Source organism: Paenarthrobacter sp. OM7 (assembly GCF_029873575.1).
In the GTDB taxonomy this organism is placed as follows: Bacteria; Actinomycetota; Actinomycetes; order Actinomycetales; family Micrococcaceae; genus Arthrobacter.
In genome coordinates, this window is record NZ_CP123579.1 from 4,579,611 (window position 1) to 4,636,539 (window position 56,929).

The 56,929-nt window shown below is 61.7% G+C and carries 55 protein-coding genes and 1 pseudogene (2 of these 56 only partly in view); 27 read left to right on the plus strand and 29 right to left on the minus strand.

Annotation, left to right across the window (positions count from 1 at the left end):
• The 9 genes from QEH68_RS21125 to QEH68_RS21165 all read left to right on the plus strand — a co-directional run.
• Nucleotides 1-410, plus strand: partial view of a sugar ABC transporter permease gene (locus tag QEH68_RS21125; RefSeq protein ID WP_280624972.1) — the final stretch only. Its footprint begins 466 nt before the window's first position; the window shows 410 of its 876 coding nt (coding positions 467-876); its start codon lies beyond the left edge, outside the window; it ends in the stop codon at nucleotides 408-410.
• An 89-nt stretch (nucleotides 411-499) separates the two neighbouring features.
• Nucleotides 500-1,300 (plus strand): carbohydrate ABC transporter permease, encoded by an 801-nt coding sequence (locus QEH68_RS21130; RefSeq protein WP_280624974.1) that lies wholly within the window; start codon nucleotides 500-502, stop codon nucleotides 1,298-1,300.
• 55 nt (nucleotides 1,301-1,355) lie between these two features.
• On the plus strand, nucleotides 1,356-2,453 hold the full coding sequence (locus QEH68_RS21135; protein ID WP_280624976.1) for a hypothetical protein: 1,098 nt from the start codon (nucleotides 1,356-1,358) through the stop codon (nucleotides 2,451-2,453).
• Nucleotides 2,454-2,476: 23 nt separating this feature from the next.
• Nucleotides 2,477-3,436, plus strand: coding sequence for an ester cyclase (locus tag QEH68_RS21140; protein WP_280624977.1), 960 nt, complete (start codon nucleotides 2,477-2,479; stop codon nucleotides 3,434-3,436).
• A 2-nt stretch (nucleotides 3,437-3,438) separates the two neighbouring features.
• Nucleotides 3,439-4,473, plus strand: coding sequence for an ester cyclase (locus tag QEH68_RS21145; protein ID WP_280624978.1), 1,035 nt, complete (start codon nucleotides 3,439-3,441; stop codon nucleotides 4,471-4,473).
• 940 nt (nucleotides 4,474-5,413) lie between these two features.
• Entirely contained in the window at nucleotides 5,414-6,439 is a 1,026-nt protein-coding gene (locus tag QEH68_RS21150; RefSeq protein WP_280624979.1) for an ornithine cyclodeaminase, read from the plus strand.
• A gap of 51 nt (nucleotides 6,440-6,490) precedes the next feature.
• On the plus strand, nucleotides 6,491-7,504 hold the full coding sequence (locus QEH68_RS21155; protein WP_280624980.1) for a nuclear transport factor 2 family protein: 1,014 nt from the start codon (nucleotides 6,491-6,493) through the stop codon (nucleotides 7,502-7,504).
• A gap of 206 nt (nucleotides 7,505-7,710) precedes the next feature.
• Nucleotides 7,711-9,021 (plus strand): MFS transporter, encoded by a 1,311-nt coding sequence (locus QEH68_RS21160; RefSeq protein ID WP_280624981.1) that lies wholly within the window; start codon nucleotides 7,711-7,713, stop codon nucleotides 9,019-9,021.
• Nucleotides 9,022-9,084: 63 nt separating this feature from the next.
• Entirely contained in the window at nucleotides 9,085-9,402 is a 318-nt protein-coding gene (locus QEH68_RS21165) for a hypothetical protein (RefSeq protein ID WP_280624982.1), read from the plus strand.
• Nucleotides 9,403-10,170: 768 nt separating this feature from the next.
• Here the strand turns inward: QEH68_RS21165 and QEH68_RS21170 are convergent.
• The 3 genes from QEH68_RS21170 to hisD are packed head-to-tail and all read right to left on the minus strand — an operon-like array spanning nucleotide 10,171 to nucleotide 13,018.
• Nucleotides 10,171-10,929: an aldolase/citrate lyase family protein gene (locus QEH68_RS21170; RefSeq protein ID WP_280624983.1), complete on the minus strand. Its 759-nt coding sequence runs from the start codon at nucleotides 10,927-10,929 to the stop codon at nucleotides 10,171-10,173.
• On the minus strand, nucleotides 10,926-11,684 hold the full coding sequence (locus QEH68_RS21175) for an SDR family oxidoreductase (RefSeq protein ID WP_280624984.1): 759 nt from the start codon (nucleotides 11,682-11,684) through the stop codon (nucleotides 10,926-10,928). Before QEH68_RS21175 ends, QEH68_RS21170 begins: the two co-directional genes overlap by 4 nt.
• Nucleotides 11,681-13,018: a histidinol dehydrogenase gene (hisD, locus tag QEH68_RS21180; protein ID WP_280624985.1), complete on the minus strand. Its 1,338-nt coding sequence runs from the start codon at nucleotides 13,016-13,018 to the stop codon at nucleotides 11,681-11,683. The genes QEH68_RS21175 and hisD overlap by 4 nt, the downstream gene beginning before the upstream one ends.
• Before the next feature lie 122 nt (nucleotides 13,019-13,140).
• Between hisD and QEH68_RS21185 the strand changes: the two genes are divergently transcribed.
• Nucleotides 13,141-14,136 (plus strand): LacI family DNA-binding transcriptional regulator, encoded by a 996-nt coding sequence (locus tag QEH68_RS21185; RefSeq protein WP_280624986.1) that lies wholly within the window; start codon nucleotides 13,141-13,143, stop codon nucleotides 14,134-14,136.
• 247 nt (nucleotides 14,137-14,383) lie between these two features.
• Nucleotides 14,384-15,559: a cupin domain-containing protein gene (locus tag QEH68_RS21190; protein WP_280624987.1), complete on the plus strand. Its 1,176-nt coding sequence runs from the start codon at nucleotides 14,384-14,386 to the stop codon at nucleotides 15,557-15,559.
• Between the two features lie 1,284 nt (nucleotides 15,560-16,843).
• Here QEH68_RS21190 and QEH68_RS21195 read toward each other — a convergent pair.
• The 13 genes from QEH68_RS21195 to QEH68_RS21255 form a co-directional block, all read right to left on the minus strand.
• Nucleotides 16,844-18,325, minus strand: a complete 1,482-nt coding sequence (locus tag QEH68_RS21195) for an aldehyde dehydrogenase family protein (RefSeq protein ID WP_280624988.1) — start codon at nucleotides 18,323-18,325, stop codon at nucleotides 16,844-16,846.
• A gap of 50 nt (nucleotides 18,326-18,375) precedes the next feature.
• Complete coding sequence (locus QEH68_RS21200; protein WP_280624989.1) at nucleotides 18,376-19,155, minus strand: glucose 1-dehydrogenase; 780 nt, start codon at nucleotides 19,153-19,155, stop codon at nucleotides 18,376-18,378.
• A gap of 60 nt (nucleotides 19,156-19,215) precedes the next feature.
• Nucleotides 19,216-20,199: an ABC transporter permease gene (locus tag QEH68_RS21205; protein ID WP_280624990.1), complete on the minus strand. Its 984-nt coding sequence runs from the start codon at nucleotides 20,197-20,199 to the stop codon at nucleotides 19,216-19,218.
• Complete coding sequence (locus tag QEH68_RS21210; protein ID WP_280624991.1) at nucleotides 20,196-21,188, minus strand: ABC transporter permease; 993 nt, start codon at nucleotides 21,186-21,188, stop codon at nucleotides 20,196-20,198. Before QEH68_RS21210 ends, QEH68_RS21205 begins: the two co-directional genes overlap by 4 nt.
• Nucleotides 21,185-22,744: a sugar ABC transporter ATP-binding protein gene (locus QEH68_RS21215; RefSeq protein WP_280624992.1), complete on the minus strand. Its 1,560-nt coding sequence runs from the start codon at nucleotides 22,742-22,744 to the stop codon at nucleotides 21,185-21,187. The genes QEH68_RS21210 and QEH68_RS21215 overlap by 4 nt, the downstream gene beginning before the upstream one ends.
• Before the next feature lie 36 nt (nucleotides 22,745-22,780).
• Nucleotides 22,781-23,842, minus strand: coding sequence for an ABC transporter substrate-binding protein (locus QEH68_RS21220; protein ID WP_280624993.1), 1,062 nt, complete (start codon nucleotides 23,840-23,842; stop codon nucleotides 22,781-22,783).
• A gap of 359 nt (nucleotides 23,843-24,201) precedes the next feature.
• Nucleotides 24,202-25,182: a sugar kinase gene (locus QEH68_RS21225; RefSeq protein ID WP_280624994.1), complete on the minus strand. Its 981-nt coding sequence runs from the start codon at nucleotides 25,180-25,182 to the stop codon at nucleotides 24,202-24,204.
• The gene (locus QEH68_RS21230; RefSeq protein WP_280624995.1) at nucleotides 25,179-25,862 is read right to left on the minus strand and encodes a bifunctional 4-hydroxy-2-oxoglutarate aldolase/2-dehydro-3-deoxy-phosphogluconate aldolase; all 684 of its coding nucleotides are present in this window, start codon (nucleotides 25,860-25,862) and stop codon (nucleotides 25,179-25,181) included. The genes QEH68_RS21225 and QEH68_RS21230 overlap by 4 nt, the downstream gene beginning before the upstream one ends.
• A complete protein-coding gene (locus QEH68_RS21235; protein ID WP_280624678.1) occupies nucleotides 25,859-26,635 on the minus strand; it encodes an SDR family oxidoreductase in 777 nt (258 codons plus the stop codon). The genes QEH68_RS21230 and QEH68_RS21235 overlap by 4 nt, the downstream gene beginning before the upstream one ends.
• Nucleotides 26,632-27,711 carry an alcohol dehydrogenase catalytic domain-containing protein gene (locus QEH68_RS21240; protein WP_280624996.1) on the minus strand — a complete coding sequence of 360 codons (1,080 nt, stop codon included), beginning with the start codon at nucleotides 27,709-27,711 and terminating at the stop codon, nucleotides 26,632-26,634. Before QEH68_RS21240 ends, QEH68_RS21235 begins: the two co-directional genes overlap by 4 nt.
• Nucleotides 27,708-28,697: a C-terminal binding protein gene (locus QEH68_RS21245; RefSeq protein ID WP_280624997.1), complete on the minus strand. Its 990-nt coding sequence runs from the start codon at nucleotides 28,695-28,697 to the stop codon at nucleotides 27,708-27,710. The genes QEH68_RS21240 and QEH68_RS21245 overlap by 4 nt, the downstream gene beginning before the upstream one ends.
• Nucleotides 28,697-30,046, minus strand: a complete 1,350-nt coding sequence (locus QEH68_RS21250) for an MFS transporter (RefSeq protein ID WP_280624998.1) — start codon at nucleotides 30,044-30,046, stop codon at nucleotides 28,697-28,699. Before QEH68_RS21250 ends, QEH68_RS21245 begins: the two co-directional genes overlap by 1 nt.
• The gene (locus QEH68_RS21255) at nucleotides 30,043-31,131 is read right to left on the minus strand and encodes a mandelate racemase/muconate lactonizing enzyme family protein (RefSeq protein ID WP_280624999.1); all 1,089 of its coding nucleotides are present in this window, start codon (nucleotides 31,129-31,131) and stop codon (nucleotides 30,043-30,045) included. The genes QEH68_RS21250 and QEH68_RS21255 overlap by 4 nt, the downstream gene beginning before the upstream one ends.
• 119 nt (nucleotides 31,132-31,250) lie before the next feature.
• On the opposite strand from QEH68_RS21255, the gene QEH68_RS21260 reads away from it, so the two are divergent.
• A complete protein-coding gene (locus tag QEH68_RS21260) occupies nucleotides 31,251-32,342 on the plus strand; it encodes a LacI family DNA-binding transcriptional regulator (protein ID WP_280625000.1) in 1,092 nt (363 codons plus the stop codon).
• 78 nt (nucleotides 32,343-32,420) lie between these two features.
• Here QEH68_RS21260 and QEH68_RS21265 read toward each other — a convergent pair.
• The 3 genes and pseudogenes from QEH68_RS21265 to QEH68_RS21275 all read right to left on the minus strand — a co-directional run.
• Nucleotides 32,421-33,128, minus strand: a pseudogene (locus tag QEH68_RS21265) (polyphosphate kinase 2); the annotation flags it as partial.
• Nucleotides 33,129-33,199: 71 nt separating this feature from the next.
• Nucleotides 33,200-33,742, minus strand: coding sequence for a GNAT family N-acetyltransferase (locus QEH68_RS21270; RefSeq protein ID WP_280625001.1), 543 nt, complete (start codon nucleotides 33,740-33,742; stop codon nucleotides 33,200-33,202).
• 37 nt (nucleotides 33,743-33,779) lie between these two features.
• On the minus strand, nucleotides 33,780-34,670 hold the full coding sequence (locus QEH68_RS21275) for a MurR/RpiR family transcriptional regulator (RefSeq protein ID WP_280625002.1): 891 nt from the start codon (nucleotides 34,668-34,670) through the stop codon (nucleotides 33,780-33,782).
• A gap of 174 nt (nucleotides 34,671-34,844) precedes the next feature.
• Here QEH68_RS21275 and QEH68_RS21280 point away from each other — a divergent pair, with 174 nt between their 5' ends.
• A complete protein-coding gene (locus tag QEH68_RS21280; protein ID WP_280625003.1) occupies nucleotides 34,845-36,140 on the plus strand; it encodes a DUF1343 domain-containing protein in 1,296 nt (431 codons plus the stop codon).
• A gap of 64 nt (nucleotides 36,141-36,204) precedes the next feature.
• Complete coding sequence (locus tag QEH68_RS21285; protein ID WP_280625004.1) at nucleotides 36,205-38,223, plus strand: glycoside hydrolase family 3 protein; 2,019 nt, start codon at nucleotides 36,205-36,207, stop codon at nucleotides 38,221-38,223.
• Nucleotides 38,224-38,248: 25 nt separating this feature from the next.
• Here the strand turns inward: QEH68_RS21285 and QEH68_RS21290 are convergent, their stop codons facing one another.
• Nucleotides 38,249-39,259 (minus strand): YdcF family protein, encoded by a 1,011-nt coding sequence (locus tag QEH68_RS21290; protein ID WP_089596971.1) that lies wholly within the window; start codon nucleotides 39,257-39,259, stop codon nucleotides 38,249-38,251.
• A 45-nt stretch (nucleotides 39,260-39,304) separates the two neighbouring features.
• Complete coding sequence (locus QEH68_RS21295) at nucleotides 39,305-39,982, minus strand: alpha/beta hydrolase (RefSeq protein WP_280625005.1); 678 nt, start codon at nucleotides 39,980-39,982, stop codon at nucleotides 39,305-39,307.
• A 275-nt stretch (nucleotides 39,983-40,257) separates the two neighbouring features.
• Between QEH68_RS21295 and QEH68_RS21300 the strand changes: the two genes are divergently transcribed.
• The 4 genes from QEH68_RS21300 (at nucleotide 40,258) to QEH68_RS21315 (ending at nucleotide 45,191) form a co-directional block, all read left to right on the plus strand.
• Nucleotides 40,258-42,144: an FG-GAP-like repeat-containing protein gene (locus QEH68_RS21300; RefSeq protein ID WP_280625006.1), complete on the plus strand. Its 1,887-nt coding sequence runs from the start codon at nucleotides 40,258-40,260 to the stop codon at nucleotides 42,142-42,144.
• 65 nt (nucleotides 42,145-42,209) lie between these two features.
• Entirely contained in the window at nucleotides 42,210-42,575 is a 366-nt protein-coding gene (locus QEH68_RS21305; protein ID WP_280625007.1) for a metal-sensitive transcriptional regulator, read from the plus strand.
• A gap of 49 nt (nucleotides 42,576-42,624) precedes the next feature.
• Nucleotides 42,625-42,858 (plus strand): heavy-metal-associated domain-containing protein, encoded by a 234-nt coding sequence (locus tag QEH68_RS21310; RefSeq protein ID WP_232481475.1) that lies wholly within the window; start codon nucleotides 42,625-42,627, stop codon nucleotides 42,856-42,858.
• Between the two features lie 8 nt (nucleotides 42,859-42,866).
• On the plus strand, nucleotides 42,867-45,191 hold the full coding sequence (locus QEH68_RS21315) for a heavy metal translocating P-type ATPase (protein ID WP_280625009.1): 2,325 nt from the start codon (nucleotides 42,867-42,869) through the stop codon (nucleotides 45,189-45,191).
• 25 nt (nucleotides 45,192-45,216) lie between these two features.
• Here QEH68_RS21315 and QEH68_RS21320 read toward each other — a convergent pair whose 3' ends face one another.
• Entirely contained in the window at nucleotides 45,217-45,489 is a 273-nt protein-coding gene (locus QEH68_RS21320) for a DUF2277 domain-containing protein (protein WP_089596993.1), read from the minus strand.
• Nucleotides 45,490-45,647: 158 nt separating this feature from the next.
• On the opposite strand from QEH68_RS21320, the gene QEH68_RS21325 reads away from it, so the two are divergent.
• Entirely contained in the window at nucleotides 45,648-45,911 is a 264-nt protein-coding gene (locus QEH68_RS21325) for a WXG100 family type VII secretion target (RefSeq protein WP_011776688.1), read from the plus strand.
• Nucleotides 45,912-45,973: 62 nt separating this feature from the next.
• Here QEH68_RS21325 and QEH68_RS21330 read toward each other — a convergent pair whose 3' ends face one another.
• Entirely contained in the window at nucleotides 45,974-47,020 is a 1,047-nt protein-coding gene (locus QEH68_RS21330; protein ID WP_280625024.1) for an EamA family transporter, read from the minus strand.
• A gap of 71 nt (nucleotides 47,021-47,091) precedes the next feature.
• Between QEH68_RS21330 and QEH68_RS21335 the strand changes: the two genes are divergently transcribed.
• Nucleotides 47,092-47,640 (plus strand): CGNR zinc finger domain-containing protein, encoded by a 549-nt coding sequence (locus tag QEH68_RS21335; RefSeq protein ID WP_207595515.1) that lies wholly within the window; start codon nucleotides 47,092-47,094, stop codon nucleotides 47,638-47,640.
• Between the two features lie 48 nt (nucleotides 47,641-47,688).
• Nucleotides 47,689-48,048 carry a DUF1801 domain-containing protein gene (locus tag QEH68_RS21340; protein WP_280625026.1) on the plus strand — a complete coding sequence of 120 codons (360 nt, stop codon included), beginning with the start codon at nucleotides 47,689-47,691 and terminating at the stop codon, nucleotides 48,046-48,048.
• A 132-nt stretch (nucleotides 48,049-48,180) separates the two neighbouring features.
• Here the strand turns inward: QEH68_RS21340 and QEH68_RS21345 are convergent, their stop codons facing one another.
• The 3 genes from QEH68_RS21345 to QEH68_RS21355 all read right to left on the minus strand — a co-directional run bounded on the left by QEH68_RS21345 (nucleotide 48,181) and on the right by QEH68_RS21355 (nucleotide 50,528).
• Complete coding sequence (locus QEH68_RS21345) at nucleotides 48,181-48,525, minus strand: hypothetical protein (RefSeq protein WP_089596998.1); 345 nt, start codon at nucleotides 48,523-48,525, stop codon at nucleotides 48,181-48,183.
• Between the two features lie 68 nt (nucleotides 48,526-48,593).
• Complete coding sequence (locus QEH68_RS21350) at nucleotides 48,594-49,178, minus strand: DUF308 domain-containing protein (protein WP_280625029.1); 585 nt, start codon at nucleotides 49,176-49,178, stop codon at nucleotides 48,594-48,596.
• 9 nt (nucleotides 49,179-49,187) lie between these two features.
• On the minus strand, nucleotides 49,188-50,528 hold the full coding sequence (locus QEH68_RS21355) for an MATE family efflux transporter (protein ID WP_280625031.1): 1,341 nt from the start codon (nucleotides 50,526-50,528) through the stop codon (nucleotides 49,188-49,190).
• 41 nt (nucleotides 50,529-50,569) lie between these two features.
• Here QEH68_RS21355 and QEH68_RS21360 point away from each other — a divergent pair, with 41 nt between their 5' ends.
• From QEH68_RS21360 to QEH68_RS21370, 3 genes are all read left to right on the plus strand, one after another.
• The gene (locus QEH68_RS21360; RefSeq protein ID WP_089597001.1) at nucleotides 50,570-51,169 is read left to right on the plus strand and encodes an antibiotic biosynthesis monooxygenase; all 600 of its coding nucleotides are present in this window, start codon (nucleotides 50,570-50,572) and stop codon (nucleotides 51,167-51,169) included.
• Entirely contained in the window at nucleotides 51,166-51,576 is a 411-nt protein-coding gene (locus QEH68_RS21365; protein ID WP_089597002.1) for a GNAT family N-acetyltransferase, read from the plus strand. Before QEH68_RS21360 ends, QEH68_RS21365 begins: the two co-directional genes overlap by 4 nt.
• 67 nt (nucleotides 51,577-51,643) lie before the next feature.
• Nucleotides 51,644-52,078 (plus strand): DoxX family protein, encoded by a 435-nt coding sequence (locus tag QEH68_RS21370; RefSeq protein WP_089597003.1) that lies wholly within the window; start codon nucleotides 51,644-51,646, stop codon nucleotides 52,076-52,078.
• 128 nt (nucleotides 52,079-52,206) lie between these two features.
• On the opposite strand, the gene aztD is transcribed toward QEH68_RS21370, so the two are convergent.
• Nucleotides 52,207-53,520, minus strand: a complete 1,314-nt coding sequence (gene aztD, locus QEH68_RS21375) for a zinc metallochaperone AztD (RefSeq protein WP_280625034.1) — start codon at nucleotides 53,518-53,520, stop codon at nucleotides 52,207-52,209.
• A gap of 136 nt (nucleotides 53,521-53,656) precedes the next feature.
• Here aztD and QEH68_RS21380 point away from each other — a divergent pair, with 136 nt between their 5' ends.
• Nucleotides 53,657-54,631 (plus strand): acyl-CoA thioesterase, encoded by a 975-nt coding sequence (locus QEH68_RS21380; RefSeq protein WP_207595521.1) that lies wholly within the window; start codon nucleotides 53,657-53,659, stop codon nucleotides 54,629-54,631.
• A gap of 111 nt (nucleotides 54,632-54,742) precedes the next feature.
• Complete coding sequence (locus QEH68_RS21385; protein WP_280628059.1) at nucleotides 54,743-54,997, plus strand: histidine kinase dimerization/phospho-acceptor domain-containing protein; 255 nt, start codon at nucleotides 54,743-54,745, stop codon at nucleotides 54,995-54,997.
• A 16-nt stretch (nucleotides 54,998-55,013) separates the two neighbouring features.
• Here the strand turns inward: QEH68_RS21385 and QEH68_RS21390 are convergent, their stop codons facing one another.
• Nucleotides 55,014-55,751 carry a VOC family protein gene (locus QEH68_RS21390; protein WP_280625037.1) on the minus strand — a complete coding sequence of 246 codons (738 nt, stop codon included), beginning with the start codon at nucleotides 55,749-55,751 and terminating at the stop codon, nucleotides 55,014-55,016.
• Nucleotides 55,752-55,852: 101 nt separating this feature from the next.
• Here QEH68_RS21390 and QEH68_RS21395 point away from each other — a divergent pair, with 101 nt between their 5' ends.
• Nucleotides 55,853-56,410, plus strand: a complete 558-nt coding sequence (locus QEH68_RS21395; RefSeq protein ID WP_280625039.1) for an AAA family ATPase — start codon at nucleotides 55,853-55,855, stop codon at nucleotides 56,408-56,410.
• A gap of 61 nt (nucleotides 56,411-56,471) precedes the next feature.
• Here QEH68_RS21395 and QEH68_RS21400 read toward each other — a convergent pair whose 3' ends face one another.
• Nucleotides 56,472-56,929 carry the 3' portion of a hypothetical protein gene (locus QEH68_RS21400; protein WP_280625041.1) on the minus strand. 274 nt of this gene lie beyond the right edge of the window, so the window shows 458 of its 732 coding nt (coding positions 275-732); its start codon lies off the right edge, out of view; its stop codon occupies nucleotides 56,472-56,474.

Genomic DNA, 56,929 nt, shown 5'->3' on the forward strand with positions numbered 1-56,929 from the left:
TTGCCGGCATCTGGCTCGGGGTACCCTTCTTCATGCTTGTTCTGTTGGGGGCGCTCAAGGGCGTCCCCAACGAACAAATTGAGGCTGCCACCGCCGACGGCGCAAACTGGTGGCAACGCCAGTGGCACGTCATCATCCCTACGCTCGGACCAATGTTCCGATTCTTGGCCCTCATCGCCATTATGAACTCGTTGGGTATCTTCGACATTCTCATCCCGCTCGCGCCGAGCGCCGAGGCTGTCCAGTCCCAGTCTGTGAGCCTCTACGTCTATGAAAAGGCGTTTGCACGGGACCAGCAGGACCTCGGTCTAGGAAGTGCCGTCAACGTGCTCATGATGCTGGTTTTGTTCATTCTGGTCTCGCCGTTCGTCCGAAATATCTACCGAGAAGTAAAGGGAGGCCAGAACTGATGTTGGATACATTGGCGGTACCAGCCAAACAAGCACCACCTCCGAAACGACGCCGGTCAACGTTCTCCGGACGCGCCAAGCGAGCGACGGTGCTGGTCACCCTTACGCTGGCAGCAGTGGCATTCGTAATGATGTCGCCCTTCATCTGGACGCTCATGGCTGCGACCAAGCCAACCAATGTCGCGTTTACGAATCCCCCGCAGTTCATTTACGAACCTACTGTGGATGCCTTCATCAATCTGTGGGAGACCACCGACTTTTACCAATACACGCTGAACACGGTCATCGTCGGTCTGCTGTCCGTCGTGGGTACACTTCTGCTCGCCGCCCCGGCAGCCTACTCATTATCGCGGTACGGGGGCAAGATCAGCACAGTCATCCTTGCGTTCGCATTGCTGATTCAGGCAGTGCCGGGCTTCGCCATTATGTTGCCCTTCTATGAGATCGCTACCTCGTTAGGCCTTTATGATACGAAGATTGGTCTCACGCTTGCGTTCGTGGCTGTGAATTTGCCGTTCACCATCTGGCTTCTGCGGAACTTCTTCGCATCGATCTCCCCGGATCTTGACGAGGCCGCCATGGTGGATGGTTGCTCCAGGTGGGGTGCGTTCCGAAGGGTCATCCTGCCGGTGATGCAACCGGGGTTGGTTACCGCCTCCATGTTGACCTTCCTGCTTGCGTTCCAGTCCTATCTGCTGCCGGTAGTGCTCACAGATGTCAATTCGCAGACGGTGCCGGTATTCCTGTCTACCCAGCTGGGACAGTCCTTGCCGTTGCTGCAGCAAGCTTCGGCGGGTGTGGTGCTGCTGACACTGCCAGTAATGGCCTTGGCCCTGGTGGCACAAAAGTACCTTGTGGCAGGTTTGACTGCTGGATCGGTCAAGGGATGAGTGGCGCGCTTGTGCGTTGGATTCAACGGCCGTGCGTTGGCTCGACGAGGTGAGCATGACCGTTCACGCTGAAAATAAGGCGCTGATCGAGGCGTTCCTCGGAGAACTCGCCGAAGCTGATGGGGCAACGGGACAAGTTCTCCGCCGGTACTGTGCAAAGGACTCCGTCTGGGAGGTCTTCCATCCGTTCAACACCCTCCATGGCGTTGAGGAAGTCGAGAGAGAACTCTGGGCCTCATTAAAGAGGGCGTTTCCTGACCACGAACACCGGCTGGGCGTGTTGATCGGAGGGGAATATGAGGGCCGGTCCTGGGTGAGCACCCTCGGCTACGTGATGGGCTCATTTGAGCAACCCTGGCTTGGAATTCCGCCCACACAGGGACTGGCTTACCTTCGGACGGGAATGAACTTCCTGGTCGAGGACGGCTTCATCGTCAAGGCATACATCATGTTTGACATCGTCGACCTCATGCGTCAGGCAGGTTACTACCCCTTTCGCTCGATGCCAGGAACAGCCGAACAGTGGCCGTTCCCCCCAGTCTCGGCAGCGGGCAAGGTCAACGAGCACGACGCCGACCTCGGTGCAGAAACTCTACGCATCGTCCGGGAGATGCATCTCGGCTTGGGCTCCGGGGCCAGCTTGCAAGACCATGCCGCCACAGTTGAACACAGCCCGCACTGGCACAAGAACATGAACTGGTACGGGATTGCCGGTATCGGGTCCAGCCGCGGTCAACGCGGCTTTGACGACTACCATGGGGCCCTGTTCATCCAGGCCTTCCCGGACCGCGAAGGCATTGTTCGGGACCATTCGGGGCCGCTGGAGGGCCCAGGACACTACATCCGGATAGGTGATGGTCGTTTCGCCATCACCGGCGGATGGCCCTCCTTGTACGCCACCCACACCGGGCCCGGCTGGCTGGGCATGCCCCCGACCGGACACCGTATCGAAATGAGGGTCGCTGACTGGTACCGCACGGATGAACACAGTCTGATCATTGACAACTGGGTGATGATCGACGTGCTTCACATCCTGAAGCAGATCGGGTACGACGTCCTTGAGGACACCAAGTACTTGGTGGACCCGATGCTGCCACGATGGCCGCGCCCGCCGGCTCCCCACACAGCCGCGGTGGGCAACACTCGAGTATAAGCACCATAGGAAAGGCAATAACCATGATCCACCCTGAGCGCAAGATGAACGGTTACCCCTACACGGATGTGATCGATTTCGTCGAAAGAACAACGTACGAGATCTGGAACGACAAGCAGCCCGACCTGGTTCCGAAGTGGTACCTGCCGGAGACAGTCATTTGGACGGACGTGGGAGACATCATCGGTGATGAGGCAGTGACGAGGGACACCTGGGCCCGTCGAAAGGGCTTCTCCGATTACTACGGCATCATCGACGACACCATCTGGACCGGGGACGACGAGTCCGGCTACCGCACCTCCATGCGGTGGATCGCACGGGGAACCCACGACGGCGACAGCCCGGTCGGGCCGCCCACCGGGCGTCGGGTCGTCAACAGCTCCATCTCGCACTGTGTCATTCGGGGAGACCAGTATGTGGAGGAGTGGGCAGGGGGAAACAGCAAAGCTTTCATCGACCAGCTTGGCTTGCCGCTGAATGAAGCCATTAAGAACGCTGGGTCCTCCCGGGCCCCCCGTGGTGAAAAGGCGAGGGAACTGACCGCGTCGTTCGGCGTGTCAGTGCCGGCCATCCCAGATGTCATCGATGGCCCCGGCAAGGTGGTGGCCGATCTTCTCGATGGACTGTACAACAAGCGCGATCTGTCCCTGACCGATAGCACCTACGCTCCGGGGGCGCCCTACTCCTTTGGCACCACCCGGCTCGGGTTCGGTCCTGCGGGGGCACGTGACGAAGTATCCCGGTGGCTCGAACTCCTTCCGGATCTCGCGCTGGAGATCGAGGAGCTGTATTGGAACCTCGACGGCGAGGACTCTGGACGAGTTGCCGTTCGTTACCAGATCAGCGGCACAGCGCAGAACGACGCCGGGCAGTCCAGACCCGTATCGCTGATGGGGTTCCATCACATCCATGTCAGGGGCCAACGTGTGGTCGCGGAGTGGGTCGAATACAACGAACTCGCCCTCCTGGCGCAGATCGGCTGACCATGGTCGAGGAACTTGACGCTACTGCCTTCCAGCCCCACGATAGCCCCGAAGACTACATTCTCGGTTCAACGGACCGGATATGGCTGGACCGCGGGGTCGGCCTGATCGAGTCAACCTACTACGCTCCCGACGTGCTGATACATGGCGCCCTCGGCACCGAGAAAGGAGTCCGCGGGGTCGTTGAGGGCACCGTGATGTCAATTGCCTCCTATCCCGATGAACTCGCCGGCGGCGAAGATGTGGTGTGGGAACGTCGGGGAACAGACGCCTTTATCTCTTCACACCGGGTGTACATCAGAGCAACGAACGAAGGCTGGACTCAGTATGGTCCCCCCACGAACCGCCCAACTGCCAAGCGTGCCTTGGCGCACTGTCTGGTACGTCAGGGCCGCATCGTGGAGGAATGGGTGGTCAGGGACGAGTACAGCCTCGTGCGGGACCTCGGTTTGAACCCGGAGGAAACCGCGCGGAACCTCGCCGGGTCAATGAGTCCGTCGGCTCTTGAGCTTGGAGAGCTACCCAGCAACGTCGGACGCGAGACCCTGTCGGGGGTCCGCGTCGGGTCCTCCGAAGTGACAGACCTAATGGTCGATTTGACGGACATCGTGTGGAACCAACGCAGGTTTGACGAGCTGGGAAAATTCGTTCACGAGGATGTGGTGCTGCACACCACACGAGGCCGTTGGCGAAACGGGACGCGGGACTATTCCACAGACCTGATCTCACTCCTGGCCGCGTTTCCTGATGCCCAGCTCTCGCTCCTTGACCTGTGCGTTCACGACGATCCTGTCAAAGGACGCCGGGCCGCCACGATGTGGGTCCTCGACGGGACCTACAGCGGATCGCCCATGTATGGGCCCACCACCAACCAGCCCATGCGCATCCTTGGCTCGAGCCAATACCGGCTGGGTTCGGATGGGCGCATCGTGGAGGAATTCCGGGTTTTCGACGAGATGGCGATCATGATCGAAATTGAACGGCACAGGTTGGGAACCTCGACCATCGAGAATGGTTCTCCTGCCGATCATGAATAACAAGTCCAGCAGCACTTCACCTACACATGCGGAGAAGATGATGCAGTTGCCCGTACGGCCGAAAACATCTGCCGAATGCCGAGATTGTCCCTCTGACCTCCCAACCGTGTGGCTTCCCGGCATGCTGTGCACAATGGACCTATGGCGGGAGGCACAACGCCAGCTGCCGGGCAAGCACTTGAACCTCAGGGTCCAGGCACGCGGCCTTCTGCAATCGGCCCGCGCGGTCCTTGCATCTGCCCCCCCGCGGTTCAACCTGGTGGGCCACTCCCTGGGCGGAATCATCTCGATGGCCGCTGCCACCATCCAACCGGACCGAGTGGCGTCCTTGGTTCTCATCTCGACCAACGGCCGTGCTCCAACCGGGCAGCAGATGACGGGCTGGGATGAGCTTGAACATGACGTAGCTGCCGGCCGATTCCCGTCCATGACGCAGGTGCGATTGTGGAACGCTCTGGTCCATCCATCGCGCACCGGAGAGTCAGCTCTGTTGAGCAGGGTTGTAGCCATGGCCGATGCCACCGGACCCGATGCGTTTCTCGACCAACTGGCTACTCAGCGGACGAGATGGGATCTCAGGCCAGCGCTAGGTCAGTACGGCGGACCTGCCCTCGTCATTCACCCTGAAGACGACGCGCTCTGCACGGCCGATATGCATTCCGAAATAGCCACGGCGCTTCCCCGAGGCAAACTAATGACTCTGCCCGGTGCCGGACATTTGGCGCCCCTGGAAGATCCCGGCAGATTTACCCAATTGCTTCGTGACTTTGAGCCACTGCATTTGCCGGCTCCCTGCAGGCGCCAAACAGTAGACAGTCCTTGACGGCCGAGAACGTCCGTAAAAGTCAGCCTGGGCTGACCCCAGCTTCGCACAAGCCGCCAGCGCCTCAACGGGGTTGGCAATACCTTGATTCATCAACTCATTGAAAGGAAGGCGCGCATGACGCGTTTTGTGGATGTCCGCAACATGGTGCAGTGGGTAGCCGACACCGGTGCCGAGAACATCATCGCCGGTCTGATTGGCTACCTCGAGGACGACTTTAGACGCTGGGGACAATTCGACAAGACTGCCAGAGTGGCGAGCCACACACCATTCGGCGTGTTGGAGCTAATGCCCACCAGCGACGGCGAAACATACGGATTCAAATATGTCAACGGCCACCCCTCCAACCCCGGCCGCGGTTATCAGACCGTAACGGCATTCGGGGTACTTGCCGACGTCCACAACGGGTATCCCACGTTCCTGGCTGAGATGACAGTGCTGACTGCGCTGCGAACGGCTGCGACCTCTGCGATGGTCGGCAAGAGACTGGCCCGCCGCGACGCCCGACACATGGCCATGATCGGAACTGGGAGCCAGGCGGAATTCCAAGCCCTCGCCTTTCGCACCGCCCTGGGCATCTCCTCCCTCAGTATTTGGGACACTGACGCGGCAGCGATGGAGAAGTTCGTCCGGAACATTACGCCACTCGGCTTTGAGGTGACCGTCGCCGCTTCGGCATCCGACGCAGTCCGGGGGGCCGACGTCATCACCACCTGCACGGCAGACAAAACCAAGGCAACTATTTTGACGCAGGAACTTATTGAGCCCGGAGTTCACATCAATGCCATCGGCGGAGACTGCCCCGGCAAAACGGAACTGCAGGCCAGCATCCTGGACATCGGAGACATCTTCGTCGAATTCGCTCCCCAAACCAGGATCGAGGGAGAGATCCAACAAAAACCGTCCGATTTCGCGGTTACCGAATTCTGGGAGGTGCTCTGCGAAACATCTCCCGGACGAACCACCGATCAGCAGATCACCATCTTTGATTCGGTTGGTTTCGCAATCGAGGACTTCTCGGCCCTACGCTACGTGCGGGACGCCGTCACGGGCACCGCCTACTGCGAAGAAATCGATCTTGTGGCAGAGCCTGAAGACCCCAAAGATCTGTTCGGTTTGATCGGAGCGTTCGCGCCGGCCTGACTCAGGGTGTCGGGATTCCGTGCGCCATTCAACCAAGAAAGATAGTTTTCGATGAAGAACTTCCAGGCTGAGAAGGCCGTGGTGCGCGCCCACCATGAGGCCCTTTTCAAAGCCAATCCCAGCACCGTGGCCCATGCCCTCGGTGGACGCACGACGCCGAGCTGGCACTGGCGGGGCATGCACCCCTTCCATGAACAGTCCGGAGCGGAAGCGGTCGCAGCTGCGTTCTGGGGTCCTTTCCTCACCGCCATGACCCGGGTGCAACACCGCCCGGACATCTTCATGGCCGGGGAAAACGAAATCGACGGAAACCAGTCCGTTTGGGTTACCTCCATGGGGCATTTCATGGGCCTGTTTGATCGTCCCTTCCTGGGCATCAGGCCGACGGGAAAGATCGTGATGCTGCGCTACGCGGAGTTCAATAAGGTCGAAGATGGCCGGATCACCGAGACCGCACTGTTCGTGGACATACCGCACCTGATGATGCAGGCCGGGCAGAACCCTTTCCCACCCCAAACGGGCGCTCACCTTGTCCAACCGGGCCCGGCGACCCATGAGGGACTCATGTACGGCGCCCAGGATCCGGCAACCGGCCAGGAGAGCCTCCGAGCCATCAACGCCATGCTCACCGGGATGGGTGATGACAGCGACACCCCTTATCCAGAGAAGCTCGCCCGTACCTGGCATGATGACATGATCTGGTGGGGCCCGGCCGGGATCGGCGCGACCTGCACCATTCCGAGGTACGTGCGACAACACGGAGCACCTTTCCGGGGCGCGCTACTGGAGGGCTATCAGTTCAACGGGCATCTTTGCCGGCTCGCTGAAGGCAACTTCGGCGGCTTCTTCGGTTGGCCCAATCTCACCTTGACCAATTCCGGGGGATTCATGGGCATGACAGCTAGTCCCCACCCGGCTGACATGCGGGTCGTGGACATCTACCGCGTCGAAGACGGCAAGCTGGCCGAGAACTGGATCTTCATCGACATCCTGCATTACCTGAACATGCAAGGACTCGACATCCTCGGCCGCATGGAATCGCTCTGCCACACAAACGACACATAAACCCGACGCGTGGCCGCGATGCGCTGGCCTCAACCAAGACGGCCTGCATCTGGGTCTGCACTTGGGTGCCGCCCGCCCCGTCAACCTGTTTTCCGTGGAAATTCTCACCGGCAGAGCGAACGATGGCGCCGTAACGAACGCTAGTCGCGGTCGGAGCAGGCAACCGAACACCGTCGCGTTAGCGCGACAAAGCAAGAATGTGAACCGTGAACTTTGCTCTCTACAAAGAACTGCTGGCTGTCAAACCGGTTCGGCGCCTTTTGATCGTAGGCATGGTCTCCCGCATCCCGCATTCAGCAGCCTACCTGCTGCTGACACTACATATTGTCCTGAGTCTCGACGAGGGCTACGCCGCCGCCGGCGCGGCCGCCGCAGTGATGACAATAGGAATCGCGCTCGGAGCACCCTGGCGCGGGAGACGCGTGGACACGGTGGGCCTGCGAAAGGCCCTGATGCCATCCGTTACGGCCGAGATTGTGATCTGGGCCATAGTGCCGCACGTCGAATACCAGTGGATCCTCCCCCTGGTCTTTGTCGCTGGTCTCCTCACCTTTCCCATCTTCACCGTAATGCGTCAGTCGATGGGCGCGTTGTTGGAGGCGGACCAGCGAAGGACGGGTTTCGCCCTGGACTCGATCGGCAGCGAACTCGTTTTCATGATTGGACCAGCCGTGGGCGCCGTCGTAGCCGCTGCAGGGTTCTCGGCCGCGGGCCTGACGGCCGTCGGCATCTCGGCCTCACTCGCCGGTCTTCTGCTCATGTGGTTCAACCCACCAACTCGTAGCACTCACGCCGCCGAAGAAGGTCTGCGTGCGGCCGAGCCCGCATTCGCGACGTCGGCTACAGGGCACTACCCCGAAGCCGCTGAACACGGGTCCCACTCAGCTACGTACGGGCCCCGTGGCACAAGCGAATCGTCAGGATTCCGCAGCCGGATTAGGCGGAACTTCACTTGGCTTTCGCCCCAGGTTGGCGCGATCTTTGCCGTAGCTGCCGGTGCCGGCATAATAATGAGCGGCACCGACGTGGGCATCGTCGCCCTCGTGGAGCGAGGCGGCCAGCAAACAGACATCGGAATTGTGTTCGCTTTCTGGTGCGGAGCCTCGCTGATCGGAGGACTGGCCTACGGTGCCATGCACCAGTCAATTTCGCCCGTCCTGTTGTTGCTCGCCATGGCCGCACTGACCATTCCGATGGCCTGCGCAAGGGATGCGTGGTCGCTGGCGTTCCTGTCCGTCCCGTCGGGCCTCCTTTGCGCACCGGTAATGACAGCAGCGTCCGAAAAAGTGGCGGAACTCGTGGACGAAAACCGACGAGGCGAGGCAATGGGGTGGTATGGCTCGGCGCTTACCGCCGGCGTTGCCGTAGGAGCACCGTTAACAGGTCTTTTCATCGACAGCATGGACCCCTGGAGCGGGTTCGTCGCAGCTGGCGCAATCGGCGTCACGGTTTCCCTCCTCGGCCTTGCCCTGGATCGAGGACGAACAACCGCCCCCTCCAAGACCCTGCCCTCATGAGCCAAACCAAGTACTGGAACGCGCGGTGGCGTCGGTACTCGATTTCCGCCCCCGACTCTTGAGGTGGACATCATCGAGGACCACGCAGTGGTTCTCGAATCCCTTTCCGTGTGGCTGGAGGAAAATACCGAAGGCATCAAGGTTGTGGGCCGGTACCCGTCCTGGGCAGAGCTTGTCCCGAACCTTGGCGCACTCTCCGATGTCGTGATTCTGGACGTCCTGCTCGGAGACAGCATCCCCTTGCCCGCGAAAATCAGTGCCCTTATCTCGGCTGGGCCACAAGTGGTGGTGTGCAGCGCCGTGACAGACCCGGCCGTGATTCGCCAAGCCTACGCGGGCACTGGCCTATATTCCCAAGACCGTCGGCGCCAAGGACCTTGAAGACGAGCTAGGGGCAGCAGCCCGGGGACAGATGTTCATTTCCGACGAAGTCGCCGCAGCTTTAGCTGTCCACGATACTGCCCCAAAGCTGACGGCCCGGGAACACCAACCAAGTAGTCTCGATCTACCTGGGAGATGAGGGCCACACTATGGCAGAGACCGGCCAAGTCTTCGGGATTAGTGTCGACACGGTAAAAGAACATTTGACCGCGGCCCGCCGGAAGTTCCAGGACGGCAACGCACCTCTGACCCGCCTGGCGTTACGTCAGCGCCTGATAGAGGGCGGGTGGCTTAACAAATAGACAGCTCTCGTCCTTGGATGACCCCCTATACGCTCCTGAGCGACCGGGCACAGGAACGCTGCCCTGGCCTCGTGGAACGGGCCCTGCGCATGGGAGATGACACCTTCACGTCTCGATGCACAGCTGTTAATGCAGACCCACCAGGGTTGACGACTCGCGCCGCGCTGAAGGAGCGGCGAATGCTCGTTCTCGGACCGGCCAACGCGATCTGCCACGCAATTTCAGGAGGAATCGTAGCGGCAGGTTTCGGGGCGCGGCGGGTGCCGATCGAGGCCAGCCATCTATCACCCAAGGAATGCCCGGCAAAGGGCCCAGCCCTGGACGCTGTCCCGGGCTCGGGCCGTCTTATCAAGTCCCGGCGAAAGCTAGCGACAATCATTGCCGCAGGGACCGAAAAGAACCGCCCACCCCGGCCCCGTCTTATGACCAAGGAGGGGCGGCCGGCTCTTCGCGGGCCAGTCCGAAACTACCCGAGCGGACGGACGTTCAGGAGCGTGGCAAATTGCGCCATGAGTGCGTGGGTCAGGTTGTATGCCACCATCTGGGCCCCGTCGGCATAGGCGGCGGCAGCAGCCTCGGCATCGCCCACGAGGTCCAGCCTCAGCGACTCGGCGGAGGCTAGTGCTCTGTTGACCCGAACCCGGGATTCGGAGACTGAAAGGTCCTCTGGTCCGCTGGACGCGGCCAGATCGGCGGCCCCGATCATTAGCCCGTCGAGTCCCTCCGTGGCCAAAATCCTGTCCACCGCAGACACCGCAAGCGGGGACTCGATCATACCGATTACCAGCGTTTCCTCGACTAGCCGAGCCTTGTGGTCCGGGCCGCTGACGGTTCCATACGAACCCGCCCGCCCGTATGTTGCGAAGCCCCTGCGCCCGCGTGGAGGATAGTGGGCGGCCGCGACAACGTTCCGTGCCTGATCCGCAGTATCCACGTGCGGCGCAACCACTCCAGCCGCGCCGCTGTCCAACGCCCGCAGGATCAGGGCATCCTCGCCCTCCCCCACCCGGACGAGGACTTCGACACCATGCATGGCCGCCGCGGCGATGTGCTGACGAAGGGGTATGGCATCTGCTGGTCCGTGTTCGCAGTCGATTATGATGAAGTCGAAGCCCGCCACAGCGAGCATCTCCACCAGCTCCTCCGAGGGCATGCGGAGGAGGACCCCGCAGACCCGCTCACCGCCGAGGACCCGCGTGCGCAGTGCACGCCGTTGCGTCCTCACGCGACCATCCCGGCAGAGAGGTCCACGTCCGCCCCGCAAAGGCCGGGCATCCCCAGCATTGCAACCACGGCTGCTCCAACCTCGGACTCGGTCACCATCCGACCCAGGGCGGCGCGGGAAACGAAAACGTCCTGCGCCTGGTCATAAGTCTTGCCGGTCCGTTCGGCCTCAAGGCGGAAATTCCGGTCCATCCGCGGCCCATCCACCGGCCCCGGCGAAAGGGTATTGACGTTGACGCCTGCCGGCCCGACCTCGAATGCAAGCGTGGAGCTGAGCCCGATCACGGCCATCTTTGAAGCACAGTATGGTGTCCGCCGTATGAGAGGCCGCTTGCCTGACACCGAGGCGAGATTGATGACGTCCCCGCTGCCGCGTTTGACCATAGCAGGCAGGAAGGCCCGGCACATCAGGAATGTCCCACGGACATTGACATCAAAAACCTCGTCCCATTCAACCGGGGCGATATCGGTAAGCGGTGCAACCGGGCCAGCGATCCCGGCATTGTTGACAAGGATGGACACCTCCTTCCCGACCAGACTCTGTCGGAGCTGGTCAACCGAGTCCGGATCGGCCACATCCACGATGCGCCAGCTTGCGCCACCCCCCAGCTCCGATGAGACTTCTTGAAGTGGCTGTTGGCGCCGGCCGGCGACAACAACCTCGGCACCGGCCTCGTGAAGTGCCCGCGCAATGGCCGCGCCCAAGCCCGTACCGCCGCCGGTGATGAGGGCAGTACGGCCCGTCAGGGATCTCATCGCGTCGCGCCGACGGAGGTGGTGCCCGATAGGGCACGGTCGATCCATTCGAACCGTTCGCCGCCGTGGCGCCAGACACGCACGTCGCCCGATCGGGCATGTCCTTCGAAAAGTTCAACGCGTGCTGCACGCCCCAGAACCCTGCCCAGTTCTGCGGACGACTCGGCATTCTCAATGACTTGATAAGTCACCGTCTTGAGGTATTTCCCCACCCACAGCCCGCCGGTGTACCTCGCGGCACCGAGAGTGGGGAGCACATGGTTGGTCCCGATGACCTTGTCACCGTAGGAGACGCAGGTGTTCTCACCGAGGAAGAGCGCCCCGTAATTGTGCATTTTGGTCAGCGCCACGGTGGGGTCGGCGGTAAAGATCTGGACGTGCTCGGCCGCGAACCGGTCTGCGACACTGTACGCCTCGTCAAGGTCCTCGACGACGATGACCTGGCCCCAGTTCCGCCACGCAGGTTCAGCGAAGTCCTTGGTCGGCATGTCCGGCAAGATCCGTTCGATGTGGCCGAGTGTCTCTCGGGCCACCCTTTCGGAGGTGGTTACCAGGATCGCGGGTGAGTCCGGTCCGTGTTCGGCCTGGGAGAGGAGATCGACGGCGACAATGAACGGGTCGGCATCGGCATCCGCCACGATGAGAACTTCGGTCGGGCCGGCAAAGAGGTCAATGCCGATCTCGCCGAAGAGCTGCCGCTTGGCCTCGGCGACATAGGCGTTGCCTGGGCCCGCGATCATGTCCACGCGGTTGATCGACTCGGTGCCAAGTGCCATTGCTGCGACGGCCTGGACCCCACCCAGCAGATAGATCTCGTCTGCCCCGGCAAGTTTCATTGCGGCGATCGTCGCGGCGGGTACCTCACCCCGGATCGGTGGCGTGCAGGCGACCACCCGCGGGACCCCGGCGACTTTGGCGGTGATGATCGTCATATGGGCGGATGCGGTAAGTGGGTATTTGCCGCCGGGAATGTACGCTCCGGCGGCCTGCACCGGAACGTGGCGGTGGCCGAGGAAGACCCCCGGAAGGGTTTCGATCTCCACGTCCCGCATCGAGTCCCGCTGCGCCTGGGCGAACGTGCGGACCTGGTTCTGGACGAAGATGATGTCGTCAATGACCTGCTGGTCCAAGCTGTCCATGATTTCTTCAATCTGGGCATCCGAAAGCCGGAATGAATCAGCGGTCTGCTTGTCGAAGAGTTCGGCGTACTTTCGGACGGCGGCGTCGCCGTCGGTTCGGATTTCAGAGATGATCTGGCCTACACGCTCCGCCACATCGGCGTGGCTGGTGTCGGCAAAAGACTTGGACGGTGCTTGCTTCAGGTACTTGACCACAATAACTCCTTCGTTATTACATACGTATGTCTATAATAGGAAGGAGAAGACACATTGGTCAAGAGTCTGATTCGATAGAACCCTGCGGCGTCGAGGATGCCGCAGACCTTAGGGAGAACTAGATGAGTGTTACGAGCCATGATGTCGCGCAGCTAGCGGGCGTTTCGCAGCCCACGGTGTCCCGCGCCCTGCGCGATGACCCGCGCGTTTCGGAGGCCACGAAGGACCGCGTTCGGCGAGCCGCCTCGCGGCTGGGCTACGTCCCCAGTGACGTCGGGCGGGCCTTGTCCAGCGGGCGGACCAGGCGGATTGGCCTCCTGCTCACTGACCTTGAAAACCAGTTCTACCCGCATATCATCGCGCCCGCGTTCCACCAGCTTGAATCCCGCGGCTATCAGCTCATGCTGCAGACGGAAGCCGCGGACAACGAAGTGGTCGCTGAGCGGCTCATTTCCAACGGACTCGACGGCGTGCTCCTGGCCACCTCAACAATCGACTCGGTAGTACCGCACAGGCTGCGGGACCGCGGACTTCCCTTCGTGTACTTCAATCGGACATCCGCGGCCGTGAGTGCCGACTCAGCAGTCGTGGATCCTGCATTAGGCATGAGCGAAGCTGCTAAGGCACTATTCGAGCTAGGCCACCGCCGCATAGCCGCCATCCTGGGTCCGGCCAACACCAGCACCGCGGTCAACCGTGAACTCGCGCTCCGCGAAGCGCTGGCGCACTACGGCATTTCGATCCCTGCGCGTTATGTTCATCGCGGTGCCTTCGAGACCTCTACGGGCCAGGTGGGGACAGAGCGCTTCCTGGCGATGCCCGAACCCCCCACCGCCATTGTTTGCGGCAACGACGTCGTAGCATTCGGTGCGCTGAACGCAGCGCGCGTAGCCGGTGCCGATGTCCCCGGGGATGTGTCCATCATTGGCTTTGACGACCTTCCATCGGCCTCCTGGCCCATCATTCGACTGACAACCATCGCGTACGATTTGGATGCCATGGTGCGCAAGGCTGCGGACCTGCTAGTGGGGCGGATAGAGAAGCCGAACCAAGCGCCTGAAGAGTGCTCATTCCCGTCCCGCCTGCTTATGCGAGACACCTTGGGATCTGTCAACTAAAGAAAAACTTCGCCATAGCGGGACTTGCCACTGACCTTTGCATACGCATACACTGGCTGTCATCTAGGAATCGACTAATTTCACGCGAGAGAGAAATCGGGTCTCGACCGAAGTGCCGTTTGATCAGCTTTGGGCCCACGCCACCATCATGCCCAGTTCAAGGCCAGCCGCGGCGATGCCCGCAAGCCGACCGCAAAACTATCTCTCGATCCCGCTCAACTCATCACATCCCAAAGGAGGGATCTTCATGACCAGCACCATCGCTTCCGAGCAGAACATCGACATAAGTGAGATCCAGCGGCGCACCATCCGCCGTACGGACTGGGTCGCTTGCAACGCGGCGTTCATCGATTGCCGCACGCCAGGGTCGGATAAGAAGGAGAACTACGCCTTCGTCGGCCCTGGAGTATCCCAGAACCCCAACCAGTACGTGAACCTGACAGAACCCCACGGCTTCAACACCGGCGCAGCTGGTATGCCCAATGGCATCAGCAACAACCTGCATCTTCACTTCACCGCCGAGGTGTTCATCAATCTGGGCGGGGAGTTCCGTCTCCGCTGGGGCGCGGACGGCAAGCAGGGAGAATATGTAGCCAAGGATGGTGACATCATCTCCGTTCCGACCTGGATTTTCCGTGGCTTCACCAACGAGGGTCCGGACGAGGGACTTCTATATACGGTCCTTGGCAGGGACGATACCGGTGGCATCATCTGGGGTCCGTCGGTGCTCCGTGAGGCTGAGTCCTACGGCCTGCACCTCACTGCTGACAACCGCCTCATCGACACCGTGGCCGGTGACGAACTCCCGGAGGGCGTCGCGCTCATCAAGCCGATGGAGCAGAATTTCATTGATGAGCTCACCAGCTATACTCCCGAGCAGATGCGCTCCCGCGTGGTCCAGCCTGGTGACCGCACCTATAGCCGAAACGCGCTGCTGTGCAACGTTCTGCCGGGCGGCGGCGCGGAACTGAGCCTGGTGATCGGCTACGGCATGTCCGAGGACCGCCGCCAGGTTCCGCCGATCCACGAGCCGCACAGCTTCAATCTCTCTTGGTTGCGGGCGCAGGAGGGCGAAGGCGTGTTGCGGCACCGGCATGACCGGCCGCAGGTGCTGCTCGTCAAGTCCGGACGCTGGGCCGTCACGTTGAGCGGGGACGCCGGCACCACGCTTGAGCTCGGCCCGTCCGATTCATTCTCGGTTCCCGCCAACAGCTGGCGGGAGTTCCGTTGCCTTGAAGGCAGCGAATCGGCAGCGACACCAGGTACCGGTGAACTCTTGGTAATCAATCCGGGCGACGACCGCGTTCGCCTTGAATGGGCACCCGAGGTATCAGCCGCGGCCCACGACGCTGGCTGGGTTATCGACCCCAACGGTTACGTAGCACCCACGGCAGTTATGGAAGGCGCAGCCGAGGACGACTGACCCGGGAGTAATCTAGAGGTGACGGAGGGCCGCCGCGATCACGGCGGCCCTCCCCTTCAGCCCGTGCTCGCGTTTATTTGACTGCTCATCCGGCCCATTTCGGAGCACGTTGATCCTAAGAACCTACTCAAAGTGGTACTCGCAGAAAAATTCCAACGACTGGACAAGCCAGGGAATGTGCATCTTTCATGTCAGCCAAGAAATCGAGGCCAAGATCGACGCCCGGTCGGCTTGCCCGGAGCGCATAGGAACGGCCCTTCTCTTGCGGCGTCGCATAGCCGGGGACTCGACCAACATATCGGTTCAGGCCTGGCCCGTTCAGGACCACGCCGCCATAGGATTATAGAGCGTTGCTACCAGGACCGGCCCTGTCTCTGCCGGCCGGCCACACATGTGAGGAACCACTGCCTGCGGCTTCCCCGCACGCACAACAGAACTGCTGCGCGCCACTGACGTGAGTTTTTGGTCTTGGACATCAACGTTGATGATGCAGTTCTCGGCGCACGCCTGGCGAGCTAGTTAGCGAACGCTGTGCAGGTCCAAATCGTTGGCCAATACACTTGGCCACCGGAAATTCCCGCAACGTTTATGAGCTCTCACACGACATGATCAAGAACCCTAGTCATGGACGCCCTCACAGTATCGAGCACAATTGACGCCCCTTGTCACCGTCGGCGCACAAGCGTTGGTGGTCCCGGGCAGCGAAAAAAACGATGCAATGGTCCGTAAGTCTTAGCAGCCGGGGCACTGTCGTTCGTCCCAAAGACTTATGGTGCCTCCGTGTGCGTATCAGCAGTCTCCGCGACAGCCCAGGCAGAAACACATCCTCCCCGATAGCGCCGACATACTGAAAAGCAACAACCCCGCTTTCCACTTCAACGCGGCGAATCGAAGCAGCCCACCCTTTCTGTTGCGTTTGGGTCCAGAATCGCAGATGCTGTCGCTTTGATCAGGCTCCACACTCAGACATAAGCCACTTTGTTCGGACATCGGATTTACGCGCCCGGCGGCATCTCTAGTCAGCCCAAGAATTGTAACTGGTCATTTCCAACTATTGCTTCTTGCGCTATGGCTGCGTGCCATTGCCACCTCCTAACGGCGTTTATCCAGATCAGTGCCTGTCTACTTCACGCACTGACCTGGATAAACGGTCCGTTCGCTGTCTCGCCGGTTTCGGCCTTAAGCAACTGGATGTAGCTGCATCAGGGATACAGCACGGTCAGAAATACCCTTATCTACAGGTATCCGGACTTCTTGTACGGGCAGGAGTTCTGGCCGCCTGACTTATTTGGTTGCGCTGTAGTCCAGATAGACGGTTTTCCTTCGGCTGTACCGTTCAAAACCGTGCTGTCCATCATCGCCGCCGAGGCCGGAGAGCTTCCACCCTGTGTGGAAGCCCTGGACTTGTTCGGGACCAATTTTGTTAAGGTAGACTTCACCGAATTCAAGGTCGTCAGTCGCAGACATAGCAGTACGGATGTTTTCCGTAAACACATAGGCAGTTAAACCATAGACGGTGGAGTTGGCCCATTCAATCGCCTCATCGTAGGTGTCAAAGGGCACGATTGGCAGGACGGGGCCGAAAACCTCCTGCTGGACGATGTCCATATCGTTAGTGACGTTGGTCAGCACCGTAGGAGCAACCCAGTAGCCAGCACTGTTCTCCAGTCCGTCCGGTGCGCCGCCCCCGATTTCGATCTTCGCCCCGGCGGCAACAGCCGCATCAACAAAGTCGATAATCTTGTCGCGCTCGGCCCGTGAAACTTTGGGGCCCATCTCGGATGCCTCGTCCAGGGGGTCGCCCACCCTAAGGCTTTTCACCTTCGCGACGAAGCGGCTGACAAATTCCTCGTAGACGCCTCGTTGGACGTACGTGCGTTCATTGCAGGTGCAAACCTGCCCGCAATTCCAGAATCTCGCCTCGAAAGCCTTCTGCACGGCAAGGTCGAGGTTGGCGTCATCAAAAACTATCACCGGCGCTTTACCGCCAAGCTCCAGCGACACCGGAATCACCTTCTCCGAGGCCTTGGCCAGGATTTCCTGCCCGGCCCGTGTTGAGCCGGTTACCGTGACCATGTTGACCAAGGGGTGCTCCACTAGTGCAGCGCCCAATATCCGGCCGGGCCCAGTTATGACGCTGACGAGACCTTCCGGAACTCCCGCCAGTTCACAGATCTTAGCCATGGCAAGCGAGGAAAGCGGGGTCAGGTCACTTGGCTTAACAACGATTGCGTTGCCTGCCATCAATGCCGGGGCAACCTTCCTGGCGAAAATGGCTGCGGGGAAGTTCCACGGGATGATCGCCGCGACGATACCGACCGGCTCCTCCCTGATCGACAATTGCTCGCCGTGCGCTGAGGGGGCAACGAGCTCCCCGACGTTGCGGTATTTTTGGCTGATGGCGTAGTCAAAAAAGGCCTTGACACCGCCGATTTCGCCTCGGGCTTCGGTGATGGTCTTGCCCTGCTCGGCGACGACAATTTGCGCCAGTTCTTCGGCATGGGCGTCTACTTGGCGTACAACTTCTTCCAGGACCCGGGCACGTTCGGCGAGGGAACGCTGTCCCCACTCCTTCTGGGCAGCCTTGGCTTTGGTGAGCGCCTGTTCAACATGTTCGAGCTGCCCGTCGGGGACCGCCGTAAAGACTTCGCCTGTTGCAGGGTTGTCCACTGGGCGTGTGGCGGTTGACGTGATCCATTGGCCGCCGACGAGCATGGCGGGTGAGGGCCCTAGAAGGGAATTCTGAGTGAAAAGCGACGCGTTCATCTAATGCTCCTAACTGCTGACGTTACTTTGTTCTTCTTCTTCAGCCAGCGCTAGCTCATGACGATTCCGCCTTCGACGTTGTACGTCTGGGCAGTGATGTAGTTAGAACCGGCTCCGGCGAGGAAGACGGCCATCGGTACGATGTCCTCCGGGACGGATGTCCGTCCGAGCGGAATTCCGGCTGCTGCATCCTTGAACGTCTCGCCCTCGGCCTTGCCGGTGATGTCGCCAAACTGCTTATCGACTTCTTTCCAGTAAGGGGTGTCCACGATTCCAGGAGCCAACGCGTTGACGTTGACCCCGTATGGTGCCATTGCCAAAGCAACGGACTGGGTAATCGAAATCACGGTAGCTTTCGACGCGCAGTATGCTGCCACCAACGCCTCACCCCTGCGCCCGGCGATAGAGGCCATGTTGATGATTTTGCCGCTGCCCTGCTGGCGCATAGGTTCGCACGCGGCTTGGGTGAGGAAGAACAGGCCCTTGACGTTGACGTTGAAGATACGGTCCCATTCGTCGGGCGTCGTGTCTTCAATCGACTTGATCAATCCGATGCCGGCGTTGTTGACGAGGATGTCCAGGGTGCCGTGATCTGCGACGATCTTCTGAATAAGGGCTTTGGATTGCTCTGGATCGGCCACGTTCAGCATCACTGCTGAGGCAGAACCACCCGATTTCTTGATTTCTTCGACGACGGCGCTAGCGCCCTCAAGGTTCAGGTCAGCAATGACGACGTGCGAACCTTCTTCAGCGAAGGCCAAGGCCATTGCCTTGCCCATTCCCGACGCAGCTCCAGTGATGAGGGAGATCTTGTTTTCCAGTGTTGCCATGATATTTGGCACCTTTCTTGCTGTGTTGTTCATGTAAGTACGGATTGTTTAAGGAGGCCTTTACGGACTTCGGCGATTGGACATAACCCCCTGGATCACGACCGCAAGAACGAGGAACAGGCCTGTGACAAGATCCTGGTAATAGGCGTTGAGCGTCCCGATTTGCGTAATGATGTTCTGAATGACGCCAATGAGCAGGACACCGCAAAGGGCTCCGAGCATAGTGCCAACGCCCCCCGTGAGCAGCACCCCTCCAATGACGGCCGCAGCGATTGATTTGAGTTCGTACTGCGTGCCCAGGGTAGATACACCGGAAGAGAGCCTCGAGGCCAGCAATGCACCGGCGAGACCTGAGAGGGCTCCGCTGATGGTGTATACGGCAATCTTGATCTTGGCTACGTCGGTCCCCATCATTCGAGCGGCAGCCTCGTTGCCGCCAACAGCGAACACATTGGAACCGAAGGATGTGCGGTTTAATAACAGCCCTGCAATGACAAAGGCAATCACGATAAGCCAGATGAGATTACTCAAGCCCAGGAACGCACCGTTGCCGATGGAACTGAAGTCGCTGTTCTGGATCAGGATGCTGGTTGGTGCCAGTAAGAGTGCGATCCCCTTGAGGCCGAGCAGCCCACAGAGAGTGACGATGAAAGGCGCCATCTTCGCCTTGCCTATGAGTAAACCATTGACGAAACCAACCAGGGTGCCCGCGACGACGGGGGCTAACAGGGCCCAGAACCAGCCGTAGGGAGAGGCGAGTGCTGCCGCAACCGTTCCAAGACCCACCATGGAACCAACAGAGAGATCAATACCGCCGGAGATGACAACCAGGCTCTGTCCGATGGTGATCAATCCGAGGAAACAGGCGGCAGTAATGATGGACGAAATATTGCTTGGGCTGGCAAATGAGGGGAAGGACAGTGACGCGACGACGCCCAGGATCAGCAGAACGCCCATGACCCCATAGGTCTGGGCCAACTCCAGTAAGCTCTTCTGGCCAAGTAGCGGTGGGCGGCCGTAGGCCACGGAGACAGCGGAGCTCATCGTGCGTCCTTTCTTGATCGTTGCATGTAGAGGGCCACAATGATGAGAACGGCCTTCAAAACCTGGGAGAATGCGGGATTTATGCCCTGCATGACAAAGGTTGTGTCAATGAGCTGTAGAAAGATCGCCGCGGAGGCTGCCCCAAGAATGGACATGCGCCCACCGGCGAGGGGTGTACCGCCGATCACGACAGCTGCGATCGCCGTTAGCTCGAAGTTGATGCCAATGAAACTGGGGTCTGAGGCGCCGATCCTGGCAGAAACCATCACACCTGCGATTCCCGCGAGGGTAGCACTGGCTATGTAAACCCCAATCAGAGTGGAGTTTCGTGGCGTGCCGGCGAGGAACGCGGCTGAACGGTTTGAGCCAGCGAAAAGCGCATAGCGACCAAAAGTCGTCCGACGAACGAGGATGATAAATGCAGCTGTGGTAGCGAACGCAAACAATGCGACGATCGGCACTCCAACAAATGATGCATTGCCTATCCAGGTGAACAAGCCCCCTGGCGGGATCGGTGAGCGGGAACCGCCGGATACAGCCTGCGCTAATCCTCGTACCGCAACAAGCAGCCCAAGCCCAGTGATTAACGGGTTGATTCGGGCGAAGGTGATCAGTGAGCCGTTGACCAAGCCAATGGCCGCTGCAGCAGCAACGGCAATGAGCAGGGTCGCAGCTTCTCCGTAACCCAAGTAGAGGGCTATTGTCGCCGACGAGAAAGCCATGACGGACCCTACCGACAGGTCGATTCCACCTGTGCCGATGGCCAGCGTTTGTCCCACTGCAATCAGAATGAGCGGGGCGGCGGAGAAAAGGAGATTCTGGAGAGTGAAGGCGCTGGCAAACCCTCGGGTGGCCAAGAGATTGAAGATAAAAAGAGCAACGAGGGCGACGTAGACGGCATTCTTGCTGGCCCAATCGAGGACGTTCCGCCCACGATCCCCTAGGGGATCTTGGGGATGGGCAGGGCGAGTTTGAACATGTGCGCTCATCGCGTCTCTCCTACATTTTCATGAGTGTTGCCGGCCTGACCCGAAAGCAGACGCATGACATCCTGGTAGTCCACTTCATGGGAATAGACCTCACCCATAACTCGTCCCTCACTAAGGACGATGAGCCGGTCACATACTGCGAGCAGCTCCTCCGTTTCGCTGGACGTCATGACGACCGAGATTCCCTTATCTGCCAATGCTCTGACGACGCGGTGTACTTCTGCCTTGGCACCGATATCGATGCCTCTTGTCGGATCGTCCAGAAGGATCGCCTTGGGTTCACGGGATAGCCATCGCGCCAGGAGAACCTTTTGTTGGTTGCCGCCCGAAAGTTCGCTGATGGATTGCTCCGGGTTTGCTGCCTTGATCTTCAGTTCGGTGCTGTAGTGCTTGACGACCTTGTTCTGAGCCTTGAGACTGACAAACCCGAAGGTTGCCAGACTGTCCAGAGTGGCGGCAGTGAGGTTCTCTTTGATGCTGAGACCCGCAAAGATACCTTCGGTTCGGCGGTCCTCAGAGAGGTAAGCGAGGCCAGCGCGCAGAGCACGTGATGGCGTCGCACGAGTGAGCGCCTTGCCGTCCACCAGAACGTCCCCGGACTCGGCCTTGACCGCGCCGAACAGGGCCTTGCACGTCTCCGTTCTCCCGGCCCCCAGAAGTCCCAGCAAACCAACGATTTCGCCTTTTCTGACGTCAAAGGACACGTTCCGGACGCGCGTAGACCAGCAAAGGTCCCGAACCGAGAGGCCGATCTCCTCCGTTGCCAGGCGTTCGACCCGGCGCTTTGCGGCCCCAAGGTCCGTGTCAGCTTCGCCGAGCTCTACGCCACCAAGCATTGCCTTGACGAGTTCGACGCGAGGGAGCTCGGCCGGCGTGCTCTCAGTGATGAATTCTCCGTCACGCAGCACGGTGAACCGGTCGCATAGCTCGTAAAGCTCGGACATTCGGTGACTTACGAACAGCACAGCTGCTCCCTCGGAGCGCAGTTGTCGAATCACCCCAAAGAGCGTCTCGATTTCCTTTCCGTTGAGAGCGGAGGTTGGTTCGTCGAGGATGACAACTTTGGCTTCGAAAGCAACCGAGCGAACAATTGCCACCATTTGCTGCATTCCAAGGCCCAAGGAGGAGACCTTCGCGCGGGGGTCGATGTCCAGGCCATACCTTTCCAGGATTGCCTGTACCTGCTGAACTGCGGCCTTCTTATCCAGGAATCCCGCGCGGCGAGGCTCCCTGCCGAGCAAAATGTTCTCCGCCACAGTGCGCTCGGGGATCAGATTGATCTCCTGGTACACCGTGCTGATGCCCGAACGCTGTGCATCCAGCGGCTTGGCAAAAGTTGCCGGGGAACCTTCGAGCAGCAACTCTCCGGCATCGGACTGATAGAAGCCGGTAATGATCTTGATCAGCGTAGATTTACCGGCGCCGTTTTCGCCATTGAGGCCATGGACCTCTCCGGCGTACAGGTTGAGAGAAACTCCTTTAAGGGCAGCTACACCGTTGAATGACTTTCTAATGTTCTTTGCCTGAAGAGCCAGTGGCTTTTTTAGGTCAGACATTTTGCACCTCTCGATGTGGGTGAGGGGTTGTGTGCGCTAGTACGCGGCACCGGAATCGACTGCTGCTTGGGCATTGTCTTTGGTATAGAGCGCGTCCTTCATGATGACTTCCTGGGACACGTCCGTTCCCGCGGTCCAGTCGAGAATCGCTTTAACCGCGGCGGGACCGAACCGGGGGTTGGTCTCTACGACTGCGTGTACCTCGCCGGTGGCGACGCCCCCGACAACTGACTTCAGCCCATCGATGGAGACAATCTTGACGTCCTGGCCGGGAATTTTCCCGAAGTTTCGTAGCGCGGTGATCGCACCTTCGGCCATGACATCTGCGTGGGTGTAGATGGCCTTGACATCAGGATTGGCAGAAATCATTTGACCAACAACTTCCTGAGCCTTGCTGGTTTCCCAGTTACCAGTTTGTTGAGCGACGATTTTCAGTCCCGGGTTTTTTGCAATCTCATCCTGGAATCCCTTGGTCCGCATGGCAGCAACGTCGCTGCCCGGGGCGCCCTGCACTTCCGCTATGGACCCCGACCCACCCAAGCCCTCCACGACAGCCTTCGCTGCCCGAACGCCTTGCTCGTAGAAATCAGAACCCATGAAAGACAAGTAGTCGGTGCACGGCGTTCCTGACGTCTTGCGGTCGATGGTCACAACGGGAATTCCTTTTGCCCGGGCATCCGCAAACGCACCCTGCAGCCCGGTAGCACCGATGGGAGCCACGATCAGTGCGTCGACGCCCTGATTGATCATGGACTGCACATCAGTGAGCTGCTTAGCCTGATCGCCACCTGCATTGGTGTAAACGTACTTGGCTCCGCTCTTCTCAACTGCAGCTTTTACGGATGCCGTTTCCACAGCGCGGAACGGGTTCTGTTCGTTCTCGGACTGCGCAAAGCCGATCGTCATGTCCTTAGCCGCCTTCTTTGAAGGTGAAGCGTTGGTGCACTTCTCGGCGGACTCACGCTCAACGACCTGCGAAGCGCCTTCGCCCGAAGAACTTGAGGAACCCGCAGTGAGTGGAGCCGCGCAGCTGGTGACACCCAGAAGTGCAACAGACCCGATCGCGATAGCTGCGGGCAGGAATATACGTGATTTCATTCGGAGAATCCTTACATGGCGTTTTGATGTGCTACCGGTTGTAACAACGCAAACAATCTCTTCGCACCTTCGGTCATTGATTGTCGTGACCGGCGCCTACTTTAGAAGTGGTTGGGCAACTTGCAATGTGTGAACAAGTGGCGCCGGATCGTTGGGAAGAAAACCGGTTTTCTTATGTGGTAGAGACTACATTCGCAAGTGCCGGGTCTGTTGTCAAGAGCTAAGCCCAAGAAGATCGATAGATGTCGTGTTGCTGACGGCCTGAGCGGATCCCAGCAGCATGAACGCAATCCTGAGCAGCGTGCGGTCGCGACAGTGCTGCCGTGGTGCCGCGCTGATGTATGGTGCCTGGAGGCTTGCTATCGTGCGACGGGGTCCGAGGCGTCGAGCAGTTCCAGTTCGTTGCGTCGTGGCATGCCTTCCCAGTCGCCGGGGACAAGGCAGGCGAAGGCACCTGTTCGGACGGCGGTGACTAACCGGTCCTTTATAGAGGCTCCGGCGAGGAGGTCGGAGATGTAGCCGGCCACGAACGCGTCTCCTGCCCCGACGGTGTCCACGGCGTTGATTCGTATTGCTTCTTGGTGGTACTCGGTGCCGTCGATGACAGCTGCGCAACCCTGGGGGCCGTTCTTGATGATGACTTGCCCCGGGCCCAGGGCAGCGATCCTGTGCGCGAGTTCGAGGGAATCCACGCCGCGGCCCACTGCGATTACGGCTTCGTCGTCGCCGGCGAAAACGATGTCGGCCAGTTCGATGAATTTGCGGAAGACCGGCCCGGCTTCCTCTTCTGTCCAGAGGGCTGCGCGGTAGTTCAGGTCGAACGAGACGCTCACTCCGGCTTCGCGTGCCACGGACACTGCATACAACGCGGCTTCACGCGCTGTTTCGGAGAGTGCGGGGGTGATGCCGGTCAGGTGCAGCAGTTTCGCGTTCCGGATGGCATCGACCGGTACGTCTTCGGGAGCCAGGCGTGAACCGGCGCTGGCTGAGCGGTAGTACCAGACTTTAAGGTGTTCCGGGGTGCGGCGTTCCTTGATCATCAGCCCGGTGGGTGCGCCGGCGTCGCGGATGCCCAGGGTGGTGATGCCCTCAGCGGCGACCTCGCGTAGTACGAGGTCGCCGAGGCTGTCCTGCCCGACCCTCCCAAGCCAGGTCACGCTGGTGCCCAGGCGCTTCAGGGCGATGGCGACGTTGGTTTCGGCCCCGCCCATGCCCAATTCCAAGGAGCCTGCGTGGGCCAGGGGGCCGGGCGTCGCGGCTTTCATCAAGGCCATGGTTTCGCCCATCGAGACGACATCGCTGAAGGGCAGGTCGTTGCAGGGCAGGTCGGTGTGGGTCATTTGCTTGCTTTCGTTTCCGCGGCGTCGCTGATGAGCCGGCTGAGTTTTTCTGCTCTTGCGGTCAGTTCGGTCAGGCTTCCGCCTGAGAAAGCATCGCGCAGCAGAGGCCCGCCGAGGCTGACGGCCAGGGCGCCGGCCGCAATCCACGCCGGTGCGTCGTCGATCCCGATGCCTCCGGAGGGCACAATCCGCATCTCCGGGAACGGCCCGCGGAGTTGGTCGACGTACCCAATGCCCACGGCCGAGGCGGGGAAGAGCTTCACCGCTGTGGCGCCGGCGTTCCAGCCGGCCAGCAGTTCGGTGGGCGTCAGCCCGCCCGGAAACACCGGGATGTCACGCTCGACGGCGGCACTCACCACTGCGGTAACCATCGCCGGGGTGACCAGGTAGTCCGCTCCGCAGTCGAGGGCCTGCAGGGCTTGGTCCACGGTGGTGATGGTTCCGACGCCGATCTCGGCGTCCGGGCCGAAGCGTTCCTTGAGCCGGGGCAGTTCCTCGAAGACTCCTTGGGTGCTGAGGGTCAACTCGATGGAACGGACGCCTCCGCGCACCAGGGCTTCGATCACGGGGGCGTACTCGCGGGCGTGGTGTGCCCGCATGACGGCCACCACGGGATTGGCTTTCAGGATCGCGGAAGAAGCCGGCCGGTGCAGTTTGCCCGCTGGTTGGATGGTGCTCATCGGGCCAGCCACCCACCGTCGACCGGAAGAACAACGCCGTGCACGTAATCTGCGGCAGGGGAAGCCAGGAACACCACCGCGCCGGCGAGATCGTGGCCTGATCCCCATCGGGCGGCGGGGATACGGCTGGAGATCTGCTCATGCCGGACGGAGTCGGCGAGCAAGGCCTGGTTCATGTCCGTGGCTATGTACCCCGGGGCCACGGCGTTGACGTTGACGCCTTGTGGGGCCCACTCATTGCACAGCGCCTTGGTCAGCTGGGCCACTGCACCCTTGGACGCCGCGTAGGCCGGAACCCGCAATCCGCCCTGGAACGTCAGCAGGGATGCCAAATTGATGATTTTGCCGTTTCCGCGCTCCACCATGGCCTTACCGAAGCCCTGGCAGAGCTGGAACACTGCCCGGGTGTTGATGTTCATGACCGCATCGAAGTCCTCCAACGGGAACTCCACGGAGTCATGGCGGATCTGCGTGCCGGCGTTGTTGACCAGGATGTCGATCCGGTGCTTCGCCAGCGTCGTTTCGATCGCGTGCGCCACCGAGTCCTGGCTGGAGAGGTCGATGGCCGTTGCTTCGGCAGTAACGCCTGCCTCCGCCGCAGCCTGGGCCAGTTCCGGAGCGAGTGGACCACGTTGCAGCGCAACAAGGTTCGCGCCCGCCCGGATCAGGCCCAGGGCGATCCCCAGGCCGATGCCGCGGGAAGCTCCGGTGATGGCCGCCGTCGACCCTGTCAGGTCAAAAGGCGCGCGCGGCGCCGCTGCTGTGTCTGTCATGCTTCTCCCTTGCCGGGGACGGCTGCCGTAGCCGGCCCAACGAATACTTTGAGGACCGCTCCAGCGGTCATGGCCTTGGTGAATGCGGCCCGGGTTTCTTCGAGCGGGAAGACCTCCACAGGGATCCGTCCCAGCCCAAGCTCGCCGCCCTCGATGAGCTTGACGGCCCGTTCGACGTCGGCCCGCGTGTAGACGCGGACGCCCACCACCGTGTTTTCCGCAAAAGTCAGGGCCTGCAAATCAACCTCGACGGGCTTCTTGTAGACACCCACCAGCACGATGGTGCCCAAGACGCGAACTGCCTTCGGCAGCAGTGCCGCCACGGAGGGGTGGGCGGCCGAATCGAACACGATGTCCGCGCCGTCCCCGCCCGTTGCCCCCAGGATCGTGTGTACCGGGTCGGCACCCGAAGCAACAGTGTCGAAGCCAAGCTCCTCAGCCACCAAACGGCGCTCTTCGGAAGGCTCCGAAATCAGCACGCTGCCGGCCCCTTCAGCCCGGGCAACAAGGGCAGTGAGGATGCCTATGGGACCCGCGCCGAACACCACCACCCGCTCTCCGCCCTTGAGGCCGGAACGGGAGACGGCATGTACTGCCACGGCCAGCGGCTCGGCCAGCGCGGCTTCATGCAGCGGAACAGCCGAGCTGACGGGAATGAGGGTCTCTGCCGGCAAAGCCACGTACTCGGCCAAGGACCCGGCGACGTCGATCCCGTACAGCTTCAGGCTGCGACAAACATGAGTGTCCCCCTCCCTGCAGGGATGGCACTTCCCGCAATGGATCAAGGGCTCCACCGTCACGCGGGTGCCCGCCGCAGGGCCTCCAGCGGCAGCGATTTCCACGATGCCGGTGATTTCATGGCCCATCACCACGGGCGCTTCAGCCCGGGGGTGGCTTCCGTGCAGGATGGAGAAGTCCGTGCCGCAAATCCCGGTGAGCTCAGACCGGACCAAGGCCCAGCCCTCCGGTACCTCGGGAAGCGGCACGGTCCGGTACTCAATGGTGTCCGGACCCGTCCAGACCGCGGCGCGCATGGTCTGCGAGGTGGTTGTTCCTGCCATGGTTTCGACGCTCATGCCGGCACGCTCCCGTTCAGCACTTCACTGTTGAGGATGTTGCGGGGTGTTCGCCCGGCGCAGACCTCCACCACGTTCTCCACCGTGCGGCGTTTGAGCTCCGCGTAGGACTCCTCGGAATACCAGGCCGCGTGCGGGGTCAGGACCGCGTTCTCCACTCCCAGCAGCGGGCTGGTCATGGGCAAGGGCTCCACTTCGAAGACATCCAAACCCGCAGCGTGAAGGCGCCCGTCCTTCAGGGACGCCGCCACAGCATCCGTGTCCACCACACCTCCGCGGCAGGTATTGACCAGCACAGCCCCCGGCTTCACCTTGCCCAGTACCTCGCTGTTGATCAGGTGATGCGTATACTGGTTGAGCGGCACATGCAGGGATATCACGTCAGCACGGGCGATGAGGTCCTCGAAGCCAACTACGGTGATCCCGTCCTCCGTGACAGACCCGGGGGTCAGTAGCGGATCCGAACCGATGACCTCGTAGCCCAGCCCCTTTGCTTTCCGGCCCGTGGCCGCACCGATCAAGCCCAGGCCCACCACCCCGAACACCCGCCCGCTGATCCGGTGCAACGGTTGCACCGGCCCCAGCGAATAATCGCCACGGCGTACACCGCGGTCCAGCTGCGTGATGCCGCGGGCCAGGCTGACGGCCAAGGCAATCGCGTGGTCGCTGACGTCCTCGGTGCCATAGTCGGGGACGTTGCAGATGGCGACGCCGCGCGCAGTGGCCGCTTCGACGTCGAGCGTGTCAACCCCGACGCCGTAACGGCCAATCGCTTTCAACCCCGGCAAAGCATCCAAAACCTTGGCGGTGATGGGCGCGTACTGGACAACGATCGCGTCCGCCCCGGCCGCTGCAGTGACGACTTCCTCTTCAGTGCGGCACTGAGCCAACACCAGCTCGACGCCGGCAGCCTCAGCGAACGCCCGCTCGATATCGATGGAATCGTGATCGCAGTCCGTGATGACTATCTTGACTGGGGCTTGCATTATTGGACCTCGTATTCGAAAGCGTCAGTTTGGGTTGTGGCTTCGTCTTTTGCGCCGGCCACGGGGGGCTTGACCAGGATCAGGGCGATGGCTCCAGCGATGGCCAAGCCAGCGGCCAGTGCGAATGCTGCAGTCCACGAGCCCAGATCCTGGATGAGGAAGCCGGTGACGATTGGGGCGATAATTCCGGCGAGGTTGGCGCAGAAGTGAACAAATCCGGTGACACCGCCCAACCGCGCGGGGTGAACGAAGTCGCGGACGATCGCGAAGAACTGCACGTTGGCCAAATAGAGCAGCAGGAGCACCAGGGAGAATAGTCCGACGGCGAGTCCAAGGGAGTTCACAGCTGCCAAAGGAATACAGAGCGCCCCGCTGAGAGCCAGGAAGAAGCCGGTCATCCACTTCCGAACCCGGAACGGCGCGTTCGATCGACGAGCGAGACGATCCGAGAGGATGCCGCCAAGGGCGGTCCCTATGGAGCCCGCCACCCAGGGCAGCGCGCCCGCCCAGGCCAGGCTGGAGAGGCTGATGTTCTGGGTCTGGACCAGGAACAGTGGATACCAGGATAAGAACATGAACAGCAGCCAGCTGAAGCCGAAGAAGGCGATGGCGTTGGCGATGACTGCGGGCTGGCGCAGGTAGAAGCGCAGCGGGGGAACGTTCTCGGTGGTCAGTTCCTTCGTTTCGGCGTCTACGGCGGTGATCAGCGCCAGTTCCTCGTCCGTGATTCGAGGGTGTTGCGCAGGCTTGTCGCGGATCACCCAGTACCACCAGGCCGCGATGACCAGACCGATGGCGCCCAGCACGATGAAGGGGACGCGCCAGTTGTTGTTCGAGAGCACCAGCAGGCCCGTAACAACAGGTATACCCAGTGCCGCCCCGAGCGGATTTGCGGCAAAAGTGAGACCCATCGCTGTCGCATATTCGCGCTTGGGGAACCAGTTGGCCATAGTTCGTGCCGTCACGGCACCTTGTGGGCCTTCGCCGGCACCAAACAGCAGTCGTTGGATAAAGAATGTAGTGAAGTTGAAGCACAGCGCAGTGAGGGCGGTGCAGAGGGACCACCATGCCGCAGCTACCGCCATGGTTTTGCGTGGACCGTACTTATCAGCCAAAGCACCGCCGGCGAAGCAGGCAGGAGCATAGGTAAAAGCAAACGCGCCAAGGATAATGCCCATGGCACCGGTACTGAGGCCAAACTCATTGATGATCAGAGGCGCTGCAACGCCCAATGCTGCGCGATCTCCATAGTTCAGCATCAGGACCCCGGCATTAGCGCCGAGGACCCGCCACCGAATTCCGCGCAGTGGTTTGGGGTCAGACCGGCTGCCTTGGATTGCCTCGCTCACGCCCGAACCGCTTCCAGTGCTGCGAAGTCCAAGTCCACGCCGTGACCAGGGCGTTCGGGGGCGACTGCGAATCCATCCTCAATGCGCATGGGGTTGGCCAAGTAGGCGTCCAAACCAAAACCGTGGGCTTCCATGTAGCTGCGGTTAGGTGCCGCTGCTAGAGCCTGAACCGTCAGATCGTGCACTCCATGGGAAGTGACAGGCAGGTTGTGAGCCTCCGCGAGCGAAGCTATTTTCCGGAAGGTCGTATATCCACCGCAGTTACTCACGTCCGGTTCAGGGAAGGATAGTGCGCCTGCAGTGATGTGCTGCTGGAATTCGTAGAGGGTGTGAAGGTTCTCGCCGCCAGCAATGGGCTGGCCGCCTTCGCGCAGAATTCTTGCGTTTCCTGCCACGTCGTCCGGGATGGTGGGCTCTTCGATCCAGACCAAGTTGAACTCGGTCATGGCGTGTGCGGCTCGGATTGCCTGATCGGCGCTCCACTTCATGTTCGCATCCACCATGAGCGGGAAGTTTTCCCCAAGATGGGAACGCATAGCGGCGACTCGCTCCAGATCCTCGCTCAGGTTGGCCCGGCCGACTTTCATTTTGATCGCCCGGAAACCCTCGGATTGGAAACGATCGGCCTGCCGGAGAAGATCGCCGAGATCGAGCTCCAGATCGATCCCTCCGGCATAAACTGGAACCTTCGGGTCGTATCCACCAAAGATCCGCCACAGAGGTTGACCCAGGCGCCGCCCCTTTAGGTCCCATAGGGCGATGTCGATCGCCGAGATAGCCGAGGTGGCGTGACCGCCCCGTCCTGCATAATGCAGTGTCCACCACAGATCCTGCCAGATCTTCTCTGTATGGTCGGCGTCCTGGCCGAGCAGTTTAGGCGTTAGGTAGCGCTCCACCATGACGGCCACCGCCGCGCCACCATCGTTGACCGTGTAGGTGTAGCCGAGTCCCACAGCCCCGTCACTGTCTGTGACACGGACAGTGATCAGCTCAAAGTCCAGCATCACTCCGTGGGTACTGTCGGTCAGCGCGTGCGCCAAAGGGATTCTAAATAGATCGGTTTGTATCTTTTCGATTTTTGCCATGGCTCTTCCTTGAACTCGGAGACGATTCTTACAAACCGGGACGCCAACAGGCCTTAGAAAACCGGTTTTCTTGATGGATACAAGCTAGTATGAGGGAAACTGAAGTGTCAAGGGTGCGCATGAGCGACGTCACAAGAGTGGTTCAACATGTTGAAGGGAGCGGGGTGCAAAACCGGAACACGGAACTGCCGACCAACGGAAGATCACGCCTGATCGACGTTGCCCAAATGTCAGGGGTAACTAAATCTGTCGCCTCTAGGGTGCTGAACGATGATGCGACACTATCCGTCCGCGAGGAAACACGGCTGCGGGTCTTGGAATCGGCCAAAAAGCTTGGGTACCAACCGCATGTCGGGGCTCGAGCCCTGGCCGGCTCAAGGACCAGGGCCCTTGCGCTGCTGATTCCGGACCTGACAAACCCCGTCTATTCAAGGATCACTCGCGGGGCATATTCCCAGGCCAGAAACCGCGGTTACGCATTACTTCTGGCAGAGGATACGGCGGAAGAGGGTGTTGACGAACAGTTTGCGGACCTCGTCGCCTCAGGACGCGTCGACGGGCTCCTAATCGCCTCGGCGCGACCGAGCCACCCCTTGCTGAACCTGCTGCCGCAAACAGACATCCCATACCTTTTCGTCAACCGCTCCGTGGCCGACTCGGGACGGAATATCACTATGAACCTCGAAGCTGCCAGCACCTGCGCGGTGGCACACCTTCAAGAGCTGGGCCACCGACACATCGGCCATGTGTCCGGACCGGAGGCCCTTAGCCCAGGTCAGGGACGCCGGATCGGGCTCTTGCGAGCGGCCCGGGAAGCAGGACTGCCGGAACCGCAGGTCGAGCCAGGTGAATTTAGTGAAAAAGGTGGCTATGACGCCACACTGCGCCTGATCCGCAATCATCCACGAGTCACTGCTGTCTACACGAGCACCCTCAATCAAGCCATAGGTGCCTTGCATGCCCTACACGAATCAGGCATCTCTGTGCCGGAACAGATCTCCGTGATCTCCTATGACGACCTTCCGTTGGCCGACTATCTCCAGCCACCGCTGACGACCATTGCAATGCCTCTAGTGGAACTAGGAAGAACGGCCGTCGATGTTCTGTGTAACGTCCTCAATGGTGACACCCCGACCGACCTAACCATCCCTTCTGACCCTCAAGTGGTTTCCCGGAGGTCAACAGCCCCTCCCCTGCCCTCCCATCCCTAAAAAGCTACCTGGCCGGTCTTGTTGGACTTGACCGGCCATTATGGCAGCGTGACCGGCCTGCGCTGTAAGTAGTTGGCCTAAGGATGCCAGGTCCATGGGCGAGAGTTTCCACCTACGGACCGGATCAATCTGGCGGATCGCGAAGCGGGTTCGCTGCTCCTGCCGGGTGAGGGAAAACCAGAACTTGGTCACATGGATTCCTGCATCCTCCAGCATCTTTTCGAAGACCGGCGCCTGACCCACGAAGGTGTCGTATTCGTCGTCCGTGCAGAAGCCCATGACGCGTCCCACGTTGGCGCGGTTGTACCAAGAGCGGTCGAACATGACGATCTCGCCGGCGGTGGGAAGGTGCTGGATGTAGCGCTGGAAATACCACTGGCCTGTTCCCGGTCTGAGGGTTTGGACAGCGCAACCGTCCTGGCGGACCTTGGATCAGACGCTCTGTTAAGCGCTTTATGGTGCCGCCCTTGTCGGCAGCATCCCTGCCATCGAAGACGATAACGTGCTTAAGCCCGCGGTGCTGGCCCCAGTACTGGAACCCAGCAGTTCGATCTGCAGGCGGTACTTCTCGATCTCATACTCGTCGCGGGTCATGCGCTGCAGGTACGGATAGTCCTCGTTCCACGTTTCAACGGCGGATCCACCGGGATCGATCAGGTCCGGATCCTCCCCTTGCCCGCCGCTGATGGTGTAGCCCAACTCCACCAGGTGATCGTTGGTCTCACGCAGGTTGTGCCTGACCCACCAATTGTCCAGTGATGTTGCCAGCGAGTTTGCCTCCGTCATGCGGTCCTCCTGGTCAGCCACGTAGTGCCCGGCAGCCTAACAACCGTTGGTGACGGGAACATGAACGATTGTCATGAGCTTAATTCAAAGCCCGTGAGGTCGATCCAGTAGCGGCGGAAGGCCTTGCCCTCGCCGTCCAGGCGCACATCTTCCAGCACGCCGCCGCTTCGCTCAATGGTCCTCGCAGAAGCCGCATTGTTGTCATCACAGGTCAGGAGTACCCGTTCAGGCCCTCCCCCTGCAGCCAGGCTGGAGCACATCTCCCGCAGGGCCCAGGTTGCCACACCACGACCGCGATCCGAAGGGCGGACGCCGTATCCAATATGGCCGCCGGAGTTCAGGAGGGAAGGTGTGAGGTAGTGGCGGAAGGCAATCGAGCCCACGTATCGCGAATCCTCTGTTATCCAGCGAAAGGTGCAGGGGACTATGCCGTTCACTTCCTGGGCATGCTCAGCGTCCGCCAACTTTCGGACCCACGCGGCAAAGCCTTCGGCTGTGCTGACGTCATCGCCGGCGAACAGCCCGGCGCCGTCCTGGTGGGCGCCGTCCCATTCGCGGTGCGACTCGATGAATGACTCGTAGAAGGACACGTCAGGAGCGGTAAGACTAAACATGGTGACGACTCTAGGCCCCGCTGATCCGAACTTCTTGTCAAGCCAATTTACGGCTTTGGACCGCTGCGTGCGTTTTCTTCAGCGCAGAGACGGACGCATCGTAGGAATGCTGGGCCACTCCAACAAAGAGGCAGTCAACCACCATCATCTGGGCGATGCGGCTACCCATGGCCCCGGACCTGAAGGGCGTCTCCCGCGCGGCGGTATTCAGCACAATGTCGGCGGTCCGCCCCAGTGCCGAATCGGCATGGTTGGTGACCGCGATGGTGGTTGCTCCTGCCGCCTTCGCCGCCAACAGGAAGTCGACCGTATCCACGGTGGTGCCCGAGTGGGAGACGGCGACAGCAACGCCGTCGCCGTCCAGGAGGGCCGCAGATGCCAGCGCCGCATGGGGGTCCGCCCAGCTGAAGGACGTCAGGCCAATCCTGTGCAGCTTCTGCTGCAGGTCCTCGCCCACCAAGCCACCCGCCCCAACGCCGAAGATATCGGTCTTCCGCGAGGTGGAGATGACCTCCACCGCCTGGGCGAGTTTGTCGACGTCGAGCACTTGGGCCGTGTCCGCTATGGACATGGTCTCGTTGAAGGCAATTTTGGAGACGATGTCGCGCAGCGAATCGGACGTGTTGATGTCCTCATAGACTCCCGCCGGCACATTGTTGGCAAGGCTCTCGCGCGCGGTCTCCCGGGCCAGGTCCAGACGCAGATCCGAGTACCCGGTGTAGCCCACCTTCTTGTAGAAACGGACAACCGACGTGGTGGACGTCCCGCCCTGCTCGGCAAGATCCCCGATGGACATCATGGCCGCACGGGAAGGATCCGCCAGGACGAGCTCGGCAATGGCGCGCTCTGAGGGGCGCAACGTCGGCAGTGCTGAACGTATCCGCACTAAGACGGTCCGTGACAACTGCCCGCTCAGTGCCTCTTCCATGGTGTTTCCTTCCAGCCGACCCAGCCAATCCACGGTAGCGGCAGGCCCATGTAAATAATTTACCCAAGGGCAGCGCCGAAGGTAAACGATTGACGCAGATCATCCCAGCGAATACGGTCGATGTAAGCGACATCACAAAAGTTGTCATGCCCTGCTCATCCGGAAAGGCTCCCCATGACACTCAACCGCCGAAAACTCATCCACGCGTCGGGACTGGCGGCAGCGGCCGCCGTCGTGTCGCCCTTTGCCCCGAGCGCCAGTGCAGCCACCGGTCTGGCCACCCGCCCCGGAAAGCCTGGAACAGTTACCACCGGCGCCGACGTTGCCGCCGCCGACAACTGGGGCATTTTCGCCGACCGCCGGGTGGGAGTCATCACCAACCCCACCGGAGTCCTGGCGAACTTCCACTCGATCGTTGACGACATGGCGGAAAAGGGCGTCGACGTGAGGGCAGTCTTCGGTCCCGAACACGGCTTCCGGGGCACGGCCCAAGACGGCGCCAGTGAAGGGACCTCCGTGGATCCCCGCACCGGCATCACGGTCTACGACTCCTACGGCGCCGATGTGGACCACTACGTGGGCTTTTACGAAAAGTCCGGCGTCGACACCATCTGCTTCGACATCCAAGACGTGGGGGCGCGGTTCTACACCTACATCTGGACCATGTGGGGTGCCATGCAGGCCGCCTCCCGGACGGGTGCCAGGTTTGTCGTCCTGGACCGTCCCAACCCGATCGGCGGGCAGGCAAGGGGGCCGGTCCTGCAGCGCGGATTCGAGTCCGGAGTGGGAAAACTGGGCATCGCACTCCAGCACGGCATGACCGTGGGTGAGCTCGCCAAGTACTTCAACGCGGTGCATTTGCCGGCCGTGGGCCTCGCTCCCCTTCAAGACCTCCACGTGGTTGAAGTACAGGGGTGGCGCCGCGAGATGACCGGCCCGGATAACCGGGCATCGTGGATCCTGCCGAGCCCCAATATGCCCACACCGGAGACCGCCCTCTTGTACCCGGGCACGGCACTTTTCGAGGCCACCAATATGTCCGAAGGCCGCGGAACTACCCGGCCGTTCGAACTGATCGGCGCCCCCTACGTGGATTACCGCTGGGCCGAGGCGCTCAACGGCAAGGGCCTCGCCGGCGTCACCTTCCGCGAGGCCTACTTCCAGCCCACGCTCTCCAAGAACCAGGGGGTCATCTGCGGCGGAGTCCAGGTGCACATCATCGATCCTGCCCGCGTTGAGGCCCTGGAAGTCGGCACCCACATGCTGGTGGAAGCCAAACGGTTGTACCCGGGCTTCGCGTGGCGCGGCGACGCCGGACGCTGGATGGGGCTGTTGAGCGGGTCCGCCCGCTTTGCCGAACAGCTCGACGCCGGTGCTGACGCCCGCACCATCACGGACAGCTGGCGGGCGGAACTGGGTCAGTTCGTCCGCGATACCCGCCAATACCTCCTCTACAACGGGCCACGCTAGGCCAGCCGGAAATACTGTGACGATTGGGATGGGAATTCACATGCTCAGAAAAGGAACTACCTTGATGACGGCCGCCGCCACGGCGCTGCTCATGACGGGCGCGGGGGTGGTGACGGGCGCCGGCGCTGCAGTGGCGGAAGTCCCCACCACGGCACGCACGACGACGGTCACCGCCTCACCGGACATCGAGGCAATGATCTCCGGCATGTCGCTGGACGAAAAGATCGGCCAGATGACCTGGACCCACGTTTACGGATCCTCGGCCGATGACACGTCCATGGCGGCAAGCAACCAAGCACGTTACGGCGTCAATACTCCGGCGGAAGTCGTAGCCAAGTACAACCTTGGCGGCGTCCTCTACTTCGCGTGGTCCGGGAACACCAACAACCCCCGGCAGGTTGCGGGGCTGTCCAACGGCCTGCAGGAAGCCGCGGTGGGCCAGGACGGAACCGGCATTCCGCTGGCGGTCACCATCGACCAGGAAGGCGGCCTGGTTGCCCGCATCGGACCGCCGGCCACCGTTCTCCCGGGAAATATGGCGTTGGGAGCTACGGCAGACGCGGAACTTGCGAGGGCGCAGGGCGAAATCCTGGGCTCTGAGATGCGTGCCATGGGCATCAACGTGGACTTCGCACCGGTGCTGGACCTCAACTCCAACCCGGACAACCCCGTGATCGGCATCCGCTCCATGGGCGAAGATCCCGCGTTGGTCAGCGCGCTCGGTGTGGCGCAAATCGACGGCATCCAGGAACACAACGTCGGCGCGGCAGCCAAACACTTCCCCGGCCACGGCGATACCTCGGTGGATTCCCACTACGGGCTCCCCACCGTCACCTACGACCGGGAGACCCTGAACCAGCACCTGAAACCCTTCAAAGCCGCCATTGACGGTGGCGTGGACATGGTCATGACAGCGCACATCATTGTGGAGGCCATCGACGCAGAGATGCCCGGCACCCTGTCCCACAAGGTCCTCACAGGATTGCTTCGGGATGAGCTGGGCTTCAAGGGCCTGGTCACCACCGACGCCTTGGATATGGCCGCTATGGCCGCCGAATGGCCCCAGGAAGAAATAGCCGTCAAGGCCATCCAGGCCGGCTCTGACATCCTGCTTAACTCCCCCGATGTGGACGCCTCGTTCGCAGGTGTCCGTGCCGCCGTCGAGTCCGGAGAGCTCGCCGAGAGCCGCCTTGATGAGTCCGTCCGGCGGATCCTCGAGTGGAAGGTCAAGCGGGGTGTCTTCGAGCAACCGATGGCAGACCCCAACGCTGTGGACACCCTTGTTGGAAGTGCAGAGAATCTGGCCACGGCCAAGCTGATCTCGGACCGGGCAGTGACCCTGCTCCGCAATGAGGGCAAGGTCCTGCCCCTCGCATCCGGCAGCTCGGTACTCATGGTGGGGGCCGGTTCAGCCTGGCCGGAGCTCGCGGGACCGATGCTCAAGGAGCAGGGATTTACGGTCACTGAAGACTACGAGGATGGGGCTTCCCCGTCCTCGGCATACCGCGCACGTGCGGTAGCCGCAGCCGGCACCGTGGATGCCGTGGTCTTCGCTTCGTACAACGCAACCGGCAACGCTGCGCAGCAGCAGATGGTGGCGGAGCTGGCAGCCACTGGGACCCCCGTCATCGTTGTGGCCACACGCAACCCCTACGACATCAGCGTCTTCCCCGGCGCCGACGCCGTGCTCAACAGTTACGGGGTCAAGGACGTCAATTTCCACGGTGCCGTCCGTGCCATTTCAGGGGCGGTGAACCCCGGCGGCAAGCTTCCGGTCAACATACCGGAGGCAAACGGCGACGGCGTCCTGTTGCCTTTGGGCTTCGGCCTCCACTACGACACCGCGACGCCGGCAACGGTCACCTTCACGGACAAGCCGGGCCGCGGGCAGGACTCGTACACGGTCCCGGCGGTGGACGGCGTGGTCTACCTGGTTGACGGCAAGGAAATCGCGGCCGGAACGTACAAGAAGCCTGAGGGCACTGTGACAGTCACTGCCGTCCGCGGCAAGGGGTACGTCTTTACCGACGGCGCCGTCACCGAATGGAGCCACACGTTCACCACGGGGCTGCCCAAGCCGTAAGGCCCAGGTTGAATGGTTAAAAGGCTCACACCACCGACGAGTTCATCAGTGCGACCGTGATGAGCAGGGCAACCCCGAACATCGGCAGGCAAAGGACCATGTTGGTCAGGCGGTTGTCCCTCATCACGGCCACGAACTCGCGAAGGAAAGCGCTGGGCACAAAGTACCTGGCGGTCGGAGCACCCACTACCTCCGCGTTGATCTTCTGGCGTCGGGACAGGAGGGCAGCGCGGAGTACGTGGTAGTTGTTGGTGCACACCAGCAAGGGCCCTTGGATTCCCTTTTCAGCCAACAGGGCTACGGAATAGGCCAGGTTCTCGCGGGTGGTGGTGGCCTGGTTTTCTTCCAGCACGTCGCCGGAGGCAGCGCCCTTTGCCACCAGATACTCCTTCATTGCCGTGGACTCGGGCCGGGGTTCATCCGGGCCTTGACCCCCGGAAGGCACCAGGACCGGCCTGACCGGTGCGCCGCCGTCGTAAATTTCCAAAGCCTTGTTCAGGCGCGCGGCGAGCAACGGCGGGACTTTGCCGTCGATCAAACCGGAACCCAGGACAATGACGGCCGCCGGATTCGCGCTGAACCGCATCCTTGAATACACCAGGGCATACCCGAGGAACACCACAAAGGCGCAGCCCAGGTAAGCGCAGAGGAAGAAGGCCAACGCAGCGAGGCCTGCCAGGACGGGCTGCCCGCTCAGGACAAAGAGGAACGCGACCACCGGGGCGAGGAACACCGCCAGCCCCACCGCAATAGGCAGAAAGCTGCTGATGCCGGGGCCTTCCCTGCGGACCATGGTGATCCCGTTGGCGATCAGGAAGCCGGCGAACACGAAGATGCTCACCACCGGAACCACCACTACCACCAGGTTCAGCCATTCGAACCACGGGTTCAGGTCGATCAGGAAGTCCAGTATGGCCTGCAACAGGAGCCATACCGCCACCAGGAGCAGCACCCCGTTGCGGAGCCTGCGCCGATCGGACTGGTAGGAGGCAAGGAAGAGCCCCGCGAAGAGAAGTCCAAGGACCAGGTTCAGCATGGTCCAAGCCTATGCGTTGGGGGCTGGTGCCTCGCGGTGCCCGGCTCAGGCCGATTCGCGGATGACCAGCTCCTGTGCTTGTCTAAGCAACTGCTGGGCGAACTGGTTCAACACCGCCGCCACAGCGCCCGGGTGGCTCAGCGTGGCGTAATGGCCGCCCGGGATTTCCACCGGTTCGATTCCCAGCCGATCCTGTACTTGGCGCCGCATGAAGGGCGCTGGAAAGAACAGGTCGTCCCGGCACAGAATGGCCAGTGTGGGCACGTCCGGATGCTGGCCAGGCCAAGGCCCTGACATCCAGGCACCTTGCTGATCGCGCTCCTTGTCCCGGGCTTGCTGTGCAAGATCGTCAGGAACCAGGTTGAAGAACGACTCTTCGGGGATGGTCTCGCGGTTATGCCCGGTATTGGTCCACCAGTCGCCGAAGGTCTCGCCAGGCATGGGAATCATGGCCGAGAGATACACCAGGCCGTCGGACGTGAGTTCATTGCTGACCAAGGGTGCCGTAAAGCCACCCAGCGAGTGGCCCACAACTATGGTGTGCCGCGCGCCGTCCGCCGCCCTGGTTGCCGCGCGGGTGTAGTCCTCAAGCATCGCGCCGTCGTCTTCAATAGGGAGGTCGACCGCGATGACCTCATGGCCCGCCGATTCGAGCAAGGGCTTGACCAAGTGCCAGTCCCATGCCGTGGAACCGCCGCCATGAATCAGTACGAAAACCGCCATTTCCCCTCCCCGTCCCAGTTCACCGTGTGCCGTCACCAACGGGTCCGCAAAGCCACGTGTGGCCGGTGGGTTGATCAGAAATTCATCGTAGTGCCGGTCCTCCGGCAAAGGCCAGAACACCTGGGTGCTGCCTGAGGCGCGTCTGGTGCGTCCCGCCGTCGAGGGCTATTCCGCGGCCCAAGTGCGGGGTAGACTCCGGCCCAGGCGCGGGGGAAGCGTCTTGGCACTTTGGGGGGATTGCAGTGGGAACTGTTGTCAGTGTTTCAGGAACGCCTGTGCGCCGCTTTGCTGACCGGGGGCGGTCCCGCTGGGGCACTTTGGTTGCGGCAGCCGGAGTGGCGTCGTTGTTGATTTCCGGGATCCCAACTTCTCCTGCTGCGGCAGACATCGTCGCGGACATCATCGACGTGGGGCCCGAAGCCAGCGACGTAGCGGTCAACCCCGTCACCAATACTGTGTATGTCACTACCCGCGATGGGCTGACCGTCATTAATGGAAAAACACAGGCCACAGTCAAAATAGCAACGGGGAGCACCCCGGTGGCTGTCGCGGTTAACACTGCGACCAACAAGATCTACCTCAGCCTCAAAAGTGACCCATCCGCGCCGGGATCCGTGGCTATTGTCAACGGTGCCACTCATGCCGTCGCCAAAGTTACGGTGGGCGCCGCTCCCGGAGAGCTGGTCATCGACCAGAAGACCAACAAGATCTACGCGGGCACCCTTGACGGCGTTTCCGTCATTAACGGAAGCACCAACGCCAGCTCCATCATCAACTCCGGATCGGTCAGTACGCTGGCCATCAATCAGGTGACCCATCGGCTGTATACCCTGGGTGGAGGTGGCCTCAATGTCATCGACACTTCAACCAACGCCGTGACTCGCATTGACCTGGGCACCAATGCAATGCCGAGTTACTTGGCCGTCAATCAGGTGACCAACAAGATATACGTCGCCGTACGGGCGCGGCAGTATGCAGCGCTGGAAGTTGTTGATGGAGCCACAAACCAGGCAGGCGGGATGTTCTCCGATCTCAACGCCAGCCCCACGTCCCTCTCCGTGGATGAAAAGAACAATCGGGTCTACTTCGGCCGGACTTCCCTGGGGGATGGCACCATTTCATCGCGGACCGGGCTGCTGGCGATATTCGACGACGGCGGACCGGGGCGGGTCGATATCAGAACCGGCGCGGCGCCAGGAGCGATTGCCGTCAACGGAACCACCAACAAGGTGTATTTTGAGGCCGGGTACAGGGGCACCACGGTGGTCGATGGTAAAAGTTTTGCTCTCTCCACACTGTCACACCCCTTTACGGGCACCCTGGCCGTTAATGAGGCCACCAACAAAATCTACGCAAGCAATTGGCAAGGGTCCGTAACGATCATTGACGGGAACAGCCCCACACCCCTGAAAAACGACTTCAGCGGTGATCGAAAGACGGACCTGTTGGCCCGCGACGCTTCGGGTGTCTTGTGGCTCTACCCGGGAAACGGGGCCGCCGGATGGCTCCCCCGCACCCAAGTGGGTTCGGCGTGGAACTCCATGACCGCCGTCGTCAGTCCAGGCGACTTTAACGGCGACAAGAAACCGGACGTTCTTGCCCGCGATGGTGCCGGCCACCTGTGGATGTACCCGGGAAACGGGGCGGGTGGTTGGCTGGCGCGGGTTCACGTCGGGTCGGGCTGGAATGCCATCACGGCCATCGTTACGCCAGGGGACTTCAATGGGGACGGCACCGCCGACATCCTCGCCCGCGATACTTCCGGGACCCTCTGGCTGTACCCCGGCGACGGTCGGGGAGATTGGTTGCCCAGGACCAACCTAGGGACCGGCTGGAACGCGCTGACGGCAATTGTTGGCTCAGGTGACTTCAACAGCGATGGCACCCCCGATGTCCTTGCCCGTGACGGATCCGGTGTTCTCTGGCTCTACAACGGGAACGGCACCGGAGGCTGGGCATGGGACCGCCAGAAGGTCGGTGAGGGTTGGAACAGCATGACATCCATCGTCGCCCCAGGAGATTTCAACGGTGACGGGCGGCCGGACATTGTGGCCCGCGATGGCAGCGGCTCACTCTTCTTGTACCCGAGCGCCAGCGGTGGAGCGTGGCTGCCTACCGTCCGGATCGGACAGGGCTGGAATGGCATGACCGCCCTGCTCTAGAAACAGTCAAGTTATACCCCTAGGGGGTACTTGCTTTATACCCCCATGGGGTATAAGTTTGTGTCATGAGCACGCCAGATCTGAGCATTGGCCAACCTGATGCACCCACCATCAACGTGGAACCGGAGCACGCCGCACCCCACGGGTACACCAGCAACAAGGATGCCTACCTCAAACGATTGAAACGGATCGAGGGGCAAGTCCGCGGAATCGCGCGGATGGTGGAGGACGACAAGTACTGCATCGACATCCTGACCCAAGTGGCCGCCGCCACCAAGGCCCTCCATGCCGTCAGCCTTGGACTCGTAGAGGAGCACATCGGCCACTGTGTGGTCGGTGCTGCCTCCGAGCCCAACCCGGAAGCCCGCGCCGAACAGATCGACGCCAAAGTGAAGGAGGCCACCGATGCCATCGGGCGCCTGCTGCGGTAATTCCGCCAACAACCACCACACCATTCAACTCACCACCAAGGAGCGCTCCATGAGCCAGACCATCCAGACCAACGTCAACGTTTCCGGCATGACCTGCGGCCACTGCGTCTCCAGCGTGAGCGAAGAACTTGAGTCTCTCACCGGCGTCGAAAACGTGGCCGTAGACCTCAACCCCGGTGGGCTGTCCACCGTAACCATCACCTCAACCAAGGAGCTCTCGCCGTCTGAAATTGGCGAAGCCGTGGCAGAAGCCGGCTACCTGGTGGTAGCCAACGAAGCTTAGGAGTCCTCTTGAGTACCCAGGAGACTTTCAACCAACCTGCACACAGGGTCATTGAACTGGACATCGAGGGCATGACCTGCGCCTCGTGCGTCAATCGAGTGGAACGGAAACTGGGCAAACTTGAAGGCGTCGAGGCAAGCGTCAACCTGCCCCTCGAATCAGCCCATGTCACCGTCCCGGCAACCGTGACGGACCAGCAGATCGTCGACACGGTCAACGCCACAGGCTACAAAGCCACCGTCCGCCAAGCCCCAACGCCCCACGCCCGCGAACCCCGTCCCCATGAGCACCACCACGGCAACGAGGCTCCGGAATCAGAGCATGATGCCGGGCACGAAAATCACATGGAGCACGGCCCCTCCGCATCGACGCTCCGGCCCCGCCTGATCGTCGCCGCCCTCCTGACCGTTCCAGTCTTCGCCATCTCGATGATCCCCGCCCTCCAGTTCGCAAACTGGGGTTGGGTTGTCGGGGCGTTGGCCCTGCCGGTGGTGAGTTGGGCTGCCTGGCCGTTCCACAGGGCTGCTGCCGTCAACGCCCGCCACTTCGCCTCCACCATGGACACGCTGGTGTCCATCGGTGTGATCGCCGCGTACCTCTACTCTGCGTGGCAGTTGTTCGCGGACCCCCGGATGACTGAACACCCCGGCATGGAGAGCATGTCCGGCGGCGGGCTGTACTTCGAGGTCGCCGCCGTGGTCACCACGTTCCTGCTGCTGGGGCGCTACCTCGAGGCGAACGCGAAGGCCAAGGCCGGCAATGCACTCAAGGCCCTGCTGAATCTGGGTGCCAAGGATGCCACGATCCTGGTGGACGGTGTGGAGCAGAAGATTCCGGCCGATCAACTCCTGGTGGACGACCTCATTGTGGTCCGCCCGGGCGAGAAGATCGCCACTGACGGCGTGGTCACTGATGGTGCTTCCGCCGTCGACGCTTCACTGGTGACGGGCGAATCGGTGCCGGTCGAGGTTGGACCCGGGAGCGCGGTGACAGGCGCTACCATCAACACGTCCGGCCGCCTGCTGGTGCGTGCAACCCGTGTTGGTTCTGACACGACGCTCGCCCAGATGGGTCGCCTGGTCAGCCAGGCACAAACCGGGAAAGCACCTATTGCCCGGCTCGCGGACAGGATCAGTTCGGTCTTTGTGCCGATCGTTTTGGTGATTGCCCTGGTCACGTTCCTGTTGTGGCTGTTCTTCTCGGGTGACCTCAACGCAGCCTTCACGGCCGCGGTCGCTGTCCTGGTTATCGCTTGCCCCTGCGCCTTGGGCCTGGCCACTCCTGTGGGTCTGCTGACGGGAACGGGCCGCGGCGCTCAGCTGGGCATTCTCATCAAGGGCCCACAGGTCCTTGAGGACACCCGGCACGTGGACACCATCCTGCTGGACAAGACGGGCACCGTAACCAGCGGCAAGCTCGCAGTCGACCACACTGTCGCACTGAACGGCCATTCAGCGGCCACCGTCCTGACATTGGCAGGAGCCGTGGAAGCCGCTTCCGAGCACCCGATCGCCCACGCGATTGCCGCCTCGGCGCAAGAAGCACTGCACGACGCCGGCAGCCTGCCTCGCGTTGAGGGCTTCGGTTCCGCTCCGGGCGGCGGCGTCCGGGGAACCGTTGGGCTGGACGGGGTGACCAGGACTGTCGTCGTCGGGCGCTCCGGCTGGCTCGAGGAGAACGGCGTTACGCTCGACTCAAGTCACCGTGAAGCACTTACCGCGGAGGAAAACGGTGGTGCCACGGCGATCTGGGTTGCCGTCGACGGCCAGCCTGCCGGCATTATCAGCCTGAGCGATACCATCAAGCCCGGTTCGGCAGCAGCAATCCAGAAGTTGAAGGACCTGGGCATCCGCCCCATCCTGTTGACCGGGGACAACGCTGCCGTGGCCGCCCAGGTGGCTGCCGCCGTCGGGATTTCGCCTGAGGACGTATTCGCCGGTGTTCTGCCGGAGGGCAAGGTCGAGGCTGTCAGGAAGCTGCAGGCTTCCGGCGCTACGGTGGCCATGGCCGGTGACGGCGTCAACGACGCTGCAGCCTTGGCACAGTCGGACCTTGGCATCGCCATGGGCTCGGGCACGGATGTCGCCATCGAAGCCTCAGACCTCACGGTGATGGGCAGCGACCTTGGTCAGCTGGTGCAGGCGATTGAGTTGTCCCGCAAGACCCTGTCCACCATCAAGACCAACCTGTTCTGGGCATTCTTCTACAACGCGATCGGCATCCCGGTGGCAGCCCTCGGATTCCTGAACCCGATGATCGCCGGCGCAGCGATGGCAGCGAGCTCAGTGCTGGTGGTAGCGAACTCGCTGAGACTGCGGTCGTTCGGGAAATAGACCCGGAAAGCGAACAGGGGCCTGGTTAGGCCGTCCCGAAACGGACGGCCGACCGGGCCTTTGCTTTTGCTGCTTCCTCTTCCCGGTTCTTCGCCGGAGCGTGGCTCACCAGGGAGTCCAGGAGATGCTGCGTAATGTGGGCAATCTCGTGGACCGCCTCGGCGAAGGCTTCCTCGTTGGCTTTGGAAGGCTTGGTGGATCCGCTGATCTTGCGCACGTATTGCAGCGCTGCGGCCTCCACTTCGGCGTTCGTAGCATGCGGTTCGAAGTTATGCAGGGTCCTGATATTGCGGCACATAACCCCATGCTAACTATGGGCAGTGCTGTATGGGGAGGGGTGCCCATCGACGGTTTTTGGATTCCCGGGATAGGTTTTAGTTATTGGATCTTCCGGATGAGCCGGAGGCCGCTGGGGATGCCGAAGAGCTCGGGTCCGAACAAATGAAGGAGAATCTCATGGCTATTTGGGGTGCAGATGTTGATCAGCTTCGTCAGCTCGGTAACAAGCTGAAGGCAGGTGCCGAGAACATCGAGCAGCAGCGTTCACAGCTCAAGGGTGCACTTGACGGCACCGACTGGAAGGGCCCGGACGCTGACAAGTTCCGCGGCGAGTGGGACAGCCAGCACGCTTCGAACCTGAAGAAGGTTGCCGACGCACTTCGCGAAGCCGGCGATCGCGCTCAGAAGAACGCTGAGCAGCAGCAGCAGGCCTCCAACTAAGACAGTTGGGAAGAACCCGGACGCGCAAGCGTCCGGGTTCTTTGCTTTTAAGGTCCGCCGGCTTAGCTGCGGGGCGCTTTGGTGACGGACCCTGACGGGACGGGTTCGACGTCGTTCGGGTGGTCCAGGACCCGGGCCGCAGCCTCAGCGGGCTGGCCTTTAGCGGCGCGTCGGTCTCCCCGGAGCTCATCGACGCGGACCAGGACTACGCCGCCCACAATGAAGAGTCCGCCCAGCAACTGGATGGGGCCAGGGAGTTCGCCCAGCAGCAACCATGCCCAGATCACCGCGAACAGAACTTCGGTCAGGGACACGAACGATGCCACTTTGGAACCCAGGCTCCGCGCGGCCATGATCCCGGAAACATAGGCAAGGACAGTGGCCAGGATGATGAGTCCGACGGCGGACACCCACCACGGCGTTGTCCAAGGTCCGAGGGTTGTATCGGCGGTGCTGAACGTCATGGGCAGCAAACCCAGCAGGCCGACCAGCCACATCACCAGCGCACCCACCATAAGCCCGCCGGACGCGAGCACCAGCGGAGGCAGGGTGTCGTTCTCCTTGGCGGTGATGAAGAAGTAGATCACCAGACACACGGCCGCGGCCATGCCCCAAAGAACACCGATGAAGTCCACCTTTACGGCACCGGTCAGGTCGAGCACCAGGACCAGGCCACCCAGTGACAGGAGTGCGCCCACGGAGGTAAGTGCCCGGGGCCGGCGGCGGCTTGCGATCCACAGCCACAAAACGATCATCACCGGGGCCAGGTATTCCAGCAACAGGGCGACACCCACGGACAACCGCGCGACGGCGTTGAAGTAGAACAGTTGGCATCCTGCGACGCCGATCAAGCCGAACAACAGGATGGTCAGCCAGTTGTCCTTGAGTTGGTGCCAGCGGCCGCGGAGGACCACGACGGCGGGAATCAACAGAATCAGCGCGGCACCGGTGAGGCGCACGGCAACAGCAGCTCCGGGTGACCACCCGGTTTCCAGCATCGATTTGGCGAACGAGCCGGACGTGCCAAAGACAGCGGAAGAAAAGAGTGCGATGCCGAGTCCTGATGCCAGGAAACCTTGTGCATCAGCCTTCGTCGTTGGAGCTGACACAGCAGCCTCCTGTCAGGAGTAAAGTGGGCTTATGGTCATGACAGTACTCCCGGAACTTGTAAGGAGTCAAAGTGCTTTTTGCGCCTGACACCGAAATTGCCCTTCGCAGCGTCGTCAATCTCATCAACACTGCCGCCAACGGAGAGGAATCGCTCGCCACGCTGGAGGACCTCAACGCCTTTCTGGACGCCGAAGAGTTCACGGGTTCCAGGGTTAACTCCCCTGCGGAACTGACCAGTATCAAGCGTCTCCGCAGCGAACTCGCAGCGCTCTGGAGTGCCGACGAGGATACGGCGGCCAAGTCCGTCAACAAGCTGCTGATCGATGCCAAGGCGCTCCCCCAACTGGTGAAGCATGACCACTGGGACTGGCACCTCCACGCCACCACGCCTGATGCTCCCCTGGCAGACCGGATGGGCACCGAGGCAGCCATGGCCATCGTCGACGTCATCCGCGGCAAGGAAATGGACCGCATGCGCGTGTGCGCGGCCGAGGACTGCGACGCCGTTGTGCTGGACCTCAGCCGCAACCGGTCCAAGCTCTACTGCGACACCGGTAATTGCGCCAACCGAGTCCACGTTGCCGCCTACCGGGCAAGGAAGGCAGCCGAGGGCGAGTAAAAGGGCATAATGGCGCTATCCATGCGGTCGATATAGAGGACATCCACCATGACAGCGAGTTCCATCAGCGAGTACATCGACCAGTACGACGGCGATGTACAGCAACGATTGCTGACCGTGTACCAGATGATCAAGTCGGCCGTACCGGCTGAAACGGTGGAATCGATCAGCTGGCGCATGCCCACTTTCAAACTCGGCGTCGAGCCGTTGTTCTTCTTCACCGGAACAAAGCGCCACGTCGGGTTCTACCCCACACCGCAGGCGATCACGCACTTCTCAACGGCTTTGAGCGACTACGGAACCACCGAGCACGCCATCCAACTGCCCCACAACGTCCCGCTCCCCATCGCGCTCCTTCAGGAGATCATCGATTGGCGGCTGCAGCAATTGCCTTCAGACGAGGCATGACCGTTTCGCTTGAGCCACCCTCTCCGACCACGTCACACGATCGCCGGAGACCATCGACCTCGGGACTGCCAGCGGAATGCCACACACGCGCAAAAAAGCGCTCCCCCACCACCGTGGGGAAGCGCTGGAAGGTTAGCGGCCGGCGTCGGGCGTTTCAGTCTGGTCGTCCGGAGCAGCCGGTCCGCCGTGGCCGGGACGCTTGGAGCTGAGGTTCACCCCGGAGCCCTTCCCGAGGTGGTCGGCATTTTCCTTGTGGCTCATGGAAAGCATGGCCGCCACAACAAGGCTCACGATGAACGCGATGCCGGCACCGGTGAAGGCGAGGTCGAACCGCGGGGCCTTTGCGCTGCCGCCCGAAGCGAAGATGAGCACGGCCACGAAGGCCAGTACTGCAAAGAACGCGGAGAACATGAGGGGTCCCTTGACCGAGGTCCGCATCTTGCGCGGTTCTCCTGGTGTCTGGTCAGCCACGGTCATTCCTCCAATGATGGCGGTTCGTGTCCGCCGGTCTGCAAAAGTTCTACAACGAGTAGAACGTCCAGCTACTAGTTTACGGCCTCGGGCGAAGCGCCGGGAGCAGTGGCCTGGGCCGTGCCACCGGAGGTTGCCTTGGCGTCGTGCCGCAAGGTCAGCCCCGACAGAATCCAGAGCACGCCGGAAATGATGGCCCCGCCGCCGGTGACACCCAGCAGCGCATGGGCCCCGAGCGAGGTGAAGAACGGCAGCAAAACAGCCGTGCCCACGGAAATGACGCCGGAAACAAGCCAGTCGCGCGCCAGGGAATCGCGCTTCCGGATGCCGTGCACCACCTCCAGGAGGCCCAGCACCAGCAGCGCCAGCATGGCCGAAAGGGCGACGCCCGCATCAGACTGGGTGACCAGGGCGCCAATTCCGCCGAGCGCCATCACGGCAGGCACCGCCACCGGCAAAGCCCGGGACATCCACACGGCCCCGGCAGTCGCAAGCAAATACAGGCCCACGGCCCACGCCAGGACGTGCACGGACGGGGAAGCCCAGAAGATGGTGACCGCACCAAACAGCAGTGCCACCGTGGCACGGATCAGCACGGGTTTCCAGAGTCCGGCCGCGGAGGCAGAAGGAGTCTGGGCAGGAGTCGCTGGGAGAGTCACCCGTCCAGTTTAGTGGGAACCCAGCACCATCCATCGATCAGTGCGTGCGCGAAGCCCCAAAGTCACGCCGCGGGCCAGCATGTAGCCCAGCGCAAACGCGGCCCACAGCCAGAGGAGCCCCGTCTCGCCGTCGGGCCTTAACTGGTGGATGGCCACCAGCAGCGGCAGGTAGACCACCAGATTGACGACGCCGGCAATCGCCAGATAGCGCGCGTCGCCGGCACCGATGAGGACTCCGTCCAGGACGAAGACATAGCCCGCCAGCGGCTGCCCGACCGCCAGGACCCAGAGAGCGACGGTGAGGGCGGAGCGGACACCGGCGTCGGGAGTGAAGAGGTAACCGGCCCAGGGTGCCGCAATGGCAAGGAGCGCACCGGTGATCACGCCGAATCCCAGGCCCCAGCGGATCATGGTGCGGGTCAGCTCACGGACGCGTTGGGCGTTCCTGGCGCCGAGTTCCTTGCCGATCAAGGCTTGCGCGGCAATCGCCAGGGCATCCAGGGCGAACGCGAGGAACGAGAAAATGGTCATGGCCAACTGGTGTGCCGCGAGATTCACGGCACCTTGGGCGGTGACCACCAGAACCGTGGCGAGGATGGCAAGGCGGAGACTCAGGGTGCGCAGCATGAGCCACGAACCCACCTTGGTCATGGCGCGAACGCCATGCCAGTCGGGCTTCAAGGACACGCCGTGTTGCCGCGCATTCCGGCTCACCATCACCAGATAGACCGCCGCCATGGCCCACTGCGCAATGCTGGTGCCGATCGCCGAGCCAGCTACCGAGAGGTTCAGTCCGTAGACCAGGAACAGGTTGAGGGCGATGTTCAATGCAAAACCAGCAGTGGCCACCAGCAAGGGAGTCCGGGTGTCCTGGAGCCCACGGAGGACGCCGGTACCGGCGAATATGAGCAGCATCGCGGCCAGGCCAGGCATGGACCAGCGCAAATAGTCGACGGCGAACTGCCTCACGTCTCCAGTGGCTCCCATGAAGCCAACCAGCGGTTCAGCCGCCACAAAGCCAACCACCGCGAGGACCAGGCCCAGCAGCAGCGCCAGCCACACGCCGTCGCGACCTGCCGCCAAAGCCTTGCCCAACTTGCCGTCGCCGATCGCCCGGGCCACTGCCGGCGTCGTCGAATACGCCAGGAAAACCATCAGCCCCACTGCGGTATGCAGAATAGTGGATGCGAGCCCTACACCGGCCAGCTGGTCGACGCCCAGGTGCCCAACGATTGCGGAGTCGGCCAGCAGGAACAGCGGCTCGGCTATGAGCGCGCCGAACGCGGGGACGGCCAGGCGGAGGATCTCGCGGGCGTTGGAGCGCGTGGGGGTAATTGTGGTTTGTGGCACTAAACAAGCCTAGTCCGCCGATGGCCGGGTACATTTGGGCCGTGTCACACGAGCATCCCGTCACCGTTTCCGTCGCCCGCACCATCCTGCCGGGCTATACCCGCCAAGCCAACGCGTGGGCCCACGCCGGCCAGGAACTCGCCCGCGAATGGCCGGGATACCTGGGGTCGGGGTGGGTTCGCAATGGGGTGGACTCCACCGAATGGCACATGCTCTATCGCTTTGCTGACGCCGAGTCGCTGCAGGAGTGGGAAGACTCCGAGGAACGGCGCTGGTGGATCGACAGCGCCAGGGACATGATGGAGACCACCCGCGTGGAGCGTCACACGGGAATTGAGGGCTGGTTTTCGCGGCCTGGCGACGTCTCGGTGGTGGTGCCCGAAACGGTGGTGCCGCCGCGTTGGAAGCAGGCCATCAGCATCTTCCTGCCGTTCTTCCCCTTGAGTCTGCTGGCCAACTTCCTGCTGCATCCGTTGACCCAGGACTGGCCGTTGGTGTTCGCGGTTCTTTTGAACATCGTGATCCTCACGCCGTTGATGACGTACATCTTCCTGCCGATCACCACCCGGCTGCTGCAACCATGGCTTCAGGCGAAGCCCCGCGGCAGCCGTCCCGTTCGGACCAAGGGGGCTGCGCGATGACCTACGTTCTTTCCGCAGACAAGGACCGCGTTGATCGCGATTGGCTCTGGAATGAACTCTCCACCAACGTCTACTGGGGGAGGTGGCGCACTCGCGCCGATGTTGAAGCACAGCTGGACAACGCTTGGCGGATCGTGGGTGCCTACGATTCCCGCACCGGCGCCATGGTGGGCTACGCCCGGGCGTTCTCCGACGGCGTCGCCATCGCTTACCTGGCCGACGTTTACGTCCACGAATCCGCGCGCGGCCAGTCGCTGGGCAAGGCCATTGTCCGGGAAATGATCGACGCCGGGCCGGGGGCAAACTTCCGCTGGATGCTCCACACCAGCGATGCACATGGGCTGTACCAGCAGTTCGGTTTTGCAGAACCGGATGCCCGCTACCTTGAGCGTCGCGAAGTCAGGTAGCTGGGAGTTTGGTCATAAAAAGCCACGATTAGTTGACACTTCAACTTAACTCCTGAAGGGTTGAAGTATGAACAAGTCCAGCTTGACCACCACAGCCCTGACCATCCTGCGCGTTATTGCAGGATTTCTCTTCGCCGCGCACGGTTGGCAGAAGTTCAACGAATTCACCATTGCAGGCACCCAGGCCTCCTTCGCCCAAATGGGCGTGCCCGGCGCCTCGGCCGTGGCGCCGATTGTTGCAACCCTGGAGCTCGTGGGCGGCATCGCGCTGATCATCGGGCTCCTTACCCGCGTGTTCGCAGCGCTCCTGGCCGTCAACATGCTCGGCGCACTCTTCCTGGTGCACGCGCCGGCCGGCGTCTTCGTCGGCAACGGCGGGTACGAGCTGGTGCTGCTCTTCGCCGGAGCCGCCTTGGCCCTCGCACTGGCCGGCGCAGGCAAAATCTCCGCCGACGCCGCACTGTTCGGCCGTTCAGGATCCAAGCTCCGCGTCCTGGCATAAACCACCCACCGACGCTCTCTCACATAACAGCCCCTATACACCGACGGTCTCTCACTTTCTTGAGAAAAGTGAGAGACCGTCGGCGTTTAAGCACCGGGATGTGAGAGAGGATCGGGGATTTGAGGGGACTAGCCCTTGACGCCGGTCAGCTCGTTCGGGACATGCTCCACCTGCGCCGACTTCGCCACCTTGCCGGTCTTCAAGTCCACCGCGTGGATGGTGCGAGTGGCCGGCTCGGTGACGAACGCCGTCGAGCCTTGGACAAAGAGCGTTGGCCGCGGGTCCTGCCAGGTTGTGGATTCTTCCCAAGCCCCAACCACCGGGATCGTCGACGTAACGGTACCGGTCAGGGGATCGATCACACGCAGGCCGCCATCCGTGCCAAGTACCAGCGCCTCACCGGCGGGCCCGCGGCCGAGCGAACGGAAGGAGTAGCTGGTGCCGATATCCACCAACTGCAGGCTGGCCGTCTCAGTATTAACCAGGGAGATCCGCGTGGGCCGCTCGAGCTCGGCTGCCTTGTCCACTTTGTAGTCACCGAGAATGACCGGCGACTTTTCGGACCCCGCCTGGTTTCCCATCCGGCCGTAGGCATCAGGGCTGGCAACCTTGGTAATGGCGCCGTCCTTGTAGATGAGCATCCCGTTTTCGCAGCCAACCACTACAGCTTCGTTGGCGGCTACGGCCTCGCCGTGAACTCCGGGGCATTCTTCGTTGCGCACTACTTCCTTGCGGTCCTGGCCCTTGCCCGCCGACAGCACCGCGATGCCCGAGCGCCCCTCCTCCTTGCCGAGTGTCACCAGGAGCTTGCCGTCTTCCAGTTCCACAGCCACACCGTGATGTGCCTCGGGCGTTGTGTAGACGTCAGTCGCGGGCAACTTCCCATCCTCTACTGCAGCGGCCAGCGCAGAGGTTTGGAAGCTCTCCACCTTCCCGGAACCGTCGCTGAAGAGCACGGTCTTGTCTCCGTGCAGCACCACGTGACCGGCCTTGTCTGCCGCAAACGCCAACTCAGTCAGCTTGGGCTCGGCCACATAGTGGTGGCTGTGGTCGCCGTGCGGCTCCGTCCAGGCGCCTGCGTCGAAGAGGCGGAAGGAGTCGCCTGTGGAAACGAAGACGTGCCGGCCATCGCCGGCCGGGTTGAGCCGGTTGAAACCGGACATTTCCGCACTTCCCACCTGCTCAAGCGAGGTAGCGTCCAGAACTGAAATGCCGGCGTCGTGGGTGTAAACGAGCCGCGGAGTCGGCGCCCCAGCCTCCTTTGCGCTGGGTGCGGAGGTGGCGTGGGGCGCTGCGTCGACTGCGTTGCCGGCTGAGCCACCAGGGGCGGCGCACGCTGTCAGCAAGAGGGCAGAGAGCCCGACGGCGGCAATCGGCTGTGCGCGAAGTCGGCTTTTGCGCGTACTGCGGACAGGGGACATGGGAGTGGGGTGATGAGGCATGACTTAAATGATATTGATTCTCATTTATGGTGCAACTCGAGCCGCCGATCGGGTGCACATGAGGTGTCTGTCCACGCGGACAGCCGGGTCTGACTTACTCACGTAACAGAAACCTGCCGACAGTAAGATTCCAAGCATGAGCGAAGACGCCGCCAATTCAGTGACCCTCCGCTTCCTCGCGGCTCCCATGGACATCGGACACAGCGGGTCAGTCGACGCCGGCACGGTCCTTGAGTGGGTGGACAAGGCAGCCTACGCAGCAGCAGTGGGCTGGTCGAAGTCGTATTGTGTCACCGCTTATGTGGGCAACATCCACTTCACGGATCCGGTCAACAGCGGCGACATGGTAGAGGTGACATCCACCATCGTCTACACCGGCCGCTCTTCCATGCACATCCACACCGTGGTCAGCTCGCGTGATCCCAAGGGCGGCCCTGAGACGATGCACAGCCAGTGCATGGTGATCTTTGTGGCAGTGGGGCCCGACGGCAAGCCGATTCCCGTCCCCCAGTTTGAGCCGTCTACGCCTGGAGAGATCGAGCAACGAGACCATGCCTTGGCGCGCATCGAGGTCCGCGAGGAGATCGTCAATGCGATGAACGCCCAGGAATATACCGACGCCGGCACCGCCGAGCGCGTCGTCCTGCGGTTCATGGCGTCCCCCACAGATGTGAACTGGGGCGGCAAGGTCCACGGCGGCATCGTCATGAAATGGATCGACGAAGCCGCTTACGTGTGCGCCTCCCGGTACGCCGGGAAGGACACTGTGGCCGTATTCTCCGGCGGTGTGCGTTTCTACCGGCCACTGCTGATCGGTCACGTCGTAGAGGTGGAAGCCCGTCTCGTCTACACCGGCGCCAAGGGCATGCACATTGCAGTCCACGTCCGCTCCGGAGATCCCAAGACCCGCGAAATGAACCTGACCACGTATTGCCTCACGGTGATGGTGGCGCGCGATGAAACGGGCACTGCCGTGCCGATTCCGTCCTGGGTACCAGTCTCCGAGGAGGACAAGAAGCTGCACGCCCATGCCCGCGAACTGCTGGAAATCCGTGGGCGGGCACCCGGAAACCGGCTGCCGGATCACCTGTTGAAGGCTTCGGGCCACTGACGTTGGGCAACTAAGGGAGCCGGCTCACCCTGAGTATCGAAGCGCGCGTGAGCTGTCCGTCATCGGTGAAGGCCCACCGTCGGCCGGGTTGGCCCCGGCTGCAGCCATGCCATCGCTGCCGCCTCCCATGAACTGCGCACGCCCCTGACATCGCTGCGGACCAACGCAGCACTGCTCCGGAACTCCGAACTTCCCCAGGTCAGCAAGGAACGCATTACCGGGGCCCTGGAGCATGAACTGATAGCCATGCAGTCCTTCATCGAGGACCTGATCGATCTGGCCCGAAACAAGGAGTCCCTTCCTTCATCGAAGAAGTTGATCTCAACGAACTTGTTCCTTACGCTGCCGCTGGCCGAAGGCAGCTAGGCACCTCGCCTGTTCGTCAGCCTGGCCGCAGTACACAGAACTCGTTGCCCTCGGGGTCCGCGAGGCAACGCCATGACACGTCGCCCTGGCCGACGTCAGCGTCAACGGCACCCAGGGTATGCAAACGGTCCACTTCTGCCGCTTGATCGTCAGCGGAGTAGGGCATCAGGTCGAGGTGTATTCGGTTCTGCAATGAGTCAGGGTCCGCCGTCCGGAGCAACTCCAGATATGGCCCGACCCCCGCGGACGAACGCAGCCTAGCGTGTTCATCCGTCACCTCGTGGAGGGTCCAGTCCATGGCACGGCTCCAGAAGGTGGCCATGGCCCGTGGATCTGCGCAATTGACCACCACAGTGGCAATAGGTCCGGTGTCTTGGTAGATCGGGCGGGGTTCCAACACGCAGAACAGGTTGCCCTCGGGATCTGCCAGCACCGTCCATGGCACCTCTCCCTGCCCTATATCGGCCGGAGTCGCGCCGAGCTCCTTGAGTCGCGCAATAAGTTCCGCCTGGTGGGCAGCAGAGGTGGTAGCGAGATCGAGATGCACCCGGTATTGCACCGTCTCCGGGTCCGGAACTGTCACGACGTCAACGCAGATGGCTGAAGGGTCAGGCCACGTGAAACCCACGGGTTCAACGTTGGTCACACCGGGTCCCTCACTGGAAGTACCCCATCCGAGGGCGTCAGCCCAAAACTTCCCGAGAGCAGAGTCATCCCGGGCTTTGAAGTTCACTTGAACAAGTCGCAGTCCCATGCCGCACTACCCTATACCTGACCCGAGCCAAGGCGCCTTCGCGGTCGGCAACGTCATGACCAAGGCATGGCGCCCGACGTTCATGTTCTACAGTGTCCTCCATGAACGAACTGATCCTCCTGAACGGCCCGCCCGGTATCGGGAAATCGACGCTCGCCAGAAAGTACGCGAATGAGCATCCCGGCGTCCTCAACCTTGATGTCGATCAAGTGCGCTGCCTGATCGGAGGCTGGGAGGAAAACTTCCAAACCGCCGGAAATTTGGTCCGCCCGATCGCGCTCAGCATGGCCACCACCCATCTGGCAGCCGGACACACGGTGATCATGCCGCAATATCTCGACGCAGGAGATGAAGTCCTGCTGTTCCGGGAGGCCGCGGAAGGGGTGGGAGCCAGCCTCAGGGAAATTGTCCTCATGGACACGCGCGAGGCTTCCGTTGAAAGGTTCTATTCCCGCAACGACAGCGACGATCCCTGGCATGCGAGTGTCACCGCCATCGTGGAGCAGGGCGGAGGTCGGCGACTGTTGGAATCGATGTACCAGGACCTCACCAGCGGCTTGGACGATCGCCCGTCTGCCACGGTGATCCCGAGCCGCAGGGGCCACATCGAGGAGACCTACCGCCTCCTGGTGGAGGCCCTGGCTCCGGCCGCCCATTAGGGGAACCAAAAGCCGCACAGGCGGGGAAAGCTCCCGCCTGTGCGGCCCGGACATTCAAGAATTACTTGATCAGCGCTGCTGCCTGGTCCATGAGGGCGCCCGCTGCTTCCGGCCCACCGGCCACACCATCTTCGGCAGTTGCCGAGGCGGAGATCAAGACACCATCCTTAATCGCGTGCGCAATAAAGATGGCGCCTTTTCTTCCATCAGGGAGCACCATTACGGTCTTGAAACCCTCGGTTCCGGGCACGTTGCCCACGCCTTCGACCTTCTGAGTGGAGGTGGTGAGCGTTTGCCCTTCAGCGGAGTAGGACACCTTCTTGCACTCTTCCGCCTGGGATTTGCTCTTCTCCAAATCGTCTTTGAGACGGGCAGCATCGACGCCGGAGGTCAACGACACACTGCTGATGAAACCGTTGGCTTTGGTCCGGGTCGTGCCGGCCGCCGTGGAACCGTCGATGGTGCGCGGCGCCCCCAGCAAGAAAGGATCCTTACAGGCGGCGGGTTCGATGGTGGCTC

Excerpts from the sequence above, each read along its gene's own strand:
- QEH68_RS21135 (WP_280624976.1), top strand. The coding sequence starts at position 1,356 with ATGACCGTTCACGCTGAAAATAAGGCGCTGATCGAGGCGTTCCTCGGA.
- QEH68_RS21140 (WP_280624977.1), top strand. The coding sequence starts at position 2,477 with ATGATCCACCCTGAGCGCAAGATGAACGGTTACCCCTACACGGATGTG.
- QEH68_RS21145 (WP_280624978.1), top strand. The coding sequence starts at position 3,439 with ATGGTCGAGGAACTTGACGCTACTGCCTTCCAGCCCCACGATAGCCCC.
- QEH68_RS21150 (WP_280624979.1), top strand. The coding sequence starts at position 5,414 with ATGACGCGTTTTGTGGATGTCCGCAACATGGTGCAGTGGGTAGCCGAC.
- QEH68_RS21155 (WP_280624980.1), top strand. The coding sequence starts at position 6,491 with ATGAAGAACTTCCAGGCTGAGAAGGCCGTGGTGCGCGCCCACCATGAG.
- QEH68_RS21175 (WP_280624984.1), bottom strand. The coding sequence starts at position 11,684 with ATGAGATCCCTGACGGGCCGTACTGCCCTCATCACCGGCGGCGGTACG.
- QEH68_RS21185 (WP_280624986.1), top strand. The coding sequence starts at position 13,141 with ATGAGTGTTACGAGCCATGATGTCGCGCAGCTAGCGGGCGTTTCGCAG.
- QEH68_RS21190 (WP_280624987.1), top strand. The coding sequence starts at position 14,384 with ATGACCAGCACCATCGCTTCCGAGCAGAACATCGACATAAGTGAGATC.
- QEH68_RS21195 (WP_280624988.1), bottom strand. The coding sequence starts at position 18,325 with ATGAACGCGTCGCTTTTCACTCAGAATTCCCTTCTAGGGCCCTCACCC.
- QEH68_RS21200 (WP_280624989.1), bottom strand. The coding sequence starts at position 19,155 with ATGGCAACACTGGAAAACAAGATCTCCCTCATCACTGGAGCTGCGTCG.
- QEH68_RS21205 (WP_280624990.1), bottom strand. The coding sequence starts at position 20,199 with ATGAGCTCCGCTGTCTCCGTGGCCTACGGCCGCCCACCGCTACTTGGC.
- QEH68_RS21210 (WP_280624991.1), bottom strand. The coding sequence starts at position 21,188 with ATGAGCGCACATGTTCAAACTCGCCCTGCCCATCCCCAAGATCCCCTA.
- QEH68_RS21215 (WP_280624992.1), bottom strand. The coding sequence starts at position 22,744 with ATGTCTGACCTAAAAAAGCCACTGGCTCTTCAGGCAAAGAACATTAGA.
- QEH68_RS21220 (WP_280624993.1), bottom strand. The coding sequence starts at position 23,842 with ATGAAATCACGTATATTCCTGCCCGCAGCTATCGCGATCGGGTCTGTT.
- QEH68_RS21225 (WP_280624994.1), bottom strand. The coding sequence starts at position 25,182 with ATGACCCACACCGACCTGCCCTGCAACGACCTGCCCTTCAGCGATGTC.
- QEH68_RS21230 (WP_280624995.1), bottom strand. The coding sequence starts at position 25,862 with ATGAGCACCATCCAACCAGCGGGCAAACTGCACCGGCCGGCTTCTTCC.
- QEH68_RS21235 (WP_280624678.1), bottom strand. The coding sequence starts at position 26,635 with ATGACAGACACAGCAGCGGCGCCGCGCGCGCCTTTTGACCTGACAGGG.
- QEH68_RS21240 (WP_280624996.1), bottom strand. The coding sequence starts at position 27,711 with ATGAGCGTCGAAACCATGGCAGGAACAACCACCTCGCAGACCATGCGC.
- QEH68_RS21245 (WP_280624997.1), bottom strand. The coding sequence starts at position 28,697 with ATGCAAGCCCCAGTCAAGATAGTCATCACGGACTGCGATCACGATTCC.
- QEH68_RS21255 (WP_280624999.1), bottom strand. The coding sequence starts at position 31,131 with ATGGCAAAAATCGAAAAGATACAAACCGATCTATTTAGAATCCCTTTG.
- QEH68_RS21260 (WP_280625000.1), top strand. The coding sequence starts at position 31,251 with ATGAGCGACGTCACAAGAGTGGTTCAACATGTTGAAGGGAGCGGGGTG.
- QEH68_RS21270 (WP_280625001.1), bottom strand. The coding sequence starts at position 33,742 with ATGTTTAGTCTTACCGCTCCTGACGTGTCCTTCTACGAGTCATTCATC.
- QEH68_RS21275 (WP_280625002.1), bottom strand. The coding sequence starts at position 34,670 with ATGGAAGAGGCACTGAGCGGGCAGTTGTCACGGACCGTCTTAGTGCGG.
- QEH68_RS21280 (WP_280625003.1), top strand. The coding sequence starts at position 34,845 with ATGACACTCAACCGCCGAAAACTCATCCACGCGTCGGGACTGGCGGCA.
- QEH68_RS21285 (WP_280625004.1), top strand. The coding sequence starts at position 36,205 with ATGACGGCCGCCGCCACGGCGCTGCTCATGACGGGCGCGGGGGTGGTG.
- QEH68_RS21290 (WP_089596971.1), bottom strand. The coding sequence starts at position 39,259 with ATGCTGAACCTGGTCCTTGGACTTCTCTTCGCGGGGCTCTTCCTTGCC.
- QEH68_RS21295 (WP_280625005.1), bottom strand. The coding sequence starts at position 39,982 with ATGGCGGTTTTCGTACTGATTCATGGCGGCGGTTCCACGGCATGGGAC.
- QEH68_RS21305 (WP_280625007.1), top strand. The coding sequence starts at position 42,210 with ATGAGCACGCCAGATCTGAGCATTGGCCAACCTGATGCACCCACCATC.
- QEH68_RS21310 (WP_232481475.1), top strand. The coding sequence starts at position 42,625 with ATGAGCCAGACCATCCAGACCAACGTCAACGTTTCCGGCATGACCTGC.
- QEH68_RS21320 (WP_089596993.1), bottom strand. The coding sequence starts at position 45,489 with ATGTGCCGCAATATCAGGACCCTGCATAACTTCGAACCGCATGCTACG.
- QEH68_RS21325 (WP_011776688.1), top strand. The coding sequence starts at position 45,648 with ATGGCTATTTGGGGTGCAGATGTTGATCAGCTTCGTCAGCTCGGTAAC.
- QEH68_RS21340 (WP_280625026.1), top strand. The coding sequence starts at position 47,689 with ATGACAGCGAGTTCCATCAGCGAGTACATCGACCAGTACGACGGCGAT.
- QEH68_RS21345 (WP_089596998.1), bottom strand. The coding sequence starts at position 48,525 with ATGACCGTGGCTGACCAGACACCAGGAGAACCGCGCAAGATGCGGACC.
- QEH68_RS21365 (WP_089597002.1), top strand. The coding sequence starts at position 51,166 with ATGACCTACGTTCTTTCCGCAGACAAGGACCGCGTTGATCGCGATTGG.
- QEH68_RS21370 (WP_089597003.1), top strand. The coding sequence starts at position 51,644 with ATGAACAAGTCCAGCTTGACCACCACAGCCCTGACCATCCTGCGCGTT.
- aztD (WP_280625034.1), bottom strand. The coding sequence starts at position 53,520 with ATGCCTCATCACCCCACTCCCATGTCCCCTGTCCGCAGTACGCGCAAA.
- QEH68_RS21380 (WP_207595521.1), top strand. The coding sequence starts at position 53,657 with ATGAGCGAAGACGCCGCCAATTCAGTGACCCTCCGCTTCCTCGCGGCT.
- QEH68_RS21390 (WP_280625037.1), bottom strand. The coding sequence starts at position 55,751 with ATGGGACTGCGACTTGTTCAAGTGAACTTCAAAGCCCGGGATGACTCT.
- QEH68_RS21395 (WP_280625039.1), top strand. The coding sequence starts at position 55,853 with ATGAACGAACTGATCCTCCTGAACGGCCCGCCCGGTATCGGGAAATCG.